Here is a 45,082-nt window from a genome sequence, read left to right on the forward strand (position 1 = left end):
GAGGCCACCCTGCCGGTCTGGAAGGACCTGGTGGACCCGGTCGCCGAGCGGGTCGGCAACGCGATGGGCGGCGTCCTGCCCGCCGAGATGCAGGCCATGGCCGGCCCGCTGCTGGGCGTCATGCGCTCGATGGGCGGCGCGATGTTCGGCACCCAGATCGGCCAGGCGCTCGGCGCGCTGGCCGCCGAGGTGGTCGGATCCACCGACGTCGGCCTGCCGCTCGCGCCGGCCGGCAAGGCCGCGCTGCTGCCGCAGAACATCGCCGAGTTCGGCGACGGGCTGAGCGTCCCGGCCGAGGAGGTCCGGCTCTACCTGGCCCTGCGCGAGGCCGCCCACCAGCGGCTGTTCGCCCACGTGCCGTGGCTGCGCGCGCACCTGTTCGGCGCCGTCGAGGCGTACGCCCGGGGCATCAAGGTCGACAGCTCGCGGATGGAGGAGCTGGTCGGCCAGCTCGACCCGAGCAACCCCGAGGCACTCCAGGAGGCGCTCGCCGGCGGCCTGCTGCAGCCCGAGGACACCCCCGAGCAGAAGGCCGCGCTGGCCCGGCTGGAGACCGCCCTGGCCCTGGTCGAGGGCTGGGTGGACGCCGTGGTGCACGCCGCCGCCGAGCCGCACCTGCCGCAGTCCGGCGCGCTGCGCGAGACGCTGCGCCGCCGCCGCGCCACCGGCGGGCCGGCCGAGCAGACCTTCGCCACCCTGGTCGGCCTGGAGCTGCGCCCGCGCCGGCTGCGGGACGCCTCCCGGCTGTGGGCCTCGCTGGCCGACGCCCGCGGCATCGAGGGCCGCGACGCCCTGTGGAGCCACCCCGACATGCTGCCCACCGCGGCCGACCTGGACGACCCCGACGGGTTCGTCCACCGCTCCTCCGACGAGGGGCTGGAGGGCGGCTTCGACTTCGACGCCCTCGACAAGCTGCTCGGCGAGGCCGCCCGGGGCAAGGACTCCGGCGACGGCACCACCGAGGGCGGCGACCGCACCGACGGCAAGGCCGCCGGCACCGACCAGGACGACGAGGGCCCCCGGGCATGACCACCCCCACCGACGGCACCGTCCACGGCGGCGCCGCGCCCGACGCCGCCGTACCCGAGGGCGCCCTGCACGCGGACGCCGTCCGCACGCTGAACTCCTGGTCGGTGGACGACGCCGCGCAGGACCGCCTGCGCCGCGAGTACCTCGACCACCTGGCCGGGCACTCCGACGGCCTGTGGAAGGCCTGCCTGCCCGCCCACATCACCGCCAGCGCGGTGGTGCTCGACCCGGCGGGCGGGCGGGTGCTGCTCACCCTGCACCCCAAGGTCGGCCGCTGGCTCCAGATGGGAGGCCACTGCGAGCCCGGCGACCCGACCCTTGCCGCGGCCGCGCTGCGCGAGGCCACCGAGGAGTCCGGCATCGCCGGGCTGGAGCTGCTGACCTTCGACGGCCGGCCCGCCCCGGTCAAGCTCGACCGGCACCTGGTGCGCTGCACCGGCAAGGACAGGCCGGAGAACACCCACCTGGACGTGCAGTACGTCGCCCTGGCGCCGAGCGGCGCCCGCGAGCTGATCAGTGACGAGTCGCTGGACCTGCGCTGGTTCGGCTACGACGAGCTGCCGGAGCTCACCGATGGCTCGGTCCGCGAACTGGTGGCGATCGCCCGGCGACTGACCGGCTGACGACTGACCGGCCGGCGGCCGGCTGACCTGCCGGCGGCTGTCCGGCCGACCGGTCGAGGCGAGGCCCGGCCCCCGGTGGGCGCCGGGCCCCAGCCGCAGGCCTCAGCCGCAGGCCTCGCGGGAGCCCTCCATCGCCCCGGGCTCCGTCGCCGACCCGCCGCCCCGGGCCTCCGGGATGTGCGGCAGCCGCGCGGCCGAGGCGACGCCCTCCAGGTAGCCGCGGGCCCGCTCGGTCCGCGGGTAGTTCTCCAGCAGCGCCCAGAACCGGGGGCCGTGGTCGGGCACCAGCAGGTGCGCCAGCTCGTGCAGCAGGACGTAGTCGACCACGTACTCCGGCATGCCCTGCAGCCGGTGCGAGAGCCGGATGGTGCGCTCACTGGGCGTGCAGGACCCCCAGCGGGAGTTCTGGTTGGTCACCCAGCGGACCCGGCCCGGCACCGCCCGGCCGGCCAGGTACACCCGGGACAGCTCCTGCGCCCGGGCCTCCAGCGCGTCGTCACCGAGCGCGCGCCGGCTCTCCTGGGCGGCCAGCCGGTCGAGCATCTGGGCCACCCAGCGCTGCTCCTCGGCGTGCGACATCCGGGCCGGGATCAGCACGATCGTCCGGTCGCCCTCGCGGTACGCGGAGACCGTGCGGCTGCGCCGGGCGCTGCGCCGCACCTCGACGTCGGGCCGGTGCCCGGCGGTCTGCTGCGAGCCGCTCCCGGCGGCCCTCGGACCGTCGGCGGACGCCCTCGGCTCGGCCGGCCGCTGCGGCGCGGAGGGGTTCGCGGCAGGGCGGCCGCGCGCGTCGGATGCCGCCGCTCCCGCCCCCTGGGCCGGTCGTGCGCGCCGACGCGACGCCGACCGCTGGAGATCCCGTTCGGCTGTCACGGCACAGGACGTTACCCCGTGGCACCGACAGAAGTCCGCAGTCGCGGCCGGGAATCCCACCGGGCGGACAGCCCCTGCCCACCGGGGCGAACAGGTTCCGGACGCGTTTTCCACAGGGTGTGCGAACAGATCGTCGGACAATGCGGCCGGGCCTGTGGACAACCGGATTCGCGGACTCCCGGAGCTCGGGCATGCTGCTCCCACCGGGGCGGCCCGCCCCCACGTCCGACGGCCCTGGAGGCAGCGATGCGTCCGATGATCAAGCCTGCCCTCTCCCGACTCTGGCGCGACCGGGAGACCCTGCAGTTCGGCGCCGTCCGGCGGCACGCCCGGGTGGTCGAGTCGGTGGACCGGACGGTCGCCGCCTTCCTGGAGCTGATCGACGGCAGCCGGGACGGCGCCACCCTGCTCGCCGCCGGGGAACGCCTCGGGCTCGACCGCGACTACTGCAACGCGATGCTCGACTCCCTGGCCCACAGCGAGCTGCTGGACGACGCCGACGCCCTCCAGCAGGCACTGTCCCGGCACCCGCGGCCCCGGCAGGAGCTGCTCGGCCCCGACCTCTCCTCGCTCTCGCTGGTCCACCCCGAGCCGGGGGAGGCCGCCGAGGTGCTCCAGGGCCGGGCCCTGGCCAGGGTCGAGGTGCGCGGGGCCGGGCGGGTCGGCGCGGGCCTCGCCGCCGCGCTGGCCGCCGGCGGGGTCGGCACGGTGACCGTGGCCGACCGCGGCCGGGTCTCCGCCCGGGACTGCTCCCCGGCCGGCTTCCCGCCGACGGAGGTCGGCCGACTGCGGACGACGGCCGCGCGCGAGGTGGTGCACCGTGCCTCCGGCGGCGCCGCGGCCGACCGGCACCGCAGGCCCGCCACCGAGGCCTCGGTGCCGACGACGCTGGTGGTCCTGGCCCCCCGCAGCGGCGCCGGTGCCTTCACCGGCCTGGTGACCGAGGCACGGGAGCTGATGCGGGCCGGCCGGCCGCACCTCTACGCCGGCGTGGTCGAACACCTCGGCGTGGTGGGCCCGCTGGTGGTGCCGGGCGCCTCCGCCTGCGGCGGCTGCGCCACACTGACCCGGACCGACGAGGACGAGGCCTGGCCGAGGCTGCTCGCCCAGCTGGCCGACGACGGCCCCGGCCGGGCCCGCAGTCCGGCCTGCGACAGCGCCCTCGCCACCGCCGTGGCCGGCCTCGCCGCCCTGCACGTCGAGCTCTACCTGGACGGCGTGCTGCCGCCGAGCGTCGACGGCTGGTGCGAGATCTCCGCCGCGGACGGCATGGTCAGGCGGCTGCGGCTGCCCGGCCATCCCGACTGCGGCTGCCGCTGGCAGACGGTTCCGCTGGCCCGCCCGGGCCCGACCGAGACGGTGCGCGGCGGGTGAACCGCCACCCGACCCGACCGGTCCCCCGCCCCGGCCGCCCGGCTCGCCCGGCCCGTCCGGGCCCACCCGATGCCGCGATCCGACGGCGCGTACGCGGCCGCCCGCGCCCTCGTACGCATCAGGACGACCGCGCGTCCGCCCCCGACCCGCGCCCGTCGGCGCTGTTCACGCCCTGGTCGCAGGCTTTGTCCCGGTCCGCCGTCCGCCGGACCTGACGGACCGAACGGCAGTCCGGATTTTCCATCGGCCGCGGCGGAGCGAGCGGGCACAATGGCGTAGTGACCACGGTCCCGTGGTGCGTCGTGCCACGTCAGGCGGCGGCCGCACGGGGTGTACCAAGAGGGAGGCCCGGGTTGAGCGATCTTCCGCGCAAGGCAGTGACCCGTACGGCACGGCTTGCCGCCCTGCCCCTCGGGATCGCCGGCCGGGCCACGCTGGGCCTCGGCCGACGGATCGGCGGCCGGTCCGCCGACGTGGTCACCGCCGAGCTCCAGCAGGCCACCGCCGACCAGCTGTTCAAGGTCCTCGGCGAGCTCAAGGGCGGGGCCATGAAGTTCGGCCAGGCCCTGTCGGTCTTCGAGGCCGCGCTGCCCGAGGAGGTGGCGGGTCCGTACCGGGCCGCCCTGACCAAGCTTCAGGAAGCCGCTCCCCCGATGCCCGCCTCCAAGGTGCACGCCGCCCTCGCCGACCGGCTCGGCCAGAACTGGCGCAAGCAGTTCCGCAGCTTCGAGGACCGGCCGGCCGCGGCCGCCTCGATCGGGCAGGTCCACCGGGCGGTCTGGCACGACGGGCGGCAGGTCGCGGTCAAGGTGCAGTACCCGGGCGCGGGCGAGGCCCTGCTGGCCGACCTGGGCCAGCTCAGTCGGGTCGCCTGGCTGATCGGCCCGCTGATCCCCGGGCTGGACGTCAAGCCGCTCATCTCCGAGCTGCGCGAGCGGGTCGCCGAGGAGCTGGACTACCAGCTGGAGGCCGAGGCCCAGCGGCGGCACGCGGAGGAGTTCGCCGACGACCCGGACATCCGGGTCCCCGGCGTGGTCGCCCAGGCCGACCAGGTCCTGGTGACCGAGTGGATGGGCGGCACCCCGCTCTCCGAGGTGATCGCCACGGGCACCCAGGCCGAGCGCGACCGGGCCGGCCAGCTACTGGCCCGGTTCCTGTTCGCCGGCCCGTCCCGGACGGGCCTGCTGCACGCGGATCCGCACCCGGGGAACTTCCGCCTGCTCAAGGACGACGGCCCGGTCGAGGAGTGGCGGCTCGGCGTGATGGACTTCGGCACCGTCGACCGCCTCCCCGACGGCCTGCCCACCCCGATCGGGAACTCGCTGCGGATGGCCCTGGCGGGCGACGCCGCCGGAGTGCTGGACATGCTCCGCGAGGAGGGCTTCGTCAAGCCCTCGATCGACCTCGACCCGGACGCCGTGCTCGACTACCTGCTGCCGATCATCGAGCCCGCGACGGTCGAGACCTTCCACTTCACCCGCGGCTGGATGCGCGCCCAGGCCACCCGGATCGCCGATCCCCGCTCGCCCGCGTACAACCTCGGCAAGCAGCTCAACCTGCCGCCCTCGTACCTGCTGATCCACCGGGTCACCCTGAGCACCATCGGCGTGCTCTGCCAGCTGGGCGCCAACGCCCCCTTCCGCACCGAGATGCTGGACTGGCTCCCGGGCTTCGCCGGCGCCGGGGAGGCCGCTCCGACCCGGCACCCGTCCGACAGGCTCTAGGCCCCCGTCCGGCCGACCGGCCGGCCCTGCAACGACCGCACGCACGAACGGCGATGGCCGCCCCCCTCCGCAGGGGGAGCGGCCATCGCCGTCAACTGTCCTTCTTGGGCCTATCGGTGGCCCACCGTCACATCAGCGCGACGGCGAGCGCCCGACGGGCGCGCAGCGAGGCCCGCTCGGCCTTCCGGACGAGCTTCGCCGCCCGGTGGGCCTGCAGGGCCACGCGTTGGTGCTCCGCCTCCTGGAGGCGTTCCTGCATATGGGCTCGGGCCAGGGATTCCTGGAGAAGATGCATTTCGAGAGTCCTGTTCTGGATCTGAAGTTCGTCGGCCCGCTCGGCGCGGGCGGTCTTTTCGGGGGCGATGGGGGTCATGTGGTGGACCTGCTTGTGGTGCGTCGTCGGAAAGTGGCTGGTGGCTGCTGCGTCCGCCTTGGCGGCGGCGAGGCGTACGGACAGGCGCAGGGCGCGGTCCGTCGGGGGCTGCTCTCCCCGTCGGGCGGCGCGGCGCGCGGCGGTCGTACCGGCGGGGTTCACGCCATGACCTCGGTCTTGCGCGGACGGCCACGGGGACGCTTGCGGGCCACGACGACACCCTGGACGAAGAGCTCGCCACCCCAGACGCCCCACGGCTCGCGGCGCTCGAGTGCACCGGTCAGACAGGCCGCCTTGACCGGGCAGGTGCCGCAGAGCGACTTGGCGTACTCGACGTCCGCCGGCGTCTCGGCGAAGAAGACCTCGGGGTCGAAGGAACGGCAGGGGACGGGGACACCGAGCGCGTCGGCCTCGTCGATCGCGGTGAGCTGCATAAGGGAAACCTCCGGAGGGTCGGCCTGGTCGGCCTTGATGGTCTTGTCAGTCGGTACGGACGGGAGTGGCGGTGTGATGACCGTGGACACTGTTGGCGTCTTCCTCGTCTTTTCGCTGTGGTTCCGACTCGGCCTACTGGTGGGGCCGGGCCGGAGGCCCCGGGGGGCCTGGGTGGTCTTTCGTACCGGACAAAACAGAAGGGCCGCGGATCCCGGTGAAGGATTCCGCGGCCCTGGAGGCTTGACCTGAGGGTTACTCAGGTTCGTTCTCTCCAGGGTTCAGGCCCGCGGAAGGCCTGCATCCGGACGGCCGAGGCGCCGTTGCCGGCGACCTTGACCTGGTGAATCTGCTGCTCGTCCTGCTTCTTGGTGTCTCCGGCACCGATGACCTGCAGATAGTCGCCATGCTTGGCTGCCACTACCGCTGCCTTCGGTGCCTGGGTCGGTCGCTCGTCGCGCAGCTCGAGGCCGCCGGCAAACGTCGCCCAGTCACGGGACAGACCCGTCTCGACGGCGATGACCGCAGTGTCGCCCAGGCCACTGACAGTGAGACCACTGACAGCGGAGCCCGCGGCAACGCAGACACCGGTGGTGTCGAGACCCAGACCGTTGTCGGCGAGCACGACCACGTCGCGCAGCTGCGCGGCACGGGTCGAACCACCGGGAGCACCGAACGACGAGACGGCGCCCGAGGGCATGGCGATGACGGTCTGGCCAGTCACTTTGGTGATCATCTTGAAGGTTTCCACTGTCTTCGCCTCCTCTCGGCGTCTCGCGGTGCCCAGTCCCCCGGGCCCCGGTGTTCGAATGTTGGTCAGGTCAAGCAGGTGCCGCCGACACGCAGAAGGAAGCCCCTCTGCCTGCGGCTCGCGATCTCGTCCCCTTGACCGCTCCGGCAGGCTATTGCGCTCCATGCACGGGGCGCAAACTATTTTCCCGGCGAGTTTTCCGACTGGTCCGGCCACTGCCCTCGCGGGCGGCTCAGGCCGGCTCGTCCGACTCCTGGGCGGGCTCGGCCGGGAACTCCTCCACGGGCTCGCCCGCAGGCTGGTCCGCGGAGTCCTCCCACGGATCCTCCCCCGCACACAACGAGAGCACGGCCGCACCGTACTTGTCCAGCTTCATGGCGCCCACACCGGAGATCACCGCCAGCTCGCGCTCGCCCGCGGGCACGTCCTCGGCGATCGCCATCAGCGTCGCGTCGGTGAACACCACGTACGCCGGCACGCCCTGCTCCTTGGCCTGCCGGGCCCGCCACTCGCGCAACCGCTCGAACAGCGCCTCGTCCATCGAGGAGGGGCAGCTCTCGCAGCGGCGCAGCTTGCGCTCGACCGCCTCGGTCAGCGTCCGGTCGCAGACCCGGCACTTCACCGGGCCGCGGGCCCGGCGCCCGGCCACCCCCGCCCCGCCGGCCTCGACCCCGCCGCGGCCGCCGCGCGAGCGCGGACCGGCCGTGCCCGACCCCGGGCGCAGCCCGTCCAGGAATCGGGTGGGCTTGCGGCTGGCGCGCCCCCCGGGGGAGCGCGACAGCGCCCAGGAGAGCGAGAGGTGGGCCCGTGCGCGGGTGACGCCGACGTAGAGCAGCCGGCGCTCCTCCTCGACCTGCTCGTCCGTCTTGGCGTAGATGATCGGCAGGGTGCCCTCGGTGAGGCCCACCAGGAAGACGGCGTCCCACTCCAGGCCCTTGGCGGCGTGCAGCGAGGCCAGCGTGACGCCCTCGACGGCGGGGGCGTGCTGGGCGGCGGCCCGGGCGTCCAGCTCGGCGACGTACGCCGCGAGGTCGGCCCGTTCGCCGGCGGCCCGGCGGCCAGCCTCGAACTCCTCGGACAGCCGGACCAACGCGGCCAGCGACTCCCAGCGCTCGCGCACCGCACCGGAGCCGGCCGGCGGGTTGGCGCCGAAGCCCCTGGTGGCGAGCACGGCGCGGACCTGCGCGGCGAGGTCGGGCGCGTCCGCGGTGAGCGGGTCCTCGCCGGCCCGGGCGGCGCCCTTGAGCAGCACGCCGGCCTCCCGCACCTCCGGGCGCTCGAAGAACCGCTCGGCACCCTTGAGCTGGTAGGAGATGCCCAGGTCGGCGAGGGCCTGCTCGTAGACCTCGGACTGGCCGTTGGTGCGGAACAGCACCGCGATCTCGCTGGCCCGCACGCCCTGGGCCAGCAGCTCCCTGATCCGCTGGGCGGTGGTCTCGGCCTCGGTCGGCTCGTCCGCGTACTCGACGTAGACCGGTTCGGGCCCGGCCTCGCGCTGGGAGACCAGCTCCAGCCGGTGCTGGGCGGCCTGGCCGCGCGCCTGCGAGAGCAGGCCGTTGGCCAGGTGGACCACCTGGGGGGTGGAGCGGTAGTCGCGGACCAGCTTGACCACCGTGGCCTCGGGGTGGCGGTGGCGGAAGTTCAGCAGGAAGTCCGGGGTGGCCCCGGTGAACGAGTAGATGGTCTGGCTGGCGTCGCCGACCACGCAGAGGCTGGCGCCGCCGCCCGTCCACTGGTCGAGCAGCCGCTGCTGGAGCGGCGAGACGTCCTGGTACTCGTCGACCGTGAAGTGCCGGTACTGGGCCCGGACCTGGGCGCCGATCTCCGGCCGGTCCTCCAGGATCGCGGCGGTCAGCAGCAGCACGTCCTCGAAGTCGATCACGCCGCGGTCGCGTTTGGTCTGCTCGTAGGTGGCGTAGACCCGGGCGATCTCGGCGGGGTCGCGCGGGGCGTCCCGGCCGGTCTTGAGCACGGCGGCGGGGTAGTCGTCCGGCACGATCTGCGTGACCTTGGCCCACTCGATCTCGGCGGTGAGGTCGCGCAGCTCGGTGCGCTGCACCCGCAGGCCGCTGCGGCCGGCCGCCTCGGCGACCAGCTGGACCTTGCGCTCCAGCAACCGGGGCACCTCGCCACCGACGGCGCGCGGCCAGAAGTACTGGAGCTGGCGCAGCGCGGCGGAGTGGAACGTCCGGGCCTGGACGCCCTCGGCGCCGAGCTGCCGGAGCCGGCCGCGCATCTCGCCGGCGGCGCGGGCGGTGAAGGTCACGGCGAGGACCTGCTGGGGCTGGTAGACGCCGCTGCGCACGCCGTAGGCGATCCGGTGGGTGATCGCCCTGGTCTTGCCGGTGCCGGCCCCCGCGAGGACGCACACGGGCCCGTGCAGGGCGGTGGCGACGGCCCGCTGCTCGGGGTCGAGGCCGGCCAGCACGGCGTCGGCGCCGACCGGCGCCTCACCGCCGGATTCGTACGAGTCGTACCGGCCCAGTGCACCCGAGAGCTCTTCCTGCATACGGTCCATCCTCTCAGCCCGGCGGACCCGGCCGACCGGTCCGGACATCCTGACAGGGTGTGCCGACAGTCTGCGCGGAGTTGTCCACAGTCCGACCACAATGGTCGGACTATCACCCCGCGCCTCTGCGTGTGGCCCGGGTCACACCCCGCGACGGCGACGGAATGGCCGGGCCGCACCCGGTGTTGACTCCGGCGACCGCACGCCACCGACCCCAAGGAGCTCCAGCCATGTCCGGCAGCGTCACGATGTACAGCACGACCTGGTGCGGCTACTGCAACCGCCTCAAGAGCCAGCTGGACCGCGAGGGCATCGGCTACACGGTGATCAACATCGAGGAGGACCCGGACTCGGCGACCTTCGTGGAGTCGGTGAACGGCGGCAACCAGGTCGTCCCGACCGTGCTGGTGGTCCCGGCCGCCGGCGGCGACCAGGTGGTCATGACCAACCCGAGCCTGCGCCAGGTCCAGGCGGCGCTGGCCGGCTGAGCCCGCCTGCGGCACCCCCGCGGCCCCGCACCCCGTCCGCCCCGGCGGCGGGTGCGGGGCCGCGGCGTCGACGGGCCCGCGCACGACGCGTCGGCGGGCGGCCGGCGACCCGTCGGCGACCCGCGGGCCCCACGGCCGTCAGCGGAAGTCGTACGGCCGCCCGACCGGCTCGCCGAGGCCGTAGACCAGCCGGCAGCGGTCGGCCGCGTAGCGGGTCTCGATCACCCGGACCGGGCCGCGCCGGTCCGAGCTGACCCGGGTCTGCACCAGCAGCGGCACCCCCGGGCCGATCTCGAACCAGGCCGCCTCGGCCGGCCCCGGCATCCGGGAGACCAGGTGGTCGACCCCGCCGGTCTCGGTCCGGCCGATCGCGGCGAGCGCCGTCTCGTCCCCGCCGGGCACCGGTTCGGGCTCCATCAGCGAGGTGCCGGCGGCCAGCCCGGCACGGTAGTGGCTCTCCTCGATCGAGTACGGCTCGCGGTCCGTCATCCGCAGCTGGCGGCGCACCACCACGGCCTCGCCGGGTGTCAGGCCCAGCCAGGCGGCGATGTCCGCCCGGGCCCGCACGACGAGCATCTCGAAGTCCACCGTGAGCCGGCGCCCGGCCGCCCGGGCCTCCGTCGTGTAGACCTCCGAGGGCGCGGCCAGCGAGTCCCGCTGGCCGGGGACGCGGGCGGGCGCGTAGGCCCGGTGGTCCAGCAGCGGCTGCTGCTTCAGATAGGTGCCCTTGCCCTGGAGCCGCACCAGCCGGCCCTCGTTGACCAGCAGGTCGACCGCGAGCCGGACGGTGTTGCGGGCCACGCCGTAGTGGTGCTCCAGCTCGCTCTCGACCGGGAGCTGGGCGCCGCCCTGCCACTCACCCGCCTCGATCCGGCGGCGCAGGTCGGCCGCGAGGCGCTGGTACTTGGGGGACGGCACGCCGCCGCGAGGGATTGTCACCCGAGAGAATCTAGCCATTCGGCTTGCGCCGTTTCAGCGAAACCCGCCAATACCGGCCAGGCCCGCCGATTCCGGGCCGCCCGCCGCCCGGCCGATTACCGTCGAATTCGCCGCGCCCCGGACGCCCGGGCCGACGGGGCGGCGCCTCCCGCAGCAGGCCGCGGGGGCTCCCGACCCTGCCGCGCACGGGCCCACGGCCGCTCGGCGACCGCCCGGCGCGCGGTCCACGCCGCTCCGCACACCCGATGCCGTCCGCGCGTACCGGGAAGGACTGTTCGAGTACACCCGGTCTCGGCGCCGACCGGAAAACGATTGCGAGCACCGACAGAAGGGGCGCACGGATAAACCCGTGCGCCCCTTTGTACGACCATGCTTCCGAAATGTTTTCGAAGCGGCCCCGAATGCCCGCCGCCACCGGCGAGGCACCGGCGGCACGCTACCGGCGAACCATCAGCGGCACGCTAGCGGCGAACCACTACCAGCGCGCCGCCGCCGGCAGCGGCTCGCCGAACCAGAGCTCGACCAGGTGCCGGGCGATCGAGATCCCGGACGGCGGCAGGATCTCGCCCGCCGCCATCCCCGCCCGCAGCTCCTCGCGGGAGAACCAGCGGGCCTCCGCCAGTTCCTCGCCGTCCACCGTGATCGTGGTCCCGCCCGGCTCGGCGGTGCCCATGTACCCGAGCATCAGGCTGGACGGGAACGGCCACGGCTGGCTGGCCACGTACCGGACCTCGCCGACCCGGACGCCCGCCTCCTCCAGCACCTCCCGGGCCACCGCCTGCTCCAGCGACTCGCCCGGCTCGACGAAGCCAGCCAGGGTGGACCAGCGGCCCTCCGGCCAGATCGCCTGACGGCCCAGCAGGCAACGGTCCTCGCCGTCGGTGATCAGCATGATCACGGCCGGGTCGGTACGGGGGTAGTGCTCCGCCGCGCAGGAGGTGCAGCGGCGGACGTGCCCGGCCCCGGCCTTCTCGGTCGGGTGGCCGCAGCGGGAGCAGAAGCTGTGCAGGCGGTGCCAGTGCTCCAGCGCCACCGCGTGCACCAGCAGGCCGGCGTCACGGTCCGAGAGGGTGGCCCCGACCTCGCGCAGCCCGGCCGGACGGGCGTCGCCGTCGAGTCGGCCCGGCAGGCTCTCGCAGGCCAGTCCGAAGTAGGAGACGCCGTCCTCGTCGGTTCCGAGGAAGTAGCGGTCGCCCGTCTGCGGCGCCTCGAAGGAGGGCAGCAGGACCAGCTCGCTGCCGTCCTCGGTGTCGACCACGAAGGCCTCACCGCCGGAGATCGGCAGCACCTTGGTGCTGGGGTGGCTCCAGGCGGCGGCCAGCCAGGGCTCGTCGAAGCGGTGCTGTGCGGCCCGGTCCACCCCGGCGCGTGCCAGGGCCAGGTGCTTGCTGTCAGGCACGCTGCTCAACTCGGTCCATCCCGTTCGGATCGTCAGGGTCGGTGATCATCGGTCTCAGGAACATCCGGGTGCCGCGGGACGCCCGGGCGCTCACCCGCGCGGCCAGTTCTCGGCGAGGTCGCCCCACAGGTACGCGGCGGCCTCCACACCCTTGCGCAGCAGGTCGAGCTCGACCTTCTCGTTGACGGAGTGCCAGCCGTCCGAGGGCACCGAGATGCCCAGGAACAGCACCGGTGCACCGAGCACGTCCTGGAGGTCCGCGGCCGGCCCGGAACCGCCCTCACGGGTGAAGAGGATCTTCTGTTCGAAGGCCCGGCCCATCGCCCGGACGGTGGACTGCAGCGCCGGGTGGTCCAGCGGGGTCAGGCACGGGCGGGTGGCGCCCGGGAAGACGATCTCGTGGCGGATGCCCTCCGGCACCCGCTCGGCGACCCAGGCGCGGACGGCCTCGCGGACCTTCTCCACCTCCTGACCGGCCACCAGCCGGAAGGACAGCTTGAGGTGCGCGTCGGCCGGGACGATGGTCTTGCCGCCGGGGCCGGTGTAGCCGCCCCAGATGCCGTTGACCTCGGCGGTCGGCCGGGCCCAGACCCGCTCCAGGGTGGAGTAGCCCTTCTCGCCCCGGGTGCCGTACGACTTGGCCACCCGCAGCCACTGCGCCTCGTCGAACGGCAGCTCGGCGAAGAGCGCGCGCTCCTCGTCCGTCAGCTCGACCACGCCGTCGTAGAAGCCGGGGATCGCCACCTTCCGGTCGGCGTCGTGCAGGGCCGCCGCCAGCTCGGCCGCGATCGCGGCCGGGTTGGGCACCGCGCCGCCGAAGGAGCCGGAGTGGATGTCGGTGTCGGGGCCGGCCAGGTCGATCTGGCAGTCCGCCAGGCCGCGCATGCCGGTGCAGACGGTCGGGGTGTCCTCGGCCCACATCCCGGTGTCCGAGATGACCACCACGTCGGCGGCCAGCCGCTCGGCCTCGCGGCGGACCAGCGCGACGAAGTTCGGCGAGCCGGACTCCTCCTCGCCCTCCACCAGCAGCTTGAGGTTGACCGCCGGGGCCGTCCGGCCGGTGGTGGCCAGGTGCGCGCGCAGGCCCAGGGTGTGGAAGAACACCTGGCCCTTGTCGTCGGCGGCGCCGCGGGCGAAGAGCTGACGGCCGATCACGGTCGGCTCGAAGGGCTCGGTCGCCCAGCCGTCCTCCTTGGCGGCCGGCTGCACGTCGTGGTGCCCGTACACCAGCACGGTGGGGGCGTCCGGGTCGTCGGACGGCCACTCGGCGAACACGGCCGGGAGGCCGTCGCTCTCCCACACCTCGGCGACCGGGAACCCGGTCTCGCCCAGCTTCGCCGCCAGCCACTCCGCGGACCGGCGGACCTCGCCGGCCAGGCCGGGGTCGGCGGAGACGGAGGGGATGCGGAGCCAGTCGGCCAGGTCCTTCAGGAAGCCGGCCTCGTGCTGGTCGATGTAGGAGCGGACGGCGCTGTCCGGGGTTTTCGTCATACGGACGACTTTAGTTCGCCGGGGTGGGCCGACGCCCACGGCCTCCGGCCACCGGCCCCGTAACCTCCGTCACTCGACGGGGGTCCGGGGCCGGCGGCCGGAGGCCGTGCTCCATGCAGCGGTCCGGGGCTCAGGCCTCGCGGCGGACCATCGCCAGCCGGGACCGGGTGAGCGCCATCGCCAGCAGGGTCGCCAGCAGCGGCAGCCCGATCAGGGTGATCGCGATGTTCGGCCAGGGGAAGGCGATCACCGCCTCCTTCACCGGGCCGCCCGACATCGCGCCGCCCGCCGGGAGCGCCTCGATCTTGCGCAGCGCCACGGCCGGGACGATGCCGGCCAGCGTGCCGAGCACCGCGCCCATCGCCGCGATCACCCCGCACTGGAACCCCGCCAGCCGGCGCCGGATGCCCCCGGTGGCGCCGACCGCCGAGAGGGTGGCCAGGTCGCGCTGGGAGTCGGCCGCCGCGAGGCCGGTGGCGATCCCGGCCGCGCCCAGCGCGACCAGCGCGGCGAAGCCGGTCAGGCCGAGGGAGACCAGGGTCCGGCTCGACCGGTAGCCGCGCTCGACCCGCACGTCGACCGAGTCGCTGATCCTGGCGACGGCGGCCATCGCCTTCTGCTCGGCACCGTCGCTGGGGGCGGCCTCGGGCAGCCAGACCGAACCGGTCGCGGTCGTCTCCAGGCCGAGGCGGCGGGCGGTCTCCGGACCGATCACCGCGCCCATGCCGGGCGTGCCGGCGCTGACCAGCACCGCGTCCACGGAGACCTGGTGGACGGTCGGACGGTCCCCTCCCGGCACCCGGATCGGGCCGCTCGACCGGGAGTCCGCCGAGCGTTCCGTCAGGTCCAGGGTGATCCGGCCGTCCTGGACGAAGAGCGGATCGAAGACCACGGCCTTGCCCTGGGCGAGCGCCTGGGCCGCCGCCGGGTCGTCCACCCCGAACAGGTTGTGCAGCACGGTGGCGTCACCGACCGGCACCTGTCCGAAGTCGGCGCCGCCCATCGGGAAGTCGCGCCGGGAACAGCGCGGGTCCTCGGCCATCACCCGCTCGTACTCCGGGGCGCCGAACGGGACCGGCGTCTCCCGGTCCGGGTCCGTCATCGGGCAGCGGCGCTCCTTGGGGACGGAGAGCGAGACGCTGCCGCAGTCGCCGCCGGACCGGCAGTCGCCCTGGTAGCTGGTGGTGAGGACGTCCGCGCGCGGGCCGAGGTCGGGCATCGACTCCTCCACCGCGGCGCGCAGGGCGGGCAGCTGCGCCGGGTCGGCGTCCGGGCCGTAGCCGATGGTGACCGCGACCGCGCCGGCCGGCGCGACCGCCCGGTACTCCTGGCGTCCCTCCTGCTCGGTGCTGGCGGTGTAGATCCCGACCGCGACCGAGCCCGCCACGGCCGCCATCACGGCGGCGACCGCGGGGGCGGTCCGGCTGCGGTGGCGGACGGCGTCGCGCAGCGCCAGCCGGGGAGCGAGCGGCAACTGCCGGCCCAGCCGGCCGAACAGGCCGACCAGTGTCGGGGTGAGCGCCACCATGCCGAGCTCCGCGATCATCGAGCCGCCGAGCACCGAGGTGGAGAGGCCGCCGACACCGGTGCCGACGCCCAGCAGGGCGAGCGCCGCGCCGCCGGCCACCATCACCAGGCCGAGCACGGCCAGCCTGCGGCTGGCGGACCTGATCGAGCCGCGTCCGGTGAGCGCCTCCACCACGTCCTGCCGGGACGCCTGGACGGCGGGCACCACGGCCGCGAGCAGGCCGGTGACCAGGCCGACCGTCGCGATGGCGAGCAGGTCGAGCGGCTGGATGCCGAGATGGCCGAAGCGGGTCCCGCCCTGCACCTCCAGCCAGGACCGGGTGGTGACCACCAGGACGACCGCGAGCACCACGCCGACGACCGCGCCGGCCAGCCCCAGCACCGCACCGCCGCCGAGCACCACCGCCCGCACGTGCGCCCGGTCGCCGCCGCCGGCCGCGAGCAGGCCGAGCTGACGGCGCGAACGCCGGGCTCCGACCGCGAAGGCGGGTCCGGCCAGCAGCACGATCTCCAGCAGTGCCATGCCGACCACGGTGCCCAGGATGACCAGCCCGGCCGGGTCGATGCCGCCGCCGTTGCGGTCCTGCTGGACGTAGTACGGCACCTCGGAGCGGGCCGGCGGGTGCATCAGGACGGTGCGCGAGGTCGCCGCCAGGCCGTACCTGTTGAGTTCCAGCACCTTGGACCAGTCCAGCCGGGCCCCGGGCGGGAGCCGGACCAGCCAGTGCCCGGTGCCCGCGCGCTCGTCCGGTCTGGGCTGGGCGCCACGGAGCGGCTCGATCAGCGCGCCCGGTCGGCCGATCAGCTCGGCCGTCCCGAGCGAGTCCGGGTACTCGACGGCGGCGGTGATGGTGAACGGCCTGCCCTCCAGACCGCGCAGCGTGGTGGTGTCGCCGACCTTGAGCTTGGCCCGCTCCAGGAAGGCGCCGGTGGCGGCCAGTTCCTGGGGTGCGGCGGGCGGCCGGCCCGCGGTGAGGTTGACCCTCCCCCGCCAGACCGGGTCCGTGAGGTCGGCCTCGGAGGTACCGGCCCGGAGCCGGCCGTCGCGGCTGGTGGCCGAGGCCCCGGTGCCGTCGGCGACCGGGACCAGCACCGTCCCGGCCGGGAGCAGTTCCCCGGCGAGCGCGGCCGGGTCGGTGGTGGCCTGGCTGCGGAGCTGTTCGGGGGTCGGCTGCTGGCCCTTCTCGGGGCCCACGCTGGTGCGGCCCTGCGCGGCGTTGGGCTCCTGGAGCACCGTGCTGCCGAGCTGGTCCGCGTACAGCATCGCGTCGGCGCGGCCCATCAGCCGGTCGGCGACCTCGGACGGGCCGAGCTGGGAGCTGCGGAAGACCACGTCGGCGCCGGCGACGCCGAGCACCGGGAGCGCGATCATGGCGAGGACCAGGGCGCTGCGACCCCTGGCCCGCAGGGCGTCGCGGCGGGCGATCCGCAGGGTGGCCCGCCAGGCGGTGAGCCTCACCGCTCCCCGCCGCCCTTGACGCTGTTGGTGGCCGCGGTGAGCAGCAGGCTCGCGGCGTCCTGCCGGGCAGTCTCGTCGACCAGCCGGCCGTCCCGCAGGAAGACCACCCGGTCCGCCCAGGCGGCGTGCCGGGCCTCGTGGGTGACCATCATGCCGGCGGCGCCGGCGTCGCAGCGGGCCCGGAGCACGGAGAGCACGGTCTCGCCGGTGGTGGAGTCGAGCGCGCCGGTCGGCTCGTCAGCGAGCACCAGCCGGCGGTCGCCGATCAGGGCCCGCGCGATCGCCACCCGCTGCTGCTGGCCGCCGGACATGTCGTCGGGGAAGCGGTCGGCGAGCTCGTCGATGCCGAGCTCCTCCAGGGCGGCCACGGCCTCGCGCCGGGCGGCGCGGGCGGACACCCCGTCCAGCTCGCGGGGCAGGGCGATGTTCTCGGCGGCGGTCAGGGCCGGTATCAGGTTGTAGTCCTGGAAGACGTACCCGACCGAGCGCCGGCGGACCTCGGCCTGCTGCTTGCGGGTCAGCTCGCCCAGGGCGACGCCCTCGACCAGCACCCGCCCGCCGGTCGGCGAGTCGAGGCCGCCGGCCAGGGTCAGCAGGGTGGACTTGCCCGAGCCGGAGGGGCCCATCACGGCGACCAGCTCGCCCGGGTGCACCCGCAGGTCCACCTTCCTCAGGGCGTGCACCTGGGCGGCGCCGTGGCCGTGGACGCGGCTCACCTGTTCGAGGTGCAGCACCGGCGCTTCGGTGTGAGTCATGGGCGGGTTCCCCCTGCGCTTGGTGGTGGGTCGGTTCGTGGGTGCTGTCGGCCGGACGGGGCCGGCGGGGCCGGGGACGCGGCGGGGCGGTCAGATCCGGGAGCGGCGGCGCCCGGTCGGCGCGGGCGCGGCCTCGACCGCCTGCGCCCGTTCCCGCTCCTCCTCCATCCGCTGGACCAGCCGGGTCTCGCAGTGGTCCAGCCAGCGGATCTCGGCCTCGGTCTGGAAGATCAGCTGTTCCAGCACCAGCAGCCAGGCCAGGTCGGAGTGGCGTCCGGTGTCGGCGGCCAGCGCCTGCCCCTTGAGTCGGGTGTAGTCCTGGAGGGCCTTCATGCTGTGCCCGCGCTGACCCTGGACCACGGCCGGGACGTCGACGCCCGGCACGGTCACCGCCATCGCGAGCTTGATGGCCAGTTCGTCCCGGGGCGGATTGGTCCGCGGCACCGGACTGTCGAACCAGCGGCGCAGTTCCGCGCGTCCTTCCTCGGTGACGGCGTAGAAGAGGTGTCCTTCCTCGTCCTCGCCGGCCGGGACGACCAGGCCGTCCCGTTCCAGGCGGCCGAGCGTGGTGTAGACCTGACCGACGTTGAGCGGCCAGGTGGCACCGGTGCGTGCCTCGAACTCGGTACGGAGCTGGTAGCCGTAGCGCGGGCCCTGGTCGAGCAGGGCGAGAAGACCGTGGCGGATGGACATACCACGTATGTATACCCGGTATGTGCAAACTGCTCAAGCCCGACACCCGGTACCGTCGTACGGTGTGAGCCAGCTGCGCATCGCCACCTTCAACCTGTTGCACGGTCAGCCCCTGGCCGCCGACGGCAGTCCGCTGCCGTTCCCGGTGGACACCGCCGACCCGGGCGGACCGCTCGGCGAGGCCGTCGCCGCGCTGGACGCGGACGTGCTGGCCCTCCAGGAGGTCGACCGCCACCAGGAGCGGTCCGGCCTGGTCGACCAGAGCGCCGTCGCGGCCAAGGCGATGGGCGCCTCGGACTGGCGGTTCGCGGCCGCCGTGCACGGCCGCCCGGCGCCGGTGGCCGGCTGGCTGCCCGACCCGGCCATGAGCGGCCTCCAGGTCTACGGCCCGGCGGAGGTCGACGCCGCCACCGACCTGCCCGCGTACGGCACCGCCCTGCTCACCCGGCTGCCGGTGCACCACTGGCGGGCCCGCCGGTTCGCCCCCGCGCCGTTCGGGCTGCCGCTGCGGGTGGCCGGCCGGCGTGGACTGACCCCCGTGCCGGACGAGCCGAGGGCCGCGCTGGCGGCGGTCCTGGAGGGGGCGCACGGCCCGTTCACCGTGGTCGCCACCCACCTGTCCTTCGTGCCGGGGTGGAACGTCGCCCAGCTCGCCGGGATCCGCCGGTGGATCTCCGACCTCCCCAAGCCCTACCTGGTGCTCGGCGACTTCAACCTGATCGGCGCGGTGCCGCGCACCGTGCTGGGCAGCGCCAGCGCGCTGGAGCGGACCACCTCGCAGGAGCGGATCCGGGAGATCCGGGCCGCCCGCCGGGCCCGCGCCGCCCAGCCGGGGCCGCGGCGGCGCAGGGTGCGGGAGCCGCGCCCCCGCCTGCAGGGCTGGTACGACCTGGCCCGCACCCCGACCTACCCCTCGCACCGGCCGGCCGTGCAGTTCGACCACGTGCTGGCGGTCGGCGTGCCCCGCCGCGCGGTGGGCCCGGCGGCCACCCCGCGCACCGCCGTCTCCGACCACCGCCCGCTGGTGGTGGACGTCACGCTGTGACCGGCCGGGCCGGCCGCCCCCTCAGGGGGTGACCGCGCCCGCGGCCTGCTGCCCGCCCTGGTGCGGGAGCCGGCACCCGGTGGGCTCGTACTGGAGCAGCAGCATCGCCGCGTCGTCGCCGAGCTTGTGGCCGACGTGCCGCACCACGTCCTCGTGCAGCCGGCGCAGTACCTCGACCGGGCCGCCGACGGCCAGCCGCGGCAGCCGCTCGCCGAGCGGGTAGAAGGCGCCGCCCCCGTCGCGTGCCTCGATCACGCCGTCGGTGTAGAGCAGGACCCGGTCGCCGGGCCGGAACGCCACCCGCTGCACCGGCGGCCGGACGTCGGCCGGGTCGAGCACGCCGAGCGGCGGCACCGGCTCGGCCGGTTCCAGCAGTTCGAGCTCCCCGTCGGTGCGGATCAGCATCGGGCCGGGGTGGCCGCAGTTGACGATCTCCGCGCTGCCGTCCGGGCCGACGCCGATCAGCACCAGGGTGACGAACTCCTCCTCCACGCCGGGGTGGTCGTTCTCGTGCAGCGCGCGGTCCAGGCTGACGGCCAGCCAGCCGGCCACCCGTTCCAGCGCGGGCTCCTGGTGGGCCGCCTCGCGGAAGGCGCCGAGCACGGCCGCGGCCGTCTCGACCGCGTTCAGCCCCTTGCCGCGGACGTCGCCGACCACCGCCCGGACGCCGTGCCGGGTGTTCACCACCTCGTAGAGGTCGCCGCCGATCGAGGCGTGCGCCGCGGCCGCCGCGTAGTGCACGGCGGCCCGGACGCTGCCGACCCGGTCCGGGACGGGGCGCAGCAGCACCCGTCTGGCGATCTCGGCGACCAGCTGGGCCTCGGCCAGCGCGCGTTCCTGCCGCAGCCGCAGCGTGGCGCTGACCCAGCCGATCCCGGCCACCAGGGCGATCGCCAGCACCGTGGCGGTGTGCACGGACTCGCCGAGCACCTGGTTGTAGGCGGCCATCAGCACGGCCACGGCCTCGGCCACCGCGCCGATGAACAGCGGGTACCAGGTGCGCCGGCTGACCACCGCGGCGAGGGCGGGCACGGCGGTGAGGGCGGGCTCCAGGGTCACCCGGTTGTTGCTGAACCAGTCCAGCGAGGCGACCAGCAGCATGCCGACGAGCGGCAGGGCGTGGGAGAGTCTGGGCCAGGTGCCCGTCGTCGTACCCGGGTGCGGCCCGGGGGCCGGCCCGGCGATCCGTTCTCTGATCCATCCGGTCGCGCTCAACGTCGGTCTCTCCAGCGAAGGTGGCCGGTGCCGGGGGACACCTGCAGTGATGACGGAAAGTCAGGGACTGCGTCCCTGCCGGTGGGTCGGCACACGGACGTGACCGGTTACCGACCCCACAATAGGCGCGAAACGTGCACAGCGCACGGGTTTCACGCGATCCCGTGACGACTTGGATGCTCTGAGTGACTCATTCTTCACTATTCCCGATCAGAAGCCGGGTCAACTCTTTTCGGTCGGGAAGTCCTGACGGTCTTTCGACCCGCCCGCTGCGGACGTACAGGAAGGAAGCCGTGACCTGCTCCACCGGAACACCCACCTGCTCGGCCCAGGCCACCCGGTAGATGGCCAGTTGCAGCGGGTCGGCCGTCTCCTCCCGGTGCGTCTTCCAGTCCACGACCTCGTAGCGTGACGACTCGGGCGAGCCCGGGCCACCGTCACTCTCCCGGTAGACCGCATCGATCCGGCCGCGCACCACGCGCCCCGCGAGCATCAGCTGGAAGGGCGCCTCGACCCGCAGCGGCCGGCGCGCGGCGTACGGGCTGCGCAGGAAGGCCTCCTTGAGCCGGGCCAGGTCGCGTTCGTCCTCGATGCCGTCCTCGTCCATCCCGGGCAGCGCGCCGGGCTCGATCAGCATCAGCGGCTCGATCCGGGACTGCACCCAGGCGTGGAACCGGGTGCCGCGACGGGCGGCGGGCTGCGGCGGGCGCGGCATCGGCCGGGCCAGCTCCCGGGCGAAGCCGTCCGGGTCGGCCGCCAGCCGCATCAGCTGGGACGCGGACAGCGAGCCCGGCAGCGGCACCTCGCGGACGGTGCGCCGGGACTTCTCCAACTCGCCCAGCAGGGAGGTCAGGTCGCGGTCCCAGGAGGCCACCGTGCGCCGGCCCTCGGGGGTCAGCCCGGCCGGCTCGGGGCCGGGCCGGCCGGCCAGCCGGGCCTGCACCACCGCGGCGACCCGGCGGCGGGCGTCCTGCGCGCCGCGGTCCAGCGGGAGCGGCCACGGCGTCTCCACCGAGACCGTGAGCACCGGGTTCTCCGCGTCCGGCAGCGGCTCCTCGGCCCACCGCTCGACCTCGCCGCAGCCCGGCCGCTCGCAGAACTCCCGCAGCTGCCGCAGGAAGTCGGACGGCCCGCGGCGGCGCTTCTGGCTCGGCCCCCACCAGTGGCCGCTGGCCAGCAGCAGGGAGCGCGGCCGGGTGAAGGCCACGTAGCCGAGCCGCAGTTCCTCGGTGGCGGAGTGCGCGGCCATCTCCTTCTTGAACAGGCCGAGCTCCTTGGCCGTCCAGCCGGTGACCACCGGGAGGGTGGCCGCGTCCCCGCGCAGGGCGTGCGGCAGGACCTTCTTGGTGCTCGTCCACCGCTCGCGGCCCTTGCCGCTGGGGAAGGCGTCCTTCACCAGGCCGGGGACGGCGACCACGTCCCACTCCAGGCCCTTGGACTTGTGCGCGGTGAGCACCTTCACGGTGTCCTCGCCGCCCGGCAGGCTGTTGTCCAGCCCGCGCTCGTACTCCTGGGCGGCCCGCAGGAAGGCCAGGAACGCGGACAGCCCGGGGTCGCCGTCCAGGTCGGCGAAGCCGGCCGCGATGTCCAGGAAACTGTGCAGGGTCTCCCGGCGGCGGGCCGCCAGCGCCAGCGGGGAGGCGGCCAGCTCCACCTCCAGGCCGGTGGCGCCCAGCACCCGGTGCAACACGTCCATCAGCGGTTCCGCCAGCGAGCGGCGCAGCTCGCGCAGCTCGCGGGCGAGCCGGGCGAAGCGGATCTTCGCCTCCGCGGAGAACGGCAGCTCGTCCGGGGGCTGGGCCTCCAGGAAGGTCTCCAGCGCGTCCGCGAGCGAGATCACCTCGGTCGGGTCGGTCTCGGCCACGGCGGCGGTCAACGGGTCGCCGCCGGGCAGCCGCTCGGTGCGGACCAGGTCGGCGGCCCGGCGGCCGAGCAGGGCGAGGTCGCGCGGGCCGATCCGCCAGCGCGGCCCGATCAGCAGCCGGACCAGCGAGGCGTTGGCCGTCGGGTCCTGGAGCACCTCGCAGACCGCCACCAGGTCGGCGACCTCGGGCAGTTGCAGCAGCCCGCCCAGGCCCACCACCTCGACCGGCACCTCGCGGGCGACCAGCGCGGCGTGGATGTCCGGGAAGGCCGCGCCGCCGCGGCACAGCACGGCGATCCGGCCGGGCGCGGTGCCCGTCCTGACCAGGTGGGCGACCGAGTCGGCCAGCCAGTCGACCTCCTCCGCGTGGGTGGGCAGCAGCGCGCAGCGCACGAAGCCGTCCTGCTCCACGCCGGGCGCCGGGCGCAGCGCCTCGACCCCCTCGTGCATGGCGCGCAGCGGCGCGGCGAGCCGGTTGGCGAAGTCGAGCAGCCGCCCGCCGCTGCGGCGGTTCTCGCTGAGCGCGTACCGGGTGGCGGGGGTGCCGTCGCGGCGGGGGAAGTGCGCCGGGAAGTCGTCCAGGTTGGCGACGGAGGCGCCACGCCAGCCGTAGATCGCCTGGCACGGGTCGCCGACGGCGGTCACCGGGTGGCCCGACTCCTCGCCGCGGCCGAACAGCCCGGCCAGCATCAGCCGCTGGGCGACCGAGGTGTCCTGGTACTCGTCCAGCAGGACCACCCGGAACTGCTCCCGCAGCAGCCGGCCCACCTCGGGTCGCTGCTGGGCGAGCCGGGCGGAGGCCGCGATCTGGTCGCCGAAGTCCATCAGGCCGGCCGAGCGCTTGCGCCGGCGGTAGTCCTCGACCAGGTGCAGCAGCTCCTGCCGGGCCCGGGCGGCGGCCGGGACGGCCCGCAGGTCGTCGTTGCTCAGCCGCACCCCGGCGAGGGCGTCCAGCAGCTCCTCGTCGTACGCGCGCAGCGCCGCCGGCTCGACCAGGTGCTCGGCCAGCTCGCCGTCGAGCGCGACGAGGTCCGCGACCAGCGCGGAGAACGTGCCGGTCAGCCCGGGGAACGGGCCGCGGGCCGAGCGCAGGACCTTGGCGGCGAGCTGGAAGCGGGTGGCGTCGGCGAGCAGCCGGACGTCCGGCTCCATGCCCAGGCGCAGACCGTGCTCCTTGAGCAGCCGGCCCGCGAAGGCGTGGTACGTGGAGATCTCCGGCTCGCCGAGGGCGTCCTCCGCCGGTTCCAGCACCTGCGCCCGCAGCAGGGCCTTGCGGACCCGCTCGGCGAGCTCGCCGGCGGCCTTGTTGGTGAAGGTGAGGCCGAGGACCTGCTCCGGCCGGACCGCGCCCGAGCCGACCAGCCAGACCACCCGGGCGGCCATCACCGTGGTCTTCCCGGAGCCGGCGCCCGCGACGATCACGGCAGGCTCCAGCGGGGCGCCGATGGCCAGCATCTGCTCCCGGTTGAAGGGGATGCCGAGCAGTTCCTTCAGCTGGTCGGGGTGGGTGAGCACGGCTTGCACGCCGACAACGCTAGCCGCAACCACCGACAGCGCGGGTCACTCGACCAGCTGGCGGCCGTCCCGCTGGGCGGAGCAGCTGGCGCGGAAGGAGCACCGGGCGCAGTTCTCGCCCGCGGTCGGCACGAAGCGCTCGGCCAGCACCCGGCCGGCCGCGTCGGCCAGCAGGTTCTCGATCCACGGCTCGCCGTCCGGCGGGCCCTGGTGCTGGACCTTCGGCCCCTCGGCGTCCCGCTTGGCGGGCTCCCGCAGGTGGACCAGCTCCGCGCCGCCGGCCGCGGCCCCCTCGGGGAAGCCGGGCAGCCCGTCGAGCGCGCCGTTGCGGACGGCCAGCTGGTAGACGGCCAGCTGCTTGTGCTCGGGCAACGACTTGTCGGTGGGGATCCGCTTGCCGGTCTTGAAGTCGACCACGTACGCGCGGCCCACCGCGTCCTGCTCGACCCGGTCCATCGAACCGCGGATCCGGACGGCGACCCCGCCGACGGTCAGGGTCAGGTCGAAGCCGTGCTCGGTGGCCACCGTGGTGCGGTCCCGCTCCAGGACGTGCCAGTGCAGGAAGCGCTCCAGGGCCGAGCGGGCCTCGGTCTTCTCCTGCTGGGACTTCCACGGCGCGTCGAACGCCAGCGCGTCCCAGACCGTGTCCAGCCGCTCCATCAGGACCGCGAGGTCCGCCGGGGTACGGCCGGAGCCGACCTCGTCGGCCAGCGCGTGCACCACGTTCCCGAAGCCCTGGGCGGCGGTGGTGGCGGTGGCCGCCTTCACGTCCTTGTCCAGGAACCACTGCAGGGCGCAGCTCTCCAGCTGTTCCAGCCCGCTGCCGGACAGCCGCACCGGCACCCCCGGCTCGCGCAGCGGCTCGGGGGCGGCGCTCTGGTCGAGCAGCCCCCACCAGCGGTCCGGGTGCGCGGCCGGCACCAGCGGCACGCCGTCCTCGTCGGCGGCGGCCGCCAGCAGCGCGAGCCGCTCGGCGGCGGCCTGCCGCAGCCCCGGCGCCGCCGCCGGGTCGACGGTGACCGCCCGCAGCTCGGCGACCAGCGCCGCCACCGACAGCGGCCGGCGCGGGCGGCCGGTGACGTCCTCGACGGTGACCTGCGGGGTCCGGGCGCGTACCCGTCCGGTCCGCGGGTCGAGCTCCTCGCGGTAGAGCTCGCGCAGGAAGCGGGACGGCTCGTCACCGTCCTCGGACTGGGCCCTGACCGCGGTGACGACCAGCCGTTCCTTCGCGCGGGTGGCGGCCACGTAGAACAGCCTGCGCTCCTCGCCGAGCAGCGCGGCCGGGGAGAGCGGCTCGGCCAGGCCGTCCCGGCCGATCCGGTCCGCCTCCAGCAGCGAGCCACGGCGGCGCAGGTCGGGCCACAGGCCCTCCTGCACCCCGGCCACCACGACCAACCGCCACTCCAGGCCCTTGGAGCGGTGCGCGGTCATCAGCCGGACGGCGTCCGGGCGCACGGCCCGGACCGTCAGGGTGTCGGCGGCGATGTCCTGGGCCTCCAGCTCGGCCAGCAGCTCGGCCGCGCCGCGGTGGCCGGCGACCTGCTCCTCGGCCCGGGCCGCGGTCTCGAACAGGGCGCACAGCGCGTCCAGGTCGCGGTCGGCGTTGCGGCCGCCCGCGCCGCCGCGCAGGGCGGCCCGCTCCAGCCGCTCCCGCCAGCGGCGGCTGCCGTCCCACAGCTCCCAGAGCGCCTCCTCCGCGCTGCCTCCGCCGGCCAGCAGCTCCCGGACCTTGCGCAGCAGCGTGCCCAGGTCGCGCGCCCGGCGGGCGTACAGCGGCTCCATCGCGACCAGCCGCTCCGGCTCGGCCAGCGCCTCGCGGATCAGCTCCCCGGCGGCGCGCGGCGCCCTCGGGACCGGCCCGCGGGCACCCTCACGCCGCTGGGCGGGGACGGCCGGGCGCGGCAGCCCCTCCCGCTCGGGCTCGGCGTCGTACTCAGGCTCGGGCTCGACCTCGTACTCCCGCTCGGGCTCGGCGTCGTACTCCGGCTCGGCCTCGGGCTCGACGAGGTCCCACGCGCCGTCCTCGGGCGCGTCGGCACCGCGCTCGGCCGCCCGGGCCGCCGCGCGCAGCGCGAGGCGCTCCTCCTCGCGCAGCGCCCGGCCGAGGCGCCGCAGGTCGGAGCCGTCCAGCCCACCGAGCGGGCCGGTGAGCAGGGCGTGGGCGAGCTCCACGGTGAGCGTCTCGACGGGCTCGGCGCAGACCCGCAGGGCCAGCAGCAGCGGGGTGACGGCCGGCTCCTCGCGCAGCGGCAGGTCGTCACCGTCGATCTCCAGCGGCACCCCGGCGGAGGTCAGCGCCCGGCGGACGCCCGGGATGGAGCGGGCGCCGGCCCGGACCAGCACCGCCATCTCGCCCCAGGGCACGCCGTCCTCCAGGTGCGCGCGACGCAGCAGGTCGGCGATGGTGTCCAGCTCGGTGCCGGGCGTCGGGCAGGTGTACACCTCGACGGCTCCGCCCTCCCGGGCGGGCAGCAGCGCGCGGTGCTGGGCGAGCTTGTCCGCCGGGAGCCGGCCCATCGGCATCCGGCGGGCCAGTTCCCGGGAGGCGGCGAGCAGCACGGCGCCGGAGCGGCGCGAGACCCGCAGCACCCTGACCTCGGCGGGCCCGCCGTCGGTCCGCCGGAAGGTCTGCGGGAAGTCGAGGATGCCGTTGATGTCGGCGCCGCGGAAGGCGTAGATCGACTGGTCGGGGTCGCCGACCGCGACCAGGTCCCGGCCGTCGCCGGCCAGCTGCCGCAGCAGCCGCACCTGGGACGGGTCGGTGTCCTGGTACTCGTCGACGAAGACCACCTCGTACCGCTGCCGCAGCTGCTCCCGCACCTCGGGGCGCTCGGCGAGCAGCACCGCGCGGTGCACCAGCTCGGCGTAGTCGAGCACCCCGCGCAGGTCCAGCACGTCCAGGTAGTCCGCGAGGAAGTGGGCGGCGGCGGCCCAGTCCGGGCGCTGCACGCCGTCGGCGAACCGGGACAGCTCCGCCTCGCCGAGGCCGAGCTCACGGCTGCGCGCGAGCACCGCTCGGACCTCGTCGGCGAACCCGCGGGTGGTCAGGCAGGCCCGCAGGTCGAGCGGCCAGCCGATCCGGCCGACACCCAGCCGGGCGTCCTCGGCGTCACCGGCCAGCAGCTCGCGGACCATCACGTCCTGCTCCGGGCCGGAGAGCAGGCGCAGCGGCTCGGCGTACTCCTCGGGACTCTGGTGGGCCCGCAGCAGCGCGTAGCAGAACGAGTGGAAGGTGGTCGCCTGCGGGGCGAGGCCGTTGCCGACCCGCGCGGTCATCCGGTCGCGCAGCTCCATCGCCGCCTTGCGGCTGAAGGTGAGGACCAGGATCCGTTCCGGGTCGGTGCCGTCGGCGATCCGGCGGGCGACGGCCTCCACCAGCGTGGTGGTCTTCCCCGTGCCGGGGCCGGCCAGGACCAGCAGCGGGCCCGAGGCGTGCTCGACCACCGCCTGCTGATACTGGTCCAGGACAGGCGGGGCGGGCTGGGCGAGCGGGTTGCGCACCAGGCGGAAAGGGGAGGTCAATGCGGTCCAGAACGGTCGTACTGCGGTGGTGCTTCGGTCAGCGTCGGGGCGGGCCGCGCCGGGCCCGCCCGTATCGAGCCTACGATCCTGCCCCGTCATTCCCGCCCGCGCACCCGGTTCGGCCGGATCGGGGGCGTGCCCGGGCGGGCGCGCTACCGGCCGTCCCAGCGGGCCTGCCGCAGGTCGACCCGCGGCTCGCCGGCCACCGCGCGCAGCGGGGTGCCCTCCGTCCGGTACTCCGGCAGCGCCCGGTGCTCGTGGCCCGGCAGCGGCCGCCCGTCGGCGCGGATCACCCGCCACCAGGGCACCGCCGCGCCGTACAGCGCCATCACCCGGCCGACCTGGCGCGGACCGCCCTGGCCCAGGTACTCGGCGACGTCCCCGTACGTCATGACCCGGCCGGGCGGGATCCGCTCGGTGAGGTCGAGCACGGCCTCGGCGAACGGCGGCAGGTCGTGCTCGGCGCCCGCAGGGTGGCGCTCGGTGGGCTCGCTCATCTGCCGCATTCTTCCGCATCCGGTCGATTTCGGGACCCCTCGCGGATGATCCGCCGCGCCCGATGCGCCCCCTGTCCAGCACCGGACGCCGCGGCATGGCAGCATCTTCGGGGCAGCGCGTGGTGATACAAGGACAAGACCAGATGACCGGGACGGCAGACGTGAACGTGGACAAGGGCTCGGACGAGTCCGCCACCGACGGTTCTGCGGGCCCCGAACACACCGAACCCGAGGCCGTCTCGCTGGACAAGGCCCCGGTCCCGCGCACCCCCCGGCAGGCCCGGCCGCAACCGGAGCCCGCGGGCGACGAGCCGGCCGCGCCGGAGCACGCCGAACACCGGCTGGCCGTCGACGAACCGCTGCTGCCGCCCCGCGCGCACCGCCCGTCCGACCTGCTCCGGTTCATCGCCGGGCTGCTCGGCATCGTCGCCGTCCTCGTGCTGGCCCAGGTCGCGGTCGCGACGACCACCGGCATCGAGAACGACATCGCGAACAACACCGACAAGGTCCCCAGCCTGCTCAGCACCATCGCCGCGCTGGTCTCCAGCGTGGCCGTGCTGGCCGTGCCGCTGGCCTTCGCGGTGGAACGGCTGATCAAACGGGACGGCCTGCGGGTCGCCGACGGCGTGCTCGCCTCGGTGCTCGCCTACGGGGTCTCGCTGGGCATCGACTGGTGGGTGGCGGCCGGCGCCCCCGGCACCGTCCGGGACGCCCTCACCCAGCTGCGGGACGCCTCCGGCGACACCCTCACCGACCCGGTGCACGGCTACCTGGCCCCGGTGATCGCCTACATGACGGCCGTCGGCATGTCGAGCCGCCCGCGCTGGCGGGTGGCGCTGTGGATAGTGGTCATCCTCAGCGGCACGACCGAGCTGATCAGCGGCTACACCACCCCGCTCTCCCTGCTGCTGACCGTCCTGATCGGCTGGTCCGTGGCGTACGGCACGCTGTACGCGATCGGCTCGCCCAACATCCGGCCGACCGGCAAGACCCTGCTGATCGGGCTCCGCAAGGTCGGCTTCACCCCGTCCGCCGCGCACCGCGCGCACGACGCCCCCGGCGACACCCGCCGCTACCTGGTCACCCAGCAGGACGGGCCGCTGCTCGACGTCCACATCATCGACCGCGAGCAGCAGGCCTCCGGGTTCTTCTACCGGGCCTGGCGGCGGCTGCGGCTGCGGTCGGTGGCCGTGCGGCGCAGCCCCCAGTCGCTGCGCCAGGCGCTGGAGCAGGAGGCGCTGATCGCGTACGCGGCCGCCGCCTCCGGCGCCCGTGCCCCGCAGCTGGTGGCCACCTCGGAGCTCGGCCCGGACGCGGCGATCCTGGTCTACCAGAACGTCTCCGGCCGGACGCTGGACGAGCTCACGCAGGAGGAGGTCACGGACGACGTGATGGCCTCCCTCTGGCAGTCGGTCGGGGCCCTGCACGAGCGGCGGATCGCGCACCGCCGCCTCACCGGCGAGTCGCTGCTGGTGATGGACGAGAAGACCGGCTGCCTGGTCAACCTCTCCGGGGGTGACATCGCGGCCGGCGACCTGACCCTGCGGATCGACGTCGCCCAGCTGCTCACCACCTTCGCGCTGCGGATCGGCCCGGAGCGGTCGGTGGCGGTGGCCACCCGGGTGCTCGGGCCGGAGCGGGTCGCGGCGGCGCTGCCGCTGCTCCAGCCGGTCGGGCTGAGCCGCTCGACCCGGGTCGACCTCCAGCGGATGACCAAGGAACGCAAGGCCGCCGCCCAGGCGCTGGCCCTGGAGCAGGTCGCCGCGGGCGAGCGGACCCAGGAGCAGGCCGAGGAGGACATCGCGGTGGCCGGCGAGGATCTGCTGAGCCGGATCCGCGGCCAGATCCTGCAGATCGCGCCCGAGGCGCCGATGGCTCCGGCGAAGCTGGAGCGGCTCAAGCCGAAGACGCTGATCATGGTCATCGCGCTGACCTTCGCGGCCTACCTCGCGCTGACCACCATCCAGCCGGGCCAGTTGAAGCTGTCCCAGATGAACTGGGCCTGGGCCTGCGCGGCGCTGCTCGCCTCGGCGGTGAGCTACGTCGCGGCGGCGATGAGCCTGACCGGTTTCGTGCCCGAGCGGCTGCCGTTCAAGCGGACGGTGGCGGCGCAGCTGGCCGGATCGTTCGTCAAGCTGGTGGCGCCCGCGGCGATCGGCGGGATCGCGCTCAACACCCGCTACCTGCAGAAGGCCGGGATCCGTCCCGGTCAGGCGGTGGCCAGCGTCGGCGCCTCCCAGCTGGCCGGTCTGGGCGGGCACCTGCTGCTGCTGTTCGGCTTCGGTCTGATCACCGGCAGCCAGACCAACGGGGACCTGGGCGCCTCCCGGGCGGTGATCATCGGGGTGCTGACGGCCGCCGTGCTGGCCCTGGTGGTGGCCGCGGTCGCGCCGCTGCGGCGGTTCGTGGTGACCAGGGTCCGGTCGCTGTTCTTCGGCGTGGTGCCGCGGATGCTGGACCTGATGCAGACCCCGTCCAAGCTGGTCAGCGGCTTCGGCGGGATCCTGCTGCTGACCCTGAGCTTCACCTCCTGCCTCTACGCCTCGGTGCAGGCGTTCGGCGGGTCGATGACCTTCTCGGCGGTGGCCGTGGTCTTCCTGACGGCCAACGCGGCCGGTTCGGCGATCCCCACCCCGGGCGGCATCGGGCCGGTCGAGATCGCCCTGATCGGCGCCCTGACGGTGGGCAACGTGCCGCCCTCGGCGGCCACCCCCGCCGTCTTCCTGTACCGGCTGCTGACCTTCTGGCTGCCGGTACTGCCGGGCTGGATCTCCTACAACGTGCTGCAGCGCAGGAACGCACTCTGACCGGCGCCGCAGCCGCGGCGCGGACGGCGAAAGGGCCGCCGCCTCCCGAGGGAGGCGGCGGCCCTTTCGCACGCCCGAGGGCTTGTCGGACAAGCCCTGGTACTCCGGCTAGTACACCGGCTTGTGCGGCTCGACCTGGTTGACCCAGCCGATCACACCGCCGCCCAGGTGGACGGCGTCGCCGAAGCCGGCCGACTTGAGGACGGCCAGCACCTCGGCCGAGCGCACGCCCGTCTTGCAGTGCAGCACGATCTTCTTGTCCTGCGGCATCTTCTCCAGCGCGGTGCCCATCAGGAACTCGTTCTTCGGGATCAGCGTCGCGCCCGGGATCGAGACGATCTCGTACTCGTTGGGCTCGCGGACGTCGATCAGGAAGATGTCCTCGTCCTCGTCCAGCCACTCCTTGAGCTGCTTGGAGGTGATGGTCGCGCCCTGGGCCGCGGCCTGGGCCTCCTCCGAGACGACGCCGCAGAAGGCCTCGTAGTCGATCAGCTCGGTGACGGTCGGGTTCTCGCCGCAGAGCGCGCAGTTCGGGTCCTTGCGGACCTTGACCTGGCGGTAGTTCATCTCCAGGGCGTCGTAGATCATCAGCCGGCCGACCAGCGGCTCGCCGACCCCGGCCAGCAGCTTGATCGCCTCGGTGACCTGGATCGAGCCGATGGACGCGCAGAGCACGCCCAGCACGCCGCCCTCGGCGCAGGACGGGACCATGCCCGGCGGCGGGGCCTCCGGGTAGAGGCAGCGGTAGCAGGGGCCGTGGTCGGCCCAGAACACGCTGGCCTGGCCGTCGAAGCGGTAGATCGAGCCCCACACGTACGGCTTGCCGAGCAGCACCGCGGCGTCGTTCACCAGGTACCGGGTGGCGAAGTTGTCCGTGCCGTCCACGATCAGGTCGTAGCCGGCGAAGATCTCCATCACGTTGGAGTTGTCGAGGCGGTCCTCGTGCAGGATCACGTCGACGTAGGGGTTGATCTCCTTGACCGAGTCACGGGCGGACTCGGCCTTGGAGCGCCCGATGTCGGACTGGCCGTGGATGATCTGGCGCTGCAGGTTGGACTCGTCGACGGTGTCGAACTCGACGATGCCGAGCGTGCCGACACCGGCCGCGGCCAGGTACATCAGCGCGGGGGAACCGAGGCCGCCGGCGCCGACACAGAGCACCTTGGCGTTCTTGAGCCGCTTCTGCCCGTCCATGCCCACGTCGGGGATGATCAGGTGGCGGGAGTACCTGCGGACCTCGTCGACGGTGAGCTCGGCGGCCGGCTCGACCAGGGGTGGCAGCGACACGGAAACTCCGATGGTCGTCAGTTCGGTATTGCCTACGCCAACAGTGTCACGTGCCCCCGGTATTCCGAGACAGCATGTCCGATGGGCGAGACACCCGGCACCGGATCGTGGGACCGTCCCGGCCGCCCGCGACCGGCCCCAACAGGCCTGCGGCGGCGGGCGGTCGGAGCCCTCAGACCCGGCAGGCGGTCTCCAGCCAGACGTCACCGAGCGACTCCTCCAACGGCACCTGCGTCCGCCAGCCGAGACGGTCCCGGGCGGTCCGGACGTCGGCCTGCCGCCAGGCCACCGGCTCCGGCACCGGGCGCGGCTCCGCCCCCCGGAAGCCGTCCCCGGCCGGGCCCGCCTGCGCGGGCAGGTACACCGCCCGGCCGGCGTCCTCCGCGAGCGAGCCCTCGAACCCCGAGGCCCGGACCAGCAGGTGGGCGGCCTCCCGGGCCCGGACGGCGTGCCCGCTGCCGATGTTGATCACACCGGTGGCGGCCGACACCGCCGCGGACTGGATCGCCCGGGCCACGTCCCGCACGTCCACGAAGTCCCGGTACCCCGACAGGTCCGGCATCCGGATCTGCAGTTCGTCCTGCTCCAGCGCCCGCCGCAGTCCCTCGGCCAGCCGCCCGAACAGCGAGGCCGTCGGCGAACCGGGCCCCACCACGTCGAAGATCCTCAGCACCAGGGCGTCCAGCCCCGAGGCCAGCACCAGCTCCGTCCCGGCCAGCTTGGACACCCCGTACGGGCCGACCGGTCGGGGCTCCGCCGTCTCCGGGATCGGACCGCCCGGCTGCACCGGCCCGTACTCGGCGGCCGACCCGACGTGCACCAGCCGGGCCGGCTCCCGGCTGCGCCGGATGGCCTCGCAGACGGTGGCGACGGCCAGCGTGTTCGCCTGGATCAGCAACCGCGAGGTGCCGTACGTCGCCCCGGCGCAGTTGACCACCACCTGGGGCGCCACCGCGTCCAGGAACCGGGCCAGCGCGCCCGGGCTGCCCGCCGTCAGGTCGAACCGGATGTCGGCCGAGTCCCGTCGGCCGAGCACCGTGACCTGCATGCCCGGATCGGCCAGCAGACGCTCGGCGACCCGGCGGCCGATAAAACCGTCGGCGCCCAACAGCAGCACCCTCATCGGGGGTGTCCTTCCATGAAGCCCCGGGCACGGACGCCCGGGGCGGGTTGTCTCGACAGGACGGTCGACCGCGGCACGGCGACCGGGGCCACCCGGTCAGCCACCGGGCGGCCCGAGGACCGCCCGGTACGCACCGGGACGGCCGAACAGCGACCAGGCGTACGGCAGCAGCAGCGCCGCCGCCCCGCCGCAGGCCAGCAGCCGCGCTCCGGCGGCGCCCAGCTGGGGCAGCAGCACGCCGAGCACCGGCGCGGCCACCCCGGCCGCCACCGGCAGCCAGACGGCCGGCACCGGACGCCCGCCGACGGCCAGCGCCGTGACCAGCACCAGCAGCAGGGCGACGGCGGCCTGCCCGGCCCACTGCGCGGGGCCCGCCCGCAGCGCGGCCTCGTACAGCACGCCTCCGGCCGGCCCCGGCCGGGGCACCCCGGCGCCCACCACGGCCAGCCCGGCGAAGGTCAACACCCCGAGCACCGCCAGGTGCAGCAGCACGGCGACCGGCAGCACCGGGCGCATCCGGGCCCGGAACTCCGCGAGGGTGACGGCCGAGCCGAGGTGGCCCCGGCCGGTCCGCAGCAGCCAGCGCGCCGACCAGCCGGCCGGACCGAGCCCCAGCACCGCGACCGCCGCCAGCAGCCCGTCCACCGCGCGCGTCCCGGGCAGCACCGCCGGCGCGAGCAGCAGGGCGAGCCCCAGCCCGTACCCGCAGCGCGGGGCCGCGCCGCCCACCGGCGCGGCCCGGGCCAGCGGGACGGCCGCGAGCAGCAGCAGACCGAGCAACGCCACCCCGCCGAGCGGTGGCAGCACCAGGCCGAGGCCGAGCAGCAACCCGGCCGGCAGCCCGTGCCGTACCGCGCCCTCCAGGGCCCGGGCCACCCCGCGCGGCCACGGCTCGGGCCGCTCCGGCGGGCCCGGTGGCGGCGGGCGGCGCGGAACCCTGGCGTAGAGCTCCTCGGCCAGTCCGAAGACGTCGGCGTGACGGTAGTGGCCGGCCGTCCCGGCCCCGATGCCGGAGTCCTCCAGCGCGGCGGCGATCTCCAGCGCGTCCACGGCCTGCTCGCAGACCTCGCGGTGCCGGGAGAGCAGCTCCCGGACCGGGTCGGCGGGCGGCGGCCCGGCCCGGTCGCCGGCTCCCGACCGCTCCGCGTCCTCGTCCGGATGTGGCCCGCGCCCGGACATCAGACCGCCTCGGCCAGGGTGCCCGGCGCCGGGGCGCCCTGACCGGCGACCCCGCCACCGGCGAGGTCCGCCGACGGGCCGGCGGCGGGCGGGCCGGGCCGCACCGCCCCGGCCACCCAGTACTCGGCGGGGCGGGCGAAGGGCTGCAGCCGCTCGCCCGCGGGGAAGGCCGGCCACCGGGAGACCAGCTCCAGGTAGATCTCCCGGAACGCGGTGACCACCGGTTCCACCGCGAACCGTTCCTGCGCGCGCAGCCGGCCCGCCAGGCCGAGTCTGGAGCGCCGTTCCTCGTCGCCGAGCAGGGCCAGGCAGGCGCCGGCCAGCGCCATCGGGCTGCGCGGCGGCACCAGCAGGCCGGTCGGCCCGAGCACCTCGCGGGCCACCCCGACGTCGGTGGCGACCACCGCGCGCCCGCTGAGCATCGCGTCGGCCAGCAGCCGCGGGCTGCGTTGCGCCAGCGCCGAGAAGACCACCAGCCGGCCGGCCGACCAGGCCTCGGCCGGGGCGGCGGGCCGCCCTTCGAAGGCGACCGCCGCGGCGATGCCGAGCCGCTCGGCGATGGCGGCGCAGTGTGCGCGGTACCCGGGGACGCCCTCCTCCCCGTACATCCGCAGCCGAGCCGCGGGCAGCTCCTCCCGGATCCGGGCGAAGGCGTGCAGCATCAGCTCCGGGTCCCGCCCGGGCTCCAGCGCGCCGGCCCACACCAGGACGGGCTCCTCCGGCTCGGCCCCGGCGGCCTCCCGGGCCACCGCGGGGGTGCCCTCGTGGACCACCCTGGTCCGGGCCGGGTCGGCCCCGCAGCGCTGCTGCCACTGCTGGTCGTAGGCGCTGCCGGGGGTGAGCACGGCGGCCTGCCGGTAGGTCTCCTCGGCGAGCTGCCGGAAGAAGGACAGCAGCAGTGCCCGGACCGGCCAGCGGTAGGGCGCGGTGCGGTAGCTGCGGTACTGCTCGCGCAGGTGCAGGCCGTGCTCGGTGACCAGGAAGGGGATGCCGTGCAGCTGCTTGGTGACCAGGGCGGGCAGCGCCGCCGGGCCGCCGCCGACGACGTGGCACAGGTCGGCCGAGCCGATCCCGTCCGGCCCGGTGCCGTACCAGTCGGCCGCCAGCGGGCGCAGGCACTGCTCCAGCAGGTCCGCCGCGACCAGGACGTCCCGGACCAGCGGCTGGCCGGCCGCGGTGTCCGCCCCCGGAGAGCGCCAGACCGTCTCCAGCACCCGCAGGGCGTGGCTGGAGGCGAGGAAGGCGGACAGGGCGCCGTCCGCCCGGGTCAGCTCGGCGAGGCGGTACAGGCCCGGCCCGAAGGACGCCCGCTCCCCCGGCAGCACCAGGGCGCGGACCAGCTGCTCGTAGGCGCTGCGGTAGAGCCGCCGGCGGTGGGCCGAGGGCCCGCGGCCGGCCGGCCGACGGCCCCACATCGGCAGCTCGTGCACGGCCGACAGCCCGCGCACCGGCGGCCGCCCGGGCCCCGGCCCGCCCGGGTCGGCCGGCCCGCCCGCCTCGCCCGGGTCGGCCCGCTCGCCGCGGGCCAGCAGGTACAGCTGGAACTCGTGCTCGACCAGCCCGTCGGCCAGCCGGCCGCACCAGGCGCCGCCACGCTGAGTGTTCGAATATGTGCCCTCGGTGAGCAGAGCGATGCGCACGACGCCTCCAGAGCAGAGCGTTCGACCTGGGTTCAACGACTACGACACAGGGAGCCTGATCAACCAGTGACACCAATGCTCAGAAAGGCGGCGGCCCGGGCGGGGCCGCCGCCACTCCCCGTGGCCACGGCACCCGGCTCCGCCGTGCGGCCGCCGCACAACCCGGCGGCCGCTGCTCCCCCCACACCTGTTCGGTCTGACAGCACGAAGGTAGAACGAGCAAGGCGCATCTCCTCGCTCACCTGCCTGGTTGCCACCTGAACGAGTGAACCGGCGTGACCAGGGAGGTTCTCCGGCGTTCAGCCCTCCCCGGTGCCCGCCGCCGGCCGGGGGCGGGCACCGCCCTCAGACCTCCGCGAGGAACTCCCGGACGGCCCTGGCCACCCGCTCCGGGTGTTCCATCATCGCCACGTGCCCCGAGTCCGGCAGCACCAGCAGCCGGGCGTCCGCGAAGGCCTCGCAGGCCCGCTTCGCGGAGCGGTACGACACCAGCCTGTCCTTCATGCCGTACACCAGCAGCACCGGCACCCGCACCTGCGCGGCCTGCCGCCACAGCGACTGGTCGCCGCGCTCGGTGTAGGCCGTGACCACCCCGCGCGCCGAGCCGGCCATCACCTGCAGCGCGTACGGCAGCGCCATCCGCCGCCGGTACTCGGCCACCGCGCGGTCCCGCCGGTCGGCCGGTATGGCCGACGGGTCCGCGTACACCAGCCGCAGCAGGCTGTCGGTGGCCGCCTCGACGCTGCGGCGGCGGTCCGGGGCCCGGCCGAGCAGCGCGGGCAGCCCGGGCACCGCGAGCAGGCCGGTCGGCCACGCGCTGCGCTGCGGGGGCAGCTCCGGCAGCGCCGGGGAGATCAGCGTCAGGCTGCGGACGAGGTCGGGTCGCACGGCGGCCACCCGGACCGACACGGCGCCGCCCAGCGAGTTGCCGAACAGGTGGACCGGCCCGCGGCCGGACTGCTCCAGGTACCCGATCACGGCCCGGGCGTGACCGGAGACCGAGAGGTTGCCGTCCGAGGGCGGCGCGGACCAGCCGAAGCCGGGCAGGTCCACGGCCTCGCCCGCGACCAGGCCGTCCAGCTCGGTCATCAGCTCGGCCCAGTTGTCGGCGGAGCCGCCGAGCCCGTGCACGTACAGCGCGGCCGGCAGCCCGTCCCGGGCCCCGTCGAGCGGGCCGCGGACGGCCAGCTCGGCGCCCGGCACCCGCACGGTTCGGAACGATTCGGACTCGGACCCCAGCTGATCAGCACTCATGGAGCACGATGGTAGTAAGCAGATACCCGGCACCACCGGCCACCGGGGCGGATCTCACCCTGTGGACAGCCCGGGTCCGGACCGTATTGTGGGCTCCCGACAAGGCTGTTTCTGCGTTTTACTCGGCACCACCGGGAGCAGACCTGGTTACCGAAAAGTAGAATCAATGGCCCTGCCAGCCATGTCCGACCGTGAAGTGAGGAGCGCCGTGACGGCCATCCAGGAGGCGCAGGAGCGCCCGCGCGGTGCTCGCCTGCCGCGAAGCGCCCGCCGTGAACAACTGCTCGGTGCCGCGCAGGAGGTGTTCGTCGCCCAGGGGTACCACTCTGCGGCCATGGACGACATCGCCGACCGCGCCGGAGTCAGCAAGCCGGTGCTGTACCAGCACTTCCCGGGCAAGCTGGAGCTCTACCTCGCGCTCCTCGACAAGCACTGCGACGCCCTGGTCGACGCCACCCGCGAGGCCCTCGCCGCGACCAACGACAACAAGCTGCGGGTCGCCGCGACCATGGAGGCGTACTTCCACTACGTCTCCAGCGAGTCCGGCGCCTTCCGGCTGGTCTTCGAGTCGGACCTGACCAACGAGCCCGCCGTGCGCGAGCGGGTGGAGCGGGCCAGCGACCTCAGCGCCACCCTGGTCAGCACGGTGATCGCCGAGGACACCGACCTGCCCGAAGCGGAGGCCAAGCTGCTGGCCGTCGGTGTCTGCGGCCTGGCCCAGATCACCGCCCGCTACTGGCTCTCGCAGGGGCAGGAGATCCCCCGCGACGAGGCGGTCCGGCTGGTCGCCAGCCTGGCCTGGCGCGGTCTCAAGGGCTTCCCGATGCACCCGCAGGAGCCCGGCGCCGAGGGCGAGGACGAGGAGTCCGCGGACAGCTGATCAGCAGACCTTCGCCGCACGGCCCGGACCGTGCTCTATGGTGAAGCCGTACGGCGCAAGGACCGCGGACACCTGTTCGAGGTGGTGCGCATGGCTGTTGCAACCCCGGAGGGATGGAAGCCGTGGAGGTCAAGATCGGCGTGCAGAACGCGCCCCGCGACATCGTGATCGAGAGCTCGCTGAGCGCTGACGAGGTCGCGAGCGCCGTCGCCAAGGCGCTGGAGGGCACCGAGAAGCTCCTCTCCCTCACCGACGAGCACGGCCGTCGCGTCCTCGTCCCGGCCGAGCGTCTGGCGTACGTGGAGATCGGCGAGCCGGCCGCCCGCAAGGTGGGCTTCGGCACCCTCTGAGGCGCCCGAGTCGAACGGCGGTGTCCCGCTCCCTCCCCGGAGGGACGGGACACCGCCGTTTTCGCGCCCGGCGCGTACCGGCGGCACCCGCCGGGTATGGCGAGGGGACGGCACCCATCGCACCCCCGGGAGGCAGCCCGTGTACCTGGAGACGATCGCCTACGCCCTGATCGGCCTCACCGTCGGCCTCGGCGCACCGCTGCTGCGCCCGGGGTACTTCCCGGCCGGCCGGGGCCTGACCGTCGCGACGGCCCTGGTGGCCGCCCTGCTCGGCGGCCTGATCGCCCGCTACGCCTTCGACGGGCAGCAGGCGGCCGCGGCGCTGGTGATCTCCGTGGTCAGCTCGGTGCTGCTGGTCTCGGTGCTGGCCCGGCCGGACCAGGCCCGCCGGCGCGGCGGCCACCGCCGGCACCGGCACGCCTGAGCGGGCGCTCCCGGCCGGTCCGCCGGGGCCGGGTCAGGAGGCGAGGCCCAGGGCCGCCATCCGCCGGGTGTGCGCCTCGGTGATCCGGTTGAACATCTTGCCGACCTCGACCAGGTCGAAGCCCTTCACCTGGGCGCCCCCGACCAGCAGGTTGGACAGCGCGTCGCGCTCGGCGACCACCCGCTGGGCCTGGCTGAGCGCCTCGCCCATCAGCCGGCGGCCCCAGAGCGCCAGCCGCCCGCCGACCCGGGGGTCGTCCTCGATCGCCTGCCGGACCCGGTCCACGGCGAACGCCGCGTGGCCGGTCTCGGCCATCACCCGGAGCACCAGGTCACGGGTGTCGTCGTCGAGGCGGACGGCCACCTCGCGGTAGAAGTCGGTCGCGATGGCGTCGCCGACGTAGGCCTTGACCAGGCCCTCCAGCCAGTCCGACGGCGCGGTCAGCCGGTGGAAGGCCTCCAGCGGCTCGACGAACGGCGTCATCACCTCGGTCGGGTCGGCGCCGACCTCGGCGATCCGGTCGTTCAGCAGCTGGTAGTGCTGGAACTCCGCCGACGCCATCCGGGCCAGCGCCGCCTTGTCGACCAGGCCCGGGGCGAACTTGGCGTCCTCGGCCAGCCGCTCGAAGGCGCTCAGCTCGCCGTACGCGAGCGCGCCGAGCAGGTCGAGCACGGCGGCCCGGTAGCCCGGCTCGGCCGCGCAGGTCGCCCAGTCGCCGATCGATTCGGCGTCGGCCGGGATGGTCGCTTCGGTCGGGGTGCCCTCGCCGGGTTCCTGAGTCTCCATGGCACGTCACCTTAGACCGCCGCGGGCCCGTCGGCGGCCCCGCCGGGCCCCCGCCCACCGGCCGGGTAAGGCGCGTCACGTGTTCGAGTCGGCGCTGGACTGTATGGTGGTAGTGAGGCCTGGTGTACTCGCGCGGCCCGTCCCTCCAGGACAGGCCGCGCAGACGTGCTCCGTACGGAGTCAGGCCCTCACGTACGCGGATGCCCGGTCGGAGACCCGATCGGCTCCGACCTTGGCCTGGACTTCGGGCCTTGGCACCGCATCAGTGGCCGAGCGAGGGCCGCCGCGGACCGCGCCGCACGGCGCAGGTCCCGCGCCGTCCCCTCACGGGAATCCTCCCCCACGCCGCCGGACCACGCGCCCTTCACCGGGTCGCGCGGGTCAGCAGGCGGCAGGGACCGGCGCGGTGTGCGACCCACAGCTGTGACGCGCGGCCCTTCACCGGGCCCGGCGCAGCGGTGTGGGCCGCCCGCCGCTCTCTCGCTCTCGGCCCCCGCATATGGAAGAGGCAGCACCCTGTCCACCACCGCTGAACCCACCAAGACCACCTTCCGGGACCTGGGGATCCTCCCGGAGACCGCCGAGGCCCTGGAGGCCGTCGGCATCATCCACCCGTTCCCCATCCAGGAGATGACCCTCCCGGTCGCGCTGACCGGGCACGACGTCATCGGCCAGGCCAAGACCGGCACCGGCAAGACCCTCGGCTTCGGCCTCCCGCTGATCGAGCGGGTCGTCGTCCGCGCCGACGTCGACGCCGGCCGGGCCACCGAGGACCAGCTCTCCGACGGCCCCCAGGCGCTCATCGTCGTCCCGACCCGCGAGCTCTGCACCCAGGTCACCAACGACCTGCAGACCGCGGGCAAGGTCCGCGACGTCCGGGTGCTCGCCATCTACGGCGGCCGGGCGTACGAGCCGCAGGTCGAGGCGCTGCGCAAGGGCGTCGACATCATCGTCGGCACCCCGGGCCGGCTGCTCGACCTGGCCGGCCAGCGCAAGCTGGACCTCTCGCAGGTCCGCGCGCTGGTGCTGGACGAGGCCGACGAGATGCTCGACCTCGGCTTCCTGCCGGACGTCGAGAAGATCATCACGATGCTGCCCGCCAAGCGGCAGACCCTGCTGTTCTCGGCCACCATGCCGGGCCAGGTGATCAGCCTCGCCCGCCGGTACATGAGCCAGCCGACCCACATCCGGGCGGCGGCGCCGGACGACACCGGCCACACCGTGGCCAACATCGCCCAGCACGTCTTCCGGGCGCACTCGCTCGACAAGGTCGAGATGGTCTCGCGGATCATGCAGGCCGAGGGCCGCGGCCTCGCGATGATCTTCTGCCGCACCAAGCGCACCGCGGCCGACGTCTCCGAGCAGCTGACCAAGCGCGGCTTCGCGGCCGGCGCCGTCCACGGCGACCTCGGCCAGGGCGCCCGCGAGCAGGCCCTGCGGGCCTTCCGCAGCGGCAAGGTCGACGTGCTCGTCTGCACCGACGTCGCGGCCCGCGGCATCGACGTCGAGGGCGTCACGCACGTCATCAACTACCAGTGCCCCGAGGACGAGAAGACCTACCTGCACCGCATCGGCCGCACCGGCCGGGCCGGCGCCTACGGCACCGCGGTCACCCTGGTCGACTGGGACGACATCCCGCGCTGGCAGCTGATCAACAAGGCGCTGGACCTCAAGTTCCCGGAGCCGGAGGAGACCTACTCCACCTCCGCCCACCTCTACGAGCTGCTGAAGATCACCCCGGGCACCACCGGCGTGCTGCCGCGCTCCGAGCGCACCCGGGCCGGCCTGAACGCCGAGGAGGTCGAGGACCTCGGCGAGACCGGCGGTCGCGGCTCCCGCGGCGGCAACGCCGGCGGCGGCCGTTCGCGCGGCGGCCGCGGCAGCGGCCCGGCGGTCGCGGCCCCCGAGCCGGAGGCCGCCGAGCGCCCCGCGCGCCGGCAGCGGGAGCGTCGCCGCACCCGCGGCGGCGCCCGTCCCGCCGAGGAGGTCGCCGGTGCGGCCGTGGTCGAGACCGCGCCCGCCGCCGTCGAGGCCGCTCCGGTCGCCGACGCCCCGGCCGCCGCGGTCGAGGCCGCCCCGGCCCCGCGCCGGACCCGCACCCGTACCCGTAAGACCGCGGAGCCGGTCGTCGAGGCCGTCGCCGCCGTCGCGGTCGAGGTCCCGGCCTCGGCCGCCCCGGCCGCCGAGGCCCCGGCCGAGACGGTCGCGGCCCCGCGCCGCACCCGGGCCCGCAAGGCCGCCGTGGCCGTCGTCGAGGCGGCCGAGGCCGTCGTCGACGCGGCGGCCGCCGAGGTCGCGGCCGCCGAGGTCGAGGCCGCCCCGCGCCGCCGGACCCGCGCCCGCAAGGCCGCGGAGCCGAAGGCCGCGGTGGAGACCCCGACCGAGGCCGCTCCCGCCGCCGAGGCCGCTCCCGCCGCGGAGGCCCCGGCCCCGCGCCGCACCAGGGCCCGCAAGACGGCGGCCGCCGCGCCGGCCGCTGAGGCCGTCGTGAGCATCCCCGCCCAGGACGGCGAGCCCGCCGGGGCCGCGGCCCCGCGCCGCCGCACCCGCGCCCGCAAGGCCGCGGAGCCGGTCGAGGTCACGCCGGAGGGCTGAGCCGCACGTGGCACACCGCCCGGGCGGGCCGGATCACCTCTGATCCGGCCCGCCCGGCGGCTTTCGCCCGCCGGGTGCGTCAGGTGCGCCCGGGCCCCGGCCCCGCAGGCCCTAAGCTCGGAACCCCGTCCGGCCCCGCAGGAACCCGCACCGACAGGAGCCCGCACCGATGAGCACCCCGCCGTTCCTGACCCTGCCCGGGTGCGCCCGGGCCCTGCGGCTGCCCACCGCACGTGGGGAGTTCGCCGCACTGCTGGCCGAACCGGCCGGCCAGGCCCGGGGCACGGCCCTGCTGGTGCCCGGCTTCACCGGCAGCAAGGAGGACTTCATCGCCCTCCTGGAGCCGCTCGCCGGGGCCGGCTACCGGGTCGCGGCGATCGACCAGCGCGGCCAGTACGAGACCGGCGGCCCGGCCGACCCGGACGCCTACGCGGTGGCCGAGCTGGGCCGGGACGTGCAGGCGCTCACCGCCGCCCTGGCCGACGGCGGACCGCTGCACCTGCTGGGCCACTCCTTCGGCGGCCAGGTGGTCCGGGAGGCCGTCCTGGCGGCCGAGGGCGGACCGCTGCCCTGGGCCTCGCTCACCCTGCTGTCGACCGGGCCGGGCGCCATCGACCCGGCCGAGGCCGCCCGCACCAAGCTCCTGGTGGACGCGCTGGCCACCATGGAGCTGGAGCCGATCTGGCAGGTCATGCAGCAGATGGAGAAGGCCCAGAGCGCCCCGCAGCGCCCGGAGATCGCCGACTTCCTGCACCGCCGCTGGCTGGCCAACGTCCCGCAGGCGCTGGCCACCACGGGCGCCCACCTGATCTCGGCGCCGGACCGGGTGGCCGAGCTGGCCGCCGTGGAACTGCCCACACTGGTCCTCTCCGGGGTCCAGGACTACGCCTGGCCGGTGGACGAGCAGGCCGCGATGGCCCGGCGACTGGGTGCCCGGTACGTCCCGGTCGAGGGCGCGGGGCACTCCCCCAACGCCGAGCGGCCCGCCGCGACGGCCGCCGCGCTGGCGGCGTTCTGGGGCTGAGCCCCCAGCGCCCGACTCGACCGCACCCGGCCCACACCTACACCCCGACCCGCCCCCGGGGCCCCCACCCCTACCCACACCCCGCGCGCCCGGGCCCCGGGCCGCACCTGCACCCGCACCCGCACCCGCACCCGCCACGGCGGACCCCGCCGGTCCGACACAATCCACGCGACAAAAGTCGTTAGCTCGGGTAATATTTGATTCTGTCCGGGAATGAGTATGCCCGCCCACCCCGTTGGCCGATCCGAGACCTCAACGACGAGAGTCACCCGAAACCGGGACTTTACGGACAGGCAACCGTTTGGAAGCACCGGCCGTGCACCGTGGTCACTGAGGCCACAGCTCCACGGCCGGCGCCTCCGGAGCACCACTGCCGACGGGGGAGCGATGCGGGCACCGACAGCACCGACCGGACGACCGAACCAGCCAGGGCCGAGCCGGCCCCAGCAATCGACGCCCCGTACCCCGGGGCCGGGAAGGGAGAGGCCCATGCGCTTCGAGATCCTCCGACTGGACGACGCCCGCGGCGACGCCACCGACCGCCTGATCGCCGACGCCGAGACCGTCGGCGAGTACGTGAGGGCCGCCGCGCTGACCGGCGAGCGCCTCTACATCAGACCGTGCAAGGCGATCTGAGCGGCGCCGGACCGGCCAGGGCCGCGTCCGACGTTCCGATACCCGACTGACGCCCCGTCCTCCCCACCGGTGGATGACGGGGCGTCAGTGTGTCGGCGCACCGCCCCGACCAGCCGGTTGTTTGGCACCACGGCCCGCGGGACATGCCCTACCGAGGCCGCACCCGCCGTCGGCCGCACCCCGCCGGTCGTGCGAGGCAGCCCGCGCGACGCACCACGTACGGGTGACCGTCCTTGACGCGGCGGACCGGAGGGAGGACCGTTGTCGGCTATGAGGGGCGAGCCAAGCTGCCCGAGGTGCGCCGGTCGGGTCCGCGCCCCAGGCCTGTTCTCCGACACCTGGCAGTGCGACCAGCACGGCGCCGTGCACCCGATGCAGCCGGTGCTGCCCCCGAGCGTGGAGGCACTGGGCGTCGCAGTCGCCCGCTCCCAGGTCCCGGTCTGGCTGCCGTGGCCGCTGCCGGTCGGCTGGCTCTTCACCGGCATCTCGCACGCGGGGGACGACCTCTCGGGCGCCCGGGCCACCGCGGTGGCCTGTTCGGGCCCGGCACCGCTCGGCGGCTTCGGCGAGCTCATCCTGGTCGCGGAGGAGCTGGGCGTCGGCCTCGGCGCGCGGTACGCGGGCCTGCCCGGCCCGGACCCGGGTGACTCCGTCTCGCTCTACAAGCCCGCCGACGCCAAGCTGATGGCGGCCGGCCGGCCCACCCCGATGTTCCACGTGCCCGAGGCCCCGCCGGACCGCGCGGTGTACGTCGGCGAGGCCCGCGGTCTGTGGCTCTGGGCGATCGCCTGGCCCGAGCAGTCCGCGCTGCTGATGCACGACGAGCTGGTCCTCACCGACCTGCGGGACGCGGGCGCCGAGCTCGGCCTGCTGCCCTGCGGCGCCCTCTCCCCGCGGCTGCTCGGCTAGAAGGCTCGTGAAGATCTTGCTGAGGGGCTGTCTGGCTGCGGGCCGGGCGGCCCCTTCTGGTTATGCGCTGGCGGGGGTGAGGTGCCAGGTG

The 45,082-nt window shown here is 75.0% G+C and carries 34 protein-coding genes and 1 pseudogene (1 of these 35 only partly in view); 14 read left to right on the forward strand and 21 right to left on the reverse strand.

Features of this window, described 5'->3' with window-relative positions; translation table 11 throughout:
• Together ACIOFR_RS13115 and ACIOFR_RS13120 are read left to right on the forward strand one after the other, a co-directional pair.
• On the forward strand, positions 1-1,029 hold the 3' portion of the coding sequence (locus ACIOFR_RS13115) for a zinc-dependent metalloprotease (protein ID WP_400995860.1). 504 nt of this gene lie to the left of the window's left edge; the window shows 1,029 of its 1,533 coding nt (coding positions 505-1,533); its start codon lies beyond the left edge, outside the window; it ends in the stop codon at positions 1,027-1,029.
• Positions 1,026-1,652: an NUDIX hydrolase gene (locus tag ACIOFR_RS13120; protein WP_400995758.1), complete on the forward strand. Its 627-nt coding sequence runs from the start codon at positions 1,026-1,028 to the stop codon at positions 1,650-1,652. The genes ACIOFR_RS13115 and ACIOFR_RS13120 overlap by 4 nt, the downstream gene beginning before the upstream one ends.
• A gap of 102 nt (positions 1,653-1,754) precedes the next feature.
• On the opposite strand, the gene ACIOFR_RS13125 is transcribed toward ACIOFR_RS13120, so the two are convergent.
• Positions 1,755-2,525 (reverse strand): M48 family metallopeptidase, encoded by a 771-nt coding sequence (locus tag ACIOFR_RS13125; RefSeq protein ID WP_400995760.1) that lies wholly within the window; start codon positions 2,523-2,525, stop codon positions 1,755-1,757.
• 255 nt (positions 2,526-2,780) lie between these two features.
• On the opposite strand from ACIOFR_RS13125, the gene ACIOFR_RS13130 reads away from it, so the two are divergent.
• Together ACIOFR_RS13130 and ACIOFR_RS13135 are read left to right on the forward strand one after the other, a co-directional pair.
• On the forward strand, positions 2,781-3,899 hold the full coding sequence (locus ACIOFR_RS13130) for a ThiF family adenylyltransferase (protein WP_400995762.1): 1,119 nt from the start codon (positions 2,781-2,783) through the stop codon (positions 3,897-3,899).
• 353 nt (positions 3,900-4,252) lie between these two features.
• Positions 4,253-5,623: an ABC1 kinase family protein gene (locus tag ACIOFR_RS13135; RefSeq protein WP_400995764.1), complete on the forward strand. Its 1,371-nt coding sequence runs from the start codon at positions 4,253-4,255 to the stop codon at positions 5,621-5,623.
• 127 nt (positions 5,624-5,750) lie between these two features.
• Here the strand turns inward: ACIOFR_RS13135 and ACIOFR_RS13140 are convergent, their stop codons facing one another.
• The 4 genes from ACIOFR_RS13140 to ACIOFR_RS13155 all read right to left on the reverse strand — a co-directional run bounded on the left by ACIOFR_RS13140 (position 5,751) and on the right by ACIOFR_RS13155 (position 9,688).
• Positions 5,751-6,158: a hypothetical protein gene (locus ACIOFR_RS13140; protein ID WP_400995767.1), complete on the reverse strand. Its 408-nt coding sequence runs from the start codon at positions 6,156-6,158 to the stop codon at positions 5,751-5,753.
• Complete coding sequence (locus tag ACIOFR_RS13145) at positions 6,155-6,520, reverse strand: WhiB family transcriptional regulator (protein ID WP_371498970.1); 366 nt, start codon at positions 6,518-6,520, stop codon at positions 6,155-6,157. Before ACIOFR_RS13145 ends, ACIOFR_RS13140 begins: the two co-directional genes overlap by 4 nt.
• 167 nt (positions 6,521-6,687) lie before the next feature.
• Positions 6,688-7,179, reverse strand: coding sequence for a hypothetical protein (locus ACIOFR_RS13150; RefSeq protein ID WP_400995770.1), 492 nt, complete (start codon positions 7,177-7,179; stop codon positions 6,688-6,690).
• A gap of 232 nt (positions 7,180-7,411) precedes the next feature.
• Positions 7,412-9,688: an ATP-dependent DNA helicase UvrD2 gene (locus tag ACIOFR_RS13155; protein ID WP_400995774.1), complete on the reverse strand. Its 2,277-nt coding sequence runs from the start codon at positions 9,686-9,688 to the stop codon at positions 7,412-7,414.
• A 230-nt stretch (positions 9,689-9,918) separates the two neighbouring features.
• Between ACIOFR_RS13155 and ACIOFR_RS13160 the strand changes: the two genes are divergently transcribed.
• Entirely contained in the window at positions 9,919-10,176 is a 258-nt protein-coding gene (locus tag ACIOFR_RS13160) for a mycoredoxin (RefSeq protein WP_350637873.1), read from the forward strand.
• A 138-nt stretch (positions 10,177-10,314) separates the two neighbouring features.
• Here the strand turns inward: ACIOFR_RS13160 and ACIOFR_RS13165 are convergent, their stop codons facing one another.
• The 6 genes from ACIOFR_RS13165 to ACIOFR_RS13190 all read right to left on the reverse strand — a co-directional run bounded on the left by ACIOFR_RS13165 (position 10,315) and on the right by ACIOFR_RS13190 (position 18,439).
• Entirely contained in the window at positions 10,315-11,115 is an 801-nt protein-coding gene (locus tag ACIOFR_RS13165; protein WP_400995778.1) for a GntR family transcriptional regulator, read from the reverse strand.
• A 475-nt stretch (positions 11,116-11,590) separates the two neighbouring features.
• Positions 11,591-12,523: an NAD(+) diphosphatase gene (gene nudC / locus ACIOFR_RS13170; protein WP_400995780.1), complete on the reverse strand. Its 933-nt coding sequence runs from the start codon at positions 12,521-12,523 to the stop codon at positions 11,591-11,593.
• An 81-nt stretch (positions 12,524-12,604) separates the two neighbouring features.
• Positions 12,605-14,005, reverse strand: a complete 1,401-nt coding sequence (locus tag ACIOFR_RS13175) for a dipeptidase (RefSeq protein WP_400995782.1) — start codon at positions 14,003-14,005, stop codon at positions 12,605-12,607.
• Between the two features lie 130 nt (positions 14,006-14,135).
• Positions 14,136-16,991 (reverse strand): FtsX-like permease family protein, encoded by a 2,856-nt coding sequence (locus ACIOFR_RS13180; protein WP_400995784.1) that lies wholly within the window; start codon positions 16,989-16,991, stop codon positions 14,136-14,138.
• Positions 16,988-17,746 carry an ABC transporter ATP-binding protein gene (locus ACIOFR_RS13185; protein WP_400995786.1) on the reverse strand — a complete coding sequence of 253 codons (759 nt, stop codon included), beginning with the start codon at positions 17,744-17,746 and terminating at the stop codon, positions 16,988-16,990. The genes ACIOFR_RS13180 and ACIOFR_RS13185 overlap by 4 nt, the downstream gene beginning before the upstream one ends.
• Before the next feature lie 90 nt (positions 17,747-17,836).
• The gene (locus ACIOFR_RS13190) at positions 17,837-18,439 is read right to left on the reverse strand and encodes a PadR family transcriptional regulator (protein ID WP_400995788.1); all 603 of its coding nucleotides are present in this window, start codon (positions 18,437-18,439) and stop codon (positions 17,837-17,839) included.
• A 64-nt stretch (positions 18,440-18,503) separates the two neighbouring features.
• Between ACIOFR_RS13190 and ACIOFR_RS13195 the strand changes: the two genes are divergently transcribed.
• Positions 18,504-19,484: an endonuclease/exonuclease/phosphatase family protein gene (locus ACIOFR_RS13195; RefSeq protein ID WP_400995790.1), complete on the forward strand. Its 981-nt coding sequence runs from the start codon at positions 18,504-18,506 to the stop codon at positions 19,482-19,484.
• A 21-nt stretch (positions 19,485-19,505) separates the two neighbouring features.
• Here the strand turns inward: ACIOFR_RS13195 and ACIOFR_RS13200 are convergent, their stop codons facing one another.
• The 4 genes from ACIOFR_RS13200 to ACIOFR_RS13215 form a co-directional block, all read right to left on the reverse strand.
• A complete protein-coding gene (locus tag ACIOFR_RS13200; RefSeq protein WP_400995792.1) occupies positions 19,506-20,699 on the reverse strand; it encodes a PP2C family protein-serine/threonine phosphatase in 1,194 nt (397 codons plus the stop codon).
• Between the two features lie 190 nt (positions 20,700-20,889).
• Positions 20,890-24,087 (reverse strand): UvrD-helicase domain-containing protein, encoded by a 3,198-nt coding sequence (locus tag ACIOFR_RS13205; protein WP_400995795.1) that lies wholly within the window; start codon positions 24,085-24,087, stop codon positions 20,890-20,892.
• Positions 24,088-24,123: 36 nt separating this feature from the next.
• A complete protein-coding gene (locus tag ACIOFR_RS13210; protein ID WP_400995797.1) occupies positions 24,124-27,600 on the reverse strand; it encodes an ATP-dependent helicase in 3,477 nt (1,158 codons plus the stop codon).
• 152 nt (positions 27,601-27,752) lie between these two features.
• Entirely contained in the window at positions 27,753-28,097 is a 345-nt protein-coding gene (locus ACIOFR_RS13215; protein WP_400995799.1) for an MGMT family protein, read from the reverse strand.
• A 143-nt stretch (positions 28,098-28,240) separates the two neighbouring features.
• Here ACIOFR_RS13215 and ACIOFR_RS13220 point away from each other — a divergent pair, with 143 nt between their 5' ends.
• On the forward strand, positions 28,241-30,904 hold the full coding sequence (locus tag ACIOFR_RS13220) for a flippase-like domain-containing protein (protein WP_400995801.1): 2,664 nt from the start codon (positions 28,241-28,243) through the stop codon (positions 30,902-30,904).
• Between the two features lie 108 nt (positions 30,905-31,012).
• On the opposite strand, the gene moeZ is transcribed toward ACIOFR_RS13220, so the two are convergent.
• The 5 genes from moeZ to ACIOFR_RS13245 form a co-directional block, all read right to left on the reverse strand.
• Positions 31,013-32,191 carry an adenylyltransferase/sulfurtransferase MoeZ gene (gene moeZ / locus ACIOFR_RS13225; protein WP_400995804.1) on the reverse strand — a complete coding sequence of 393 codons (1,179 nt, stop codon included), beginning with the start codon at positions 32,189-32,191 and terminating at the stop codon, positions 31,013-31,015.
• A 172-nt stretch (positions 32,192-32,363) separates the two neighbouring features.
• Positions 32,364-33,314 (reverse strand): NAD-dependent epimerase/dehydratase family protein, encoded by a 951-nt coding sequence (locus ACIOFR_RS13230; protein WP_400995806.1) that lies wholly within the window; start codon positions 33,312-33,314, stop codon positions 32,364-32,366.
• 96 nt (positions 33,315-33,410) lie between these two features.
• The gene (locus tag ACIOFR_RS13235) at positions 33,411-34,493 is read right to left on the reverse strand and encodes a hypothetical protein (protein ID WP_400995808.1); all 1,083 of its coding nucleotides are present in this window, start codon (positions 34,491-34,493) and stop codon (positions 33,411-33,413) included.
• Positions 34,493-36,133, reverse strand: coding sequence for a DUF3492 domain-containing protein (locus ACIOFR_RS13240; RefSeq protein ID WP_400995811.1), 1,641 nt, complete (start codon positions 36,131-36,133; stop codon positions 34,493-34,495). The genes ACIOFR_RS13235 and ACIOFR_RS13240 overlap by 1 nt, the downstream gene beginning before the upstream one ends.
• Before the next feature lie 345 nt (positions 36,134-36,478).
• Positions 36,479-37,387 (reverse strand): alpha/beta fold hydrolase, encoded by a 909-nt coding sequence (locus tag ACIOFR_RS13245; RefSeq protein WP_400995814.1) that lies wholly within the window; start codon positions 37,385-37,387, stop codon positions 36,479-36,481.
• A 208-nt stretch (positions 37,388-37,595) separates the two neighbouring features.
• On the opposite strand from ACIOFR_RS13245, the gene ACIOFR_RS13250 reads away from it, so the two are divergent.
• From ACIOFR_RS13250 to ACIOFR_RS13260, 3 genes are all read left to right on the forward strand, one after another.
• A complete protein-coding gene (locus tag ACIOFR_RS13250; protein WP_400995816.1) occupies positions 37,596-38,267 on the forward strand; it encodes a TetR/AcrR family transcriptional regulator in 672 nt (223 codons plus the stop codon).
• A gap of 122 nt (positions 38,268-38,389) precedes the next feature.
• Entirely contained in the window at positions 38,390-38,617 is a 228-nt protein-coding gene (locus ACIOFR_RS13255) for a DUF3107 domain-containing protein (protein WP_371498943.1), read from the forward strand.
• Positions 38,618-38,756: 139 nt separating this feature from the next.
• Positions 38,757-39,041 (forward strand): hypothetical protein, encoded by a 285-nt coding sequence (locus ACIOFR_RS13260; RefSeq protein WP_400995820.1) that lies wholly within the window; start codon positions 38,757-38,759, stop codon positions 39,039-39,041.
• Positions 39,042-39,074: 33 nt separating this feature from the next.
• On the opposite strand, the gene ACIOFR_RS13265 is transcribed toward ACIOFR_RS13260, so the two are convergent.
• Positions 39,075-39,827, reverse strand: coding sequence for a ferritin-like fold-containing protein (locus ACIOFR_RS13265; RefSeq protein ID WP_400995823.1), 753 nt, complete (start codon positions 39,825-39,827; stop codon positions 39,075-39,077).
• 423 nt (positions 39,828-40,250) lie between these two features.
• Here ACIOFR_RS13265 and ACIOFR_RS13270 point away from each other — a divergent pair.
• From ACIOFR_RS13270 to ACIOFR_RS13285, 4 genes and pseudogenes are all read left to right on the forward strand, one after another.
• Positions 40,251-42,416: pseudogene (locus ACIOFR_RS13270) on the forward strand (DEAD/DEAH box helicase); the annotation flags it as partial.
• 175 nt (positions 42,417-42,591) lie between these two features.
• The gene (locus ACIOFR_RS13275) at positions 42,592-43,446 is read left to right on the forward strand and encodes an alpha/beta fold hydrolase (RefSeq protein WP_400995826.1); all 855 of its coding nucleotides are present in this window, start codon (positions 42,592-42,594) and stop codon (positions 43,444-43,446) included.
• 489 nt (positions 43,447-43,935) lie between these two features.
• The gene (locus tag ACIOFR_RS13280; RefSeq protein WP_400995829.1) at positions 43,936-44,082 is read left to right on the forward strand and encodes a hypothetical protein; all 147 of its coding nucleotides are present in this window, start codon (positions 43,936-43,938) and stop codon (positions 44,080-44,082) included.
• Between the two features lie 270 nt (positions 44,083-44,352).
• Complete coding sequence (locus tag ACIOFR_RS13285) at positions 44,353-44,991, forward strand: DUF6758 family protein (protein WP_371498937.1); 639 nt, start codon at positions 44,353-44,355, stop codon at positions 44,989-44,991.
• Positions 44,992-45,082: the final 91 nt, after the last annotated feature.

Origin of the sequence: Kitasatospora sp. NPDC088346 (assembly GCF_044740765.1) — a bacterium.
Lineage (GTDB): Bacteria > Actinomycetota > Actinomycetes > Streptomycetales > Streptomycetaceae > Kitasatospora.

Coding starts and splice junctions, on each gene's coding strand:
- ACIOFR_RS13220 (WP_400995801.1), top strand. CDS start 28,241: ATGACCGGGACGGCAGACGTGAACGTGGACAAGGGCTCGGACGAGTCC.
- ACIOFR_RS13230 (WP_400995806.1), bottom strand. CDS start 33,314: ATGAGGGTGCTGCTGTTGGGCGCCGACGGTTTTATCGGCCGCCGGGTC.
- ACIOFR_RS13280 (WP_400995829.1), top strand. CDS start 43,936: ATGCGCTTCGAGATCCTCCGACTGGACGACGCCCGCGGCGACGCCACC.
- ACIOFR_RS13285 (WP_371498937.1), top strand. CDS start 44,353: ATGAGGGGCGAGCCAAGCTGCCCGAGGTGCGCCGGTCGGGTCCGCGCC.
- ACIOFR_RS13130 (WP_400995762.1), top strand. CDS start 2,781: ATGATCAAGCCTGCCCTCTCCCGACTCTGGCGCGACCGGGAGACCCTG.
- ACIOFR_RS13275 (WP_400995826.1), top strand. CDS start 42,592: ATGAGCACCCCGCCGTTCCTGACCCTGCCCGGGTGCGCCCGGGCCCTG.
- ACIOFR_RS13175 (WP_400995782.1), bottom strand. CDS start 14,005: ATGACGAAAACCCCGGACAGCGCCGTCCGCTCCTACATCGACCAGCAC.
- ACIOFR_RS13265 (WP_400995823.1), bottom strand. CDS start 39,827: ATGGAGACTCAGGAACCCGGCGAGGGCACCCCGACCGAAGCGACCATC.
- ACIOFR_RS13155 (WP_400995774.1), bottom strand. CDS start 9,688: ATGCAGGAAGAGCTCTCGGGTGCACTGGGCCGGTACGACTCGTACGAA.
- ACIOFR_RS13215 (WP_400995799.1), bottom strand. CDS start 28,097: ATGAGCGAGCCCACCGAGCGCCACCCTGCGGGCGCCGAGCACGACCTG.
- ACIOFR_RS13185 (WP_400995786.1), bottom strand. CDS start 17,746: ATGACTCACACCGAAGCGCCGGTGCTGCACCTCGAACAGGTGAGCCGC.
- ACIOFR_RS13190 (WP_400995788.1), bottom strand. CDS start 18,439: ATGTCCATCCGCCACGGTCTTCTCGCCCTGCTCGACCAGGGCCCGCGC.
- ACIOFR_RS13245 (WP_400995814.1), bottom strand. CDS start 37,387: ATGAGTGCTGATCAGCTGGGGTCCGAGTCCGAATCGTTCCGAACCGTG.
- ACIOFR_RS13235 (WP_400995808.1), bottom strand. CDS start 34,493: ATGTCCGGGCGCGGGCCACATCCGGACGAGGACGCGGAGCGGTCGGGA.
- ACIOFR_RS13160 (WP_350637873.1), top strand. CDS start 9,919: ATGTCCGGCAGCGTCACGATGTACAGCACGACCTGGTGCGGCTACTGC.
- ACIOFR_RS13120 (WP_400995758.1), top strand. CDS start 1,026: ATGACCACCCCCACCGACGGCACCGTCCACGGCGGCGCCGCGCCCGAC.